Origin of the sequence: Snodgrassella sp. ESL0253 (genome assembly GCF_013344965.1) — a bacterium.
GTDB classification, from domain to species: domain Bacteria; phylum Pseudomonadota; class Gammaproteobacteria; order Burkholderiales; family Neisseriaceae; genus Snodgrassella; species Snodgrassella alvi_B.
The window spans coordinates 1-57,441 of the sequence record NZ_JAAEDQ010000012.1; the positions used below are offsets into that span (position 1 = coordinate 1).

A 57,441-nucleotide genomic window follows, 5' to 3' on the forward strand; every position below is an offset into this window, starting at 1 on the left:
CGGCTTCAGCTTCTTTTAAAATAGATACGATCTGATGTTCAGTCATCTTTTTCATGTTTAAATCCTCTGTGGGTTAATGAAGAGAATTTTCTACTTTGGGACTGTACTATTTTAGGGGATAGTTACATTTTTTATATTTAAATTCTCGTGGATTGATGGAGAAATTTCTACTTTAAGGCTGTATTCTTTTAGAAGGTAGTTACACAAAGTACCCACGAACGACAAAAATCCTTATCGATAGTAAGATGAATTAAGAGCTGATCAGCATGATCAGATTATGGTTGCTCCTAAAGTATTTTGAAAATGCTTTAAAGCCCAGTTGTGTCCTGTAGCATCAAAGCTGGCAACGGCATGTTGATGGATGACTATTTTGTAATTTAGGTTATAAGCATCAACTGCGGTATGTAAAATACAAATATCGGTACAGACACCAGTTAAATGTATTTCTGTGATGTTTCTCTCACGCAGGCGTAAATCCAGATCAGTGCCACTGAACGCTGAATAATGACGTTTGTTTAACCAGTAAACTTGCGGATTAGATTGGTTTATTGTGTACAGTTGTTTTAATGAGCCATATAAATTCTGACCTTCTGTGCCGATGATGTTATGTGGCGGAAATAATTTATTTTCTGGATGATACTGATCGTTTGCCTGATGGGCATCAATGGCAAATACCACAAAATCTCCTTGCTCAATAAATGTTCTGGCCACATTCACTATTTCTTCTTCAATTGATTGTCCAGCCAATCCGGTTGTTAGCGCGCCATCTGTGGCGATAAAGTCATTGGTGTAATCAATTGAAATCAGTGCTTTCATATGCTGTCCACAAAACGGTTTTGGTAATTTGAAATTAGTAAGTTATAAATCATTAAATGAGTTTCTTGATATTTTAGCTTTAATTTATTGTTCATAATATAGAATTTAGTGCTAAAACTATTAGCTCACATGAGGTTATAGTCCGTATACAGCGCAGCTTGCCGGTAGTATAGTGAATACTGTATATGCAAAAATATCAGGCCAATACAGCTGATATTGGCCTGATAGCATAAGATTAGCCTGTCTGAGACAATATAGTCGCAGCGATTACTTCCAGTAACGCCACCACGGAATGGCACTATGATCCTGCCATGGTGTCTGCAAATAGGGGCTATCCGGGAAATTCTGTGCCAGTACACGTTTTGTGTCGTCGCTCAGCTTTTGCTCCCCCAAATTGGCATATGCTGAAATCATGATTGCCAGTGCTTCTTCTACATTGGGTGTATTCTGGTACTGGGAAATCACTGTCTGTGCTCGCCCCACCGCGGCCAACCAGGCGCCGCGTTTCATGTAATAGCGCGCAACTGAAAGTTCATTGCCACCAAGCGCTTCCAGCAGTTTCTGCATTTTGGCGCGGGCATCATCGGCGTATTTACTCTGGGGGAAATACTGCACCAGCTGGGCGAAGGTAGTATAGGCTTCGCGATTGGCTTTCGGATCACGGTCAGACCAGTCCTGTTTAGCCAGTTTGCTGACAAAGGATTTGTCTTCGTTCAGCTGAATCAGTGCTTTCAGATACAGCGCGTAATCCATATTTGGATGCTGCGGATACAGGCGCTGGAACTGCTCGATTGCAGCCAGTGCCTTGTCGTTCTCATCGTCCTTATAATAGGCATAGGCTGTATCAAGCTGTGCCTGTTCCGCATAGGAACCATAAGGGAAGCGTGCCTGTAGAATTTCGTATAATTTCTCAGCATGCGTATAATTACGATGCATCAGCTCGTCATGTGCTTCATTGTACAGACGCTGAACAGACCAGTCCTGGGTAATCTGGGAATCTTTATCGACCGTACTTGTGCTGGCACAGGCACTCAGTAACAAGCCTAAAGCCACCGCCGAAAACAAATTTTTCATGAAAGACACTTCTTTGTTAGAGAATGATGACGATTATAACGATGATTTGCCCTTTGCGGCAGATGATGGTGCACAAAGTTATAAAAATTGGACAGTACCTAATGAACTGGCCGGCTTGCGTCTGGATGCAGCGCTGGCAAAACTGATGCCGGAATTCTCCCGCAGCCGGCTAACTGCGTGGATAAAGGATAACCATGTTACCGTTAACGGTAGCGTGGTGCCACCCAAGTATAAGTTAATCGGTGGTGAAACTATACAGGTAGCCATTCAGCAGGATGAGAGCCAGCTGGCCTTTACACCCGAACCAATGCCGCTGGACATTATATATGAAGATGATAGTGTACTGGTACTGAATAAACCTGCCGGATTGGTGGTACATCCTGCTGCGGGCAACTGGCAGGGCACGCTGCTCAACGGGCTGCTTGCCTATTGCCCGGCGCTGGCACAGGTGCCGCGAGCAGGAATCGTGCACCGGCTGGATAAGGACACCAGTGGCCTGATGGTAGTAGCCAAAACTGTGGCAGCGCAAACACAGCTGGTACGCCAGTTACAGGCACGCACTGTAAAACGTACCTATCGTGCTGTAGCCGATGGTATTGTACCCTTTGATGGCAAAATTGAAACCCTGATTGGGCGTGATCCGCATAATCGCACCCGTATGGCTGTTGTGCCTTTTGGCGGTAAGGAAGCCATTACCCATGTAAAGGTACTGGAACGTTATGCTGATTTCAGTTATATCGAATGCCAGCTGGAAACCGGCCGTACCCATCAGATTCGTGTGCATATGAAAGCTGCTGGCCATCCACTGGCCGGGGATGCGCTTTACGGCAACCCGCGCCATCCGGCTACAACTGAAGTCAAGGCAGCGGTTAAAGCGTTGGCGCGTCAGGCACTGCATGCCTATCGTCTGTGCTTTATTCATCCGCAAACACAAGAAACCGTACAGTTTGAAGCACCGCTGCCAGCTGATATTTATCATTTGCTCTCTGTACTGCGTTTACAGGCAGGCATGGATTCTGCCATTAAAACCGCAGATGAGTGGCAGCAGCGTCTGGGTACTGAAGCGGAAGATGAAGACTGGGATGACGATGATTATGATGTGGATGTTATTTATGTACGCGAATAAGGCAGTACGATGAACCAGTGGGACATGAATCAGGCACTTGGTCTGACTCAGGACAAAAAATCCTTTTTTGAGGCAGAATGGCCGGCACCGGCTAATGTACACACCTTGATTTCTACGCGTCAGGGCGGCGTGAGCAGGCCGCCATTTGCTTCATTAAATGTTGGTGCACATGTTGGTGATTATTCTGAGGCTGTACAGCATAATCGTGCACTGGTGCAGCAGCAGGTGGCAAAACCGCTGGCCTATCTGAATCAGATACACAGTGCCGAGGTAACAGATGCTATGTCGGCATTAACTGCATTGCAGGCAGGTAAACCGGAAGCTGCCGATGCCAGCTTCTGCCGTCAGGGTGAAGCAGTAGCCTGCGCCATTATGACTGCGGATTGTCTGCCGGTATTGCTGTGCGACCGTGCCGGTACTGTAGTGGCTGCGGCGCATGCCGGCTGGCGCGGGCTGGCAAATGGGGTATTGCAGAATACGGTAGAGGCCATGCAGGTCAATCCCCTGGAAATTCTTGCTTATCTGGGGCCGGCAATCGGGCCGGAAGCCTTTGAGGTTGGAACGGAAGTATGGGAAGCATTTTGCCTGCGCCAGCCCAAGGCACAGGCAGCATTTACCGATATTGGTAATGACCATTATCTGGCAGATATTTATGCGCTGGCGCGGCTAGCTCTGGCTGATGCGGGTGTACATCAGGTTTATGGTGGCACAGAATGTACGGTTTTACAGCGCGAACGTTATTTTTCCTATCGGCGTGACGGGCAAACCGGACGTATGCTCAGTGCAATCTGGCTGGACTAAAAATAAATTCTAAAAGGTACCGCTGGCAATAATCAACGCCTGTAACTGAAAATGATGCCGGTAGGGGGCAGTGTTAGTGCACCTTAGCAGTAAACAATGCGTTTATAAGGATAAAACACTATCTGACTTTTATGCTAGAAAAAGCTGAATCTGACGGCATTGTGGTAGCAGCGCAAACTATTACTGTACTGTGTGCATTTCATGCTGTATTGCAGCGACATGCCGTAGTTAAGGTTATAAGTGGGCGAAAGCGGGTGTCTGAGACGAAACGATAGAAGACTGATGGCGTTTTACTTCGCGATAGAATGTTTCGGTATAACTCAGGTAATCACAATGATAATAATGTTGTATTGAGGTAAGAAACAACAGCTGGTGTATTTGTAGGTATTTGTGCTCAGGAAAATGAAGGTGTCGCGCAAAGTGATACATGGTGTAATAGAACTGGCACTTACTTAAAAGAAAGTTAATGTTCCCCTACAAAATTCTTTATCTGCTGTGCCACCGATAAGCAGCCCAAAATCAATAGACTGTTTTCAGTTTCAGGCATGAATACAATAGACATGCTGTTAAATGATTAAAATATATTAAATTTTAAACATACCCAAAAGATTATGACTATATAAGATTATATACAGTAGATGTTGATTGTTTTTTTTAAGCTAATAATTCATTTTTATTAAACGTATATTAATATTAAATAAAAAATATTAATTGTTATGTGATATAAGCTTACATATAATGCTAGGTTTATTACGTTTTACACAGATATATGAAGTTTGCAATATCTGCTTGGCGTGCGGTTAGTCCTTTTCACCAGACGTTAGCAGACTGGCGGCAATGGGTAGCACAAGGGAGGGACATCAATGGCTTAACGGCCAGAGATATTGATGTTTCTTTTTTACCTGCTATGAAAAGGCGTCGCTTAAGTTCAGCAGCCCGTTTAATGTTTGCAGCGTCATGGCCGCTGTTGCCCGAAAATATATCCTGTCCGGTGGTTTTCGTTTCTCATGATGGTGAGATTAACCGCAGTTTTCAATTGTGGCAAAGTTTGCTACAGCAGGAAGAATTGTCACCGACTTCATTTGCTTTGTCTGTGCATAATGCCATTGTCGGTCAGTGGTCGCTGATGCGTGCGGACATGAGTGAGTGTATAGCTTTAAGCGCGCGATACAATGGTCTGGAAATGGGCATTACCGAAGCGGTAGGTTTGCTGGAAGAGGGTGCATCGCAGGTTTTGGTGGTGGTAGTGGAAGAACCCATTGCGGCTGAATATAACGTAGCAGCAGTGCGTGCGCCATTTCCACTGGCATTGGGGTTAATCCTCACCACAGGTGAGCAGACAAGTCTGACCTACAGTCCGATGATGGCAGAGGCTACAGATAACCCACTGGCTGGTACACTGAATTATTACAGTAGTACGCTGGATTGGATTGTCCAACAGGTAACAGCGCAGACTGTGCGCAGGCAGCCTGCTGAACAGGGGGTCTGGCAGTGGCGGATTGGCTGATGGGTTGGTGCAACTGGATGTGGCGCTGGTGTGCAACGGCAATGGGCTTTGTAATTTTTGGTGTATTTGGGCTGCTGTTTAAAATTATCCTGTTGCCTTATACCTTGCCATCGGCAAAAAACAGTGCGGCCAGTCAGATACGGGCACGGCGGCTGGTTGCGCATATTTGGGCTGCATTTATCCGTTATTTAAGTGTTACAGGTGTCATTACTGTTCGTTACCATGGCTTTGAACGCCTTGGACAACCCGGGCAGCTGATTCTGGTGAATCATCCGTCATTACTGGATGTGGTGTTTATGCTGGCTAAAGTTCCCACACTTAATTGCATTGTTAAAAAAGATCTGTTGCGTAACCCAGTAATGAAAAGCCCAATACTTGCCTGTGGATTCTTGCCAAATGATGAATCGCTGCAAGTTGTTGAAGATGCTGATGCTGTATTGCGTGGCGGACAAAGCCTGCTGATTTTTCCTGAAGGTACACGTACTGGATGGGATAACAAAATAAATTTTAATCGCGGCGCTGTGTCTATTGGATTGCGCAGTGCCCGTGTGATTACGCCGGTAGTGATTGCGATGAATCCGCCGGCGCTGAAAAAGCACCAACCTTGGTATCAGGTGCCGAAACAGAAAATTCGTTATGATTTTTATGTTGGTGATGATATCGACCCACAACAGTGGTTACAACACAAACCTTTGCCCATAGCGGCAAGAAAACTTAATCAGCAATTGCAGGAATATTTCCAGCATGAATGCAGTAAAAGAAAGCAGTGAATGAGTGATTTAGTTATTCAGATTAAAGAATTGATTATTGACAGTTTGGGGCTGGAAGACATCACGGTAGATGATATCGGTGATGATATGGCCTTATTTGGTGATGACGGCCTCGGGCTGGATTCTGTAGATGCTCTGGAGTTGGGACTGGCAATCCAGAAAAAATTTGGCCTGCAAATGGAAAACGACAGCAGTCAGCTGCGCGAGCATTTTTTCAGTGTCAATTCATTAGCCAGTTATATTCAAAGCAAGCACTGAAAATAACCTGATTTTATTTAAAAGGGAAAACCGGCTTATGACTGAACAGGAAATTTATGCCATTTTGGCAAACGCATTGGAAAATCTGTTTGAAATTGCACCAGAGCGAATCAAGCCTGAAGCCGATTTATTTACGGATTTGGAAATTGACAGTATTGATGCCATTGATTTGATTGATTACATCAAACGCCAGACCGGGCACAAATTACAGGCAGAAGATTTTCGCAGCGTGCGTACGGTGGCTGATGTGATTCAGGCAGTCATGAACAAGGCCAAACAGGCAAATAATGCCTAGGCTGTATGCAGTCATTAATGCGGTACTGGTTCTGGTTAGTATCCTGTATCCGTTTATCTGGTATTTTGGCCAGAAATATACTGGGGTAATTCCGGTTGCTGTACTGATGGCTATCATCTGGCTGTTACGGGCTTTGTTTAACAAAAAACCATTACAGAAGTTATTGTCGTGTGCACTGATGCTTGTGTTTGTACTGCTGGCTTGGTTGCATTCGACTACAGCTATGTACTGGTATCCGGTCATGGTAAGTATGCTGCTGTTGCTGGTGTTTGCCTCCAGCCTGTTTAGCCGGCAGTCAATCATTGAACGTCTTGCCCGTTTACAGCATCCAGACCTGCCCGATACTGGAGTACGCTATACCAGACGGGTTACGCAGATATGGTGTGGTTTTTTCTGCATGAATATTCTGTTAACTTCAGGCCTGATTCTGGGTCAATACTGGCACGCTTGGGCGGTGTATACCGGCGTGATTTCTTATCTGCTGATGGGAATATTGTTTGGCGGAGAATTTCTGTACCGACGGCTAAGATTAAAAATATAAATATGATGATGGCAGAACAATTCTGGGCAGAACGTACCCATAGTCAGGCTTTATTTGCTACTGGTGCAGACAGCTTGAGCTGGCAGCAGGCTATGCAACAAATAACCGCATTAGGCCAGTATTTATCTGATCAGTCGGTGAAGCGTGCTGGCCTGTATTTTGATGATGCTGCTTATTTTGCCATCGCTTTATTGGCTTGTGTGCAGGCAGATATTGATGTTTATCTGCCGGCCAATCTATCTGATGACAACTGCTTGTGGCTGGAGCAGACTGTAGATATTTATCTGGCTGATGAAATCACGAATAAACTTGCCATACCCGCATTGCCAGCATCAAGGTGGGCTGAACTTGGCTGCGCAGAAGCAAATTGTCATTTTGTCAATAATATTGCTGTTGTCCTGCAAACATCCGGCTCTACCGGTGCGGCCAAACTGATTAATAAAAACTGGCACGAGTTATGCCTTGAAGCACAGATACTGGCCGCAACACTGCCGGGTGCAATGATTCAAGACCGGCCGGTTGTACTGGGCAGTGTCAGTGTGCAGCACATGTATGGCTTGAGTTTTCGTATTATGCTCAGTCTGTATCTGGGCTTGCCTGTTTACCGGCAGCGTCTGCTTTTTCCTGAAGTGCTGCTGGTGACCAGTCAGACTTACAGGAATGTTATCTGGGTTAGCAGTCCGACTCTGCTGCATACTCTGCGCTTATCCCATGATATTTCTCTGGCGCAAGGACATGTTGTTGCGGTTATTTCTGCTGGGGGTGTACTGGCACAAACCAGTAAGGCTTTTCTACTCGAGCATATCTGTCCTAATGTGGTAGAAATCTACGGTAGTACTGAAACTGGTGCAGTAGGCTATCGAAGTGACCAGCCTCACTGGCAGTTTTTTCAGGATGTCAGCCATAGAGTTGAAGAGAATGGCTTGGCTATTCTGTCACCGCGCTGTACGACAGAACAGATACTGGCTGATGCAATAGTCGAGTACGAAAACGGTTTTGAACTATTGGGACGGCTGGATCGTATCATTAAACTGGCTGATAAACGCATTTCCCTGATGCAACTGGAAAATAAGCTCATGGCTCATGAGTGGGTGGCCGATATTCACATTCTGAAGCATCCTGAGGGTACTCATCTGGCCGCGTGGGTGGCTTTGAATGATGCCGGTATTCAGGCTTGGGGTGAGCAGGGACGCAAACAGGTTATCCTTGAGTTGAAAGAATGTCTGGCCGGAAGTCAGGAAAAGATTGCACTGCCGCGTCACTGGCGATTTACAACTGCTTTACCCCGCAATGCCCAAAGTAAACTCAATCCAGCTGACATACAACAGGCTATTTTACAGCCTGTTACCCATCCTATTGTTTTAGATCAGAAAGCTGTTGCGGACGATGAGTATAGGCTACGCATACAGGTTCCACTCGATCTCGTGTATTTCAGAGGCCATTTCGATGTCTTTCATCTGGTACCGGGGGTGATCCAGATAAAATGGATTATAGAGTTACTGCAACAGTGCTCATGGTTAGTTCAGGCGCCATTGCAGATGGAAAACTTGAAATTCCAGCATTTTCTGCGGCCGGCTGATATTGTTGAGCTGGTGTTTAAACGTGATTGTATACGCCGGAAAATATCCTTTCAGTGCTTCATGCACGACAAAAAAATTTCTTCTGGCCGGCTGGTGATTCCTGATAGCGAGAGTCATGCATTATGAAATTGCTGGCAGTGATTCCGCATTACAACCATGTGCATACTGTAGGTAAGGTGGCACAGGCAATGCAGGCTTTCGGAATAGACTGCCTGATTGTAGATGATGGTTCTGATGATGCAGCGAGAACGGCACTACAACAATTATCACAGCCTGATATTGAGGTGATATATCGTGCCCAGAATGGGGGCAAGGGTGCAGCGGTAAAGGACGGGATAAAGTATGCTGCCCAGCATGGCTATACCCATGTATTGCAGGTAGATGCTGATGCCCAGCATTGTCTGGCAGATACGCAAAAACTGGTGGCAGCAGCCATAGCACAGCCGCAGGCAGTCGTTTGTGGCCGGCCGGTATATGGTACTGACACACCCAATGCACGGCTATATGGGCGCAAGATTACCAATTTCTGGTTGGCAGTGAATACTTTATCACTGGACATCAAAGATGGTATGTGCGGATTCCGTATTTATCCGCTGGTGCCGACTATTGATGTGATTAATAGCGAACATGTTGGCAATTACATGGATTTTGATGCCGAGCTTTTGGTGTACCTGCATTGGCGAGGCTGTGCCTTTGTCTGGATTGATACACCAGTGACTTATGCATCTGACGGCGTTTCACATTTTCGTGTCTGGCAAGACAATATCCTGATTTCCAGAATGCATGCGCGTTTATTTGTGAATATGTTATGGCATGCACCCGGCCTGTTGTGGCGCCGCTGGCAAAGGAAAATACATGACTAAATCCAGCCGTCACTGGGCAAACCAGCAGGAACGTGGCAGTAACATAGCTTTGTTGCTTACCCGTTATCTGGCCAAATACTGTCCGGCGTGGATTTTGTCGCCGATAGTTTGTCTGGTAGTAGCGTATTTTTATCTGACTGCGGCGGCAGCACGCCGTAATGTGGCTCGTTATCAGCATTTACTCGCACAAAGCTGTGCTGAACTGGCGCCGGTTTTAGCCAGAAAAGGTTCGGTTTTCCGGCAATTTTATGCTTTTGCACAGGCTATTGTAGATCGCTTTGCGGTCTGGCAGGGGCGTATCAGTTATGAAGACCTGATTATTCATGACTCGGATAATCTTTCTCAGGATATTGAACAGCCAGTTGCAGGGACTACCGGGCAGATATTTGTCTGTTCGCATCTGGGGAATACGGAAATTTGTCGTGCTCTGGTCAGAAAGCACCAGAATCTGGTTCTGAATGTATTGATTCACAGCGGTCATGCAGTGAAATTCAATCAGGCATTAAAAGATGCCGGTGCTTGCCGGATTCGCCTGATTCAGGTGACATCGCTGGATGCGAAAATGATGATGGAGTTAAATGAGCGCGTGCAGCGTGGTGAATGGCTGGCTATTGCTGCTGACAGGGTACCAGTACGGGGAGAGAAAACCGTGGCCGTACCGTTTCTACAGCAAATGGCACGCTGGCCGCAAGGGCCGTGGTTATTGGCAGGCTTGTTGAAAGTACCAGTTAATACACTGTTTTGTATCAAACAGCAGGGTAAATACCATTTGTACTTGCAGCGTTTTGCTACCAGTGTTCGCTGGCAGCGGCAGCATCGGGAACAGTGTATTGAGCAGTATGTTCGACAGTATGCTCAATTGCTGGGTGCTTATTGCATCAAGGCACCAAGACAGTGGTTTAATTTTTTCGACTTTTGGAATCAGGATGACAGGGCAGCATAGGCAGTTGCGTCACAGTACGGTACTGGAAGTACCTTTCTTTGATGTTGATTCAATGGATATTGTCTGGCATGGGCACTATGTCAAATATCTGGAAGTGGCACGCTGTGCTTTTTTAAGTGCCATTGGTTATGATTACAATGTCATGAAAGCCAATGGTTATGGCTGGCCGATTGTGCAATTGCAGCTAAAGTATGTGCGGCCGGCTGTTTTCGGACAAAAAATCCGCATTGAAGTTATTTTAAAAGAATATGAGAGCTGCCTGAAATTTGATTATGTCATCAGCGATTGTTGCTGCGGAGAAAAACTAACCAAAGCTTCCAGTATGCAGGTGGCCGTGTGTATGGCCACGCGGGAAACGCAGTTTCAGACACCGGAAAGCTGGTTACAGGCAGTTAGACAGGCTATGCAAAATGGCTTGGAAGGAGAAGATTAATATGTTGAAAAAGTGTTTATTGGTATGCTGGTGCTGCCTGTTAAGCGGTTTTTTATGGGCATTTGATTTAACTGATTTGCAAAACCAGCTACAACAGCCGCAAAGTATTAAGGGAGATTTCACCCAGCAGCGTTATCTGCGCAGTACCAGCAAGCCGGTTATAGCGCAAGGGCAGTTTGTGCTGGTGCCAAAAGCCGGTTTGTTATGGCAGATGAAAAAACCTTTTACCGATACCATGCGGGTGCGCCAGTCCGGTATTGAGCAGCTCAATGCGAATAATCAGTGGATAGCCAGCAAGCAGTCGGCCGGTGCGCAAAAAAATCAGGTAAAGCTGTTTCTGGATTTGCTTGCCGGGCAAACCAGTGGTTTACAAAGCCAGTTTACTCTGCAATTAGAAGGCACAGCCCAGAACTGGCAATTGCACCTCCTACCGAAAAGCGTATTGATGAAACAGATTTTCACCAGAATCGATATTCACGGTGATAGTGTGGTAAAAAAAATCACGCTGTCTGAAGTACAGGGCGACCGCACTGAGATTACATTTACTGCCCTGAAGGTCAATGCTGCCCTGAACAGGTTTGAACAACATGCCGTTTTACCGTAAACGCATCTGGGCGTGGCTGTATTTGCTGCTGATTCTTTGCGTGGCGGCTGCATTACTGTGCAGTTGGCTGCAACAGAATCGTCTGGATACTGATTTAACCAGCCTGTTACCGGCAGATGGGCAAAACATACAGGCACAGCAGCTGGCTAAAATGCGCATGAATCAGCGCATGAACCGTGACATTGTGGTGTTACTGGGCAGTGATTCGCCTGATAAAGCGATGGCTGCGGCACACATGCTTCAGAAAAAATGGCAGGACAGCGGTGTATTTGAGGCTGTTACCGGCAAAATTGAACCTGATGTGGCTGCTTTGCAGGCCAATATGCAGAGGTTGCGTCTGGCGGTGGTAGCAGAAGCCAGCTGGCGCAATATCATGAATCAGCCCAGAGATGCTTTTACCAGACAGGCACAGGCTTTGGTTAATCCGTTTGCAGAACGCAGTGTATTGCCTATTGAGCAGGACTGGCTGGGTCTGGGTAATATCATCATGCATCAGGCCAGTCAGGATGGGCCGGTTTTTTATAATGTTCAAACTGGCTGGCTGAATATTGATGATGGTAAGACAACATGGATTTTATTACGGGCGCGATTACCGGAAAAAGCCGGTCTGATTAACGTACCCGATGGCCTGCTTACGCTGATTCATGATACGCAGGCTTCTTTGGCACAGCAAAAGGTGCAAGTACTGATGGCAGGTGGCGCTATTTTTGCCGCAGAAAATAAAACCACCGGTGAACGAGAAAGCCAGTATATGAGTATACTGGGTATGGGGTTGACTTTTCTGCTGCTGCTGCTGCTTTTCCGCAGCCTGCGTATTTTATATTTATTGCTGCCTCTGGCCGTGGGTATCTTGTTTGGCATGGCGGCAACTGTGGCGCTCTGCGGACATATTCATATTCTGACATTGGTGGTTGGAACCAGCCTGATGGGGGTATTACTGGATTTCCCCCTGCACTGGCTGGCCAGCGGAGTCATTCAGCAGCAATGGCAGCGCTGGCAGGCTTTGCATATGGCCAGTAAAGCCTTTTTATTGAGCCTGATTATTACCCTATTGGGTTATGCGGCTTTACTGATTACGCCACTGCCGATACTGCAACAAACGGCGATATTTTCTGCAGCTGCGCTGATTAGTGCATTTTTATTCAGTTTGCTGTGTTTGCCAGCTTTTTTTACCACCACTCAGGCGCGCATTCATCCGCGGGCTTTGCATGCCATGCTGGCTCTGGGCAGCCTGATTATCAGTTGCCGGCAGGTGATGGTGCAGAAAAGATGGCCACTATTGATGGTGTTATTACTGCTGACCGGTGGCCTGTTACGATTAGATACCCACGATGATATCCGCCAGTGGGTGAATCTGTCGCCAGAATGGATGGCACAGGCGCAGAAAATTGGTGTACTTACCCAAACCATGCCTGCTGGCCAGTATTTTGTACTACAGGCAAATAATGACGATGAACTGTTAATCAAAAGCCATGCTCTGGGACAATCGTTACAGACTCTGGTGGCGCAAAAGCAATTAACTGGTTTTCAATCTCTGGATCAGTGGATTACGCCGCTTAGCATACAAAAACAACGCCAGCAGGACGTAGGTAGCCTGATGGCCAATGCTGATAACTGGCAGGACTTAATCCGTCTGGGAATCGCTGAACGCAGTATTCAGGCCTACTTGTCCGGTTTGCAGCAGCAGCCTCTGCAAACCATCGCCCAGAGCCTTGATAATGATCTGGCTACAGCCTGGCAGGATTTATATTTGGGCAAGATGGCCAATGGACAGGTGGCGGCTATTGTTAGCCTGTCAGGGGTAAGCCATGTTGCTGCCTTGCAAAAGCTGGCTGATAAAAATAACGGTATTTATTTTGTTAATAATTTACAAGCATTAAATCACTTATTTACGCATACGCGCAATCAAGCCATCGCCCTGAAAGTGGCTTCTTATCTGATAGCCATTGTGTTACTGGCTTATGTTTTTGGCTGGCGTAAAGGTATGCTGCTGCTGGCTGTACCCGTTCTGTCTTCATTGTCCTGTTTAGCAATATTTGCTTATGCAGGCTGGCCGTTATCTTTGTTTGCCATTTTTGGTCTGTTTCTGGTAACGGCCATTGGTATGGACTATGCCATTTATGTGTCAATCAAACAGATGGCTGTTGCAGAACGTCTGGCCGGTGTGCTACTGGCCGCAACAACGACAATGATTTCATTTGCTATTCTTGGTTTCAGTGCGACGCCGGCTATTGCCAGCTTTGGTCGCAGTGTTGCCTTCGGCGTATTTTTTAGCATGATACTGGCACTGGCCTTACTGCCCAGAGCCAGCAACAAGGGGGGGTGTAATGAATCAGTTTGATGTAGTGATTATCGGTGCCGGACCGGCCGGCGCCATCGCCAGTGCTTTATTGAATAAAAAGGGTTATCGTGTTTGTGTATTGGAAAAGCAGATTTTTCCCCGTTTTGTGATTGGTGAAAGCCTGCTGCCACACTGTATGGAATTTATCGCTGAAGCAGGGATGCTGGAAGCGGTAAATGCAGGTGTTGAGGATGGTTTCCAGTTTAAGAATGGTGCTGCATTCAGTTGGGGTGATCGCTATACCACTATAGATTTTACGGATAAATTTTCATCTGGTCCGGGCACAACTTTTCAGGTAACGCGTGCCCGTTTCGACCATATTCTTATCAGTGAAGCGCAAAAGCAGGGTGTGAAGGTCTGTTTTGAGCATAGTGTAAATGGTATTGAATTTGAGCAGGATGCGGCTGTACTGTCAGTAACAGATGCACAGGGCATGCCTTATCAGATTCAGGCACAATTTGTACTGGACGCCAGTGGCTATGGACGGGTACTGGCAAAATTGCTGAATCTGGAACAGCCCTCTTCATTACCAGAGCGCATGGCTTATTTTACCCATATTGATGACAATGTCACTGATACGGCATTTGACCGCAATAAGATTCTGATATGTACCCATCCGGATTTGCGTGATGTATGGATCTGGTTTATTCCATTCAGCAATAACCGTACTTCTATTGGTGTGGTGGGTTTACCGGAATGTCTGAATAATCACGGTGCAGAAGGTGCAGAGGCAATTTTGCAAAAATTTGTTAGTGAAGTGCCAATGCTCAAGCGTATTCTGGTTAATGCACAATGGCATAACGATGTACCATTTCGAACTCTGCGTAATTATTCTGCTAATGTCAAAAGTCTGTATGGGCAGCGTTTTGCCTTATTGGGGAATGCTTCCGAGTTTCTCGACCCGGTCTTTTCTTCTGGCGTGACAATTGCCATGCATTCGGCCAAGCTGGCCGCGGATATTCTGCACCGGCAGTTTTCAGGAGAAGCAGTAAACTGGCAGCAGGATTATGCTGATGCATTACAGGTGGGTATCAACACATTTAAAACCTATGTCAATGGCTGGTACAGTACTGCTTTTCAGGATGTAATCTATGCTGAACATACTAATCCTGACATCAGACGCATGATTAGTTCCATTCTTGCTGGCTATGCATGGGATGAAACTAATCCGTATGTAATCAATTCAGAACGCCGTCTGGCTGTGCTGGCAGAAATATGTGGTCAAGCCAAATGATGTTAAAGAAAGGTTTTATCTGGCTGCTATTGATGCTTGGTTTACATGGCTGCCACAGTGTTCCAGTAATTGATACCTTACCTGTATTAAAGCAGACATTAAGCTTACAGGTCACCGATGCAGATGGAAGCAACAGTCTGCTGTTAATTGAACCGCTGACGCTACAACAATGGCGCTTTGTGCAGGTAGATAGTCTGGGGGCACCAGTATCCAGACAGATTCTGCAACGGGGTAAGTGGCATAACGATGGTTTTCTGCCGCCCAATCCTAAAGCGCGGCAGTTATTTACTGCTGTTTATGCCTATCTTGGCCATCAGCATCACTGGCCAGTACCCGCTACGCTGAATGATGTGAGGATTTCTTCCAGTGCTGACGATGCTGTTGCTGATATCAGCTGGCATAATCAGCATTGGCAAATCAGGGAGATGGCTAATGATTAAGCCGGTTTTTTTAAGCCGTCCGGCAATGGTCAGCGCGCTGGGCTGTGGTGTGCATGAGCATATCAGTGCGCTGTTGGCTAGGGAAGGCAGCTATCTCACCAGTAGCGATTACTGGGTAAGCGGCCAATCGTATTTATTTGGTACAGTGCAGTCTCCTCTGCGACCTTTTCCGGCTGATTTAAAGCCTGATTTCTGTAGCCGCAATAATCAGTTGTTGTGGCATGCACTTTTTCAGATTGAGGACGATATCCAGACCGCAATTGCCGAATATGGTGCCGACCGTGTAGCTGTGGTGCTGGGAACATCAACAACAGGTGGTGATGAGAACCGAGCTGCGCTTGAACACGGTTTTATCCGGCAGGATTGGGCGAACAGTGGTTACAATCAGGCTTTGCAGTTAATGTCTTCACCAGCAGATTTTGTTGCTCATGTATATCAGTTAAACAATGTACATTATGGTATCTCAACGGCCTGTACTTCTGGTGCACGGGCACTGATTAGTGCAGCCCGTTTACTGCGTATGGGTATGTGTGATGCGGTAATTTGTGGCGGAGTAGATACGCTGTCAGCGCTAACCATTAATGGTTTCCATGCATTACAGGTCTTATCATCCGGGCAGTGTCAGCCGTTTACGGCTGAACGTAATGGTATCAATATTGGTGAAGCGGCTGCTGTATTCGTGATGACCCGTGATTCGGCTAAAGGATTGCCATTATTGGGCTATGGTTCCAGCAGTGATGCCTATCATATGTCCAGCCCGCGACCTGATGCTGTGGGCGCCAGAAAAGTGATTCAGCAGGCCTTACAAAAAGCACAGTTACCGGCCAGTGCCGTGGGCTGGGTTAATCTGCACGGTACCGGCACTATTCAGAATGATGCCATGGAAGCACTGGCTATTCACAGCGAATTGGGTGCAGAAGTTTCCTGCGCTTCAACCAAGGCATTAACCGGCCACACACTTGGTGCTGCCGGCGCCCTTGAAGCAGCTTTTTTATGGACAGTGATCAGTCAGCAAACCAATCCTGCTGGTGAGTTACCCCTGCACCGGGCTAACGCGCCTATCGACCCGGCATTAGCACCCATTCATCTGACCAGTTTTCAGGAAACCTTTGCTGCCGACCGTCGGCGCATAGCATTAAGCACTTCATTTGCTTTTGGTGGCAATAACACGGCATTGATTATGGGGAGCAATGATGCAAACCCCTATTTATGATGTAGCTGCTTTATTGCCACACAGTGGCCGGATGGTGTTACTGGATGAAATTGCCGCCTACGATGAGCAAAGTCTGACAGCTTATGCCTGCGTAAAACCACAGCAGATACTGGTTACCGATGGTTGTTTACCATCCTGGGCTGCCATGGAAATTATGGCTCAGGGCGTTGCCGCCTGGGCGGGAGCGTTAGCTTGTGATGCCGGTGAACCGGTGCGGCTGGGTTTTTTACTCGGAACAAGAAAATTACAGCTTTATTTTTCCACACTGCCCGTACCGGCTGTATTGGCGGTTAAGATTCAGGCCTCTTTACAGGATGCCAATGGCTTTGGTGTTTTTGATAGCCAGCTATGGCTGTGTGATGAAACCCGCACGCCAAACCAGTTACTGGCCGAGGCAGCACTCAATGTATACAGCCCTACTGAGAACATATTAACGCATGATGATGAATAACGATAAAACCATTCTGGTCACTGGTTCTGCACGCGGTATTGGCAAAGCCATAGCTCTGACGCTGGCTCGAGCCGGCTGGGATATTGTGCTGCACTGTCGCAATCAGCGTGCAGAGGCTGAAAAAGTGGCGGCAGAGATTGCCGCACTTGGTGGCCGCAGCCGCATACTGACTTTTGATATCAGTGACCGGCAGGTCTGTCAGGAAACTTTACTGGCCGATATAGAACAATACGGTGCTTATTACGGTGTGGTACTGAATGCAGGTATTACCCGTGATAATGCTTTTCCTGCGCTAAGCAATGAAGACTGGGATCAGGTATTGGGTACGAATCTGGATGGCTTCTTTAATGTTCTGCATCCGCTGATGATGCCGATGATACGCCGGCGCAAAGCAGGGCGGATTGTTTGCGTTGCGTCTGTTTCGGGCATAACCGGTAATCGGGGGCAGGTAAACTACAGTGCATCTAAAGCTGGCCTGATTGGTGCAGCCAAAGCACTGGCAGTAGAGCTGGCCAAACGTAAAATTACCGTCAATTGCGTGGCGCCCGGTTTGATTGAAACAGAAATGATTGATGAACACGTACCTGTTGCCGAGATTCTCAAAGCCATTCCCATGAATCGGATGGGACAGGCAGAAGAGGTGGCTCATGCTGTGGCTTTTCTGGTATCCGAACAGGCCGCTTACATTACCCGGCAGGTATTGGCTGTGAATGGAGGTTTATGTTGAGACGTGTTGTGATTACAGGCATGGGTGGTGTCAGCGCACTGGGGCATGACTGGCCGACGGTAAAAACTGGCTTGCTGGCTTACAAAAATAAAGTAGTCCGCATGGACAGTTGGGAACGGTATAAAGACTTGAATACCAGACTGGCTGCGCCCATTCTCGGCTACCGCCCGCCAGCGCACTGGACGCGCAAGCAGCTACGTAGCATGGGAAAAGTAGCCCAGATGTGTACACAGGCTGCGGAAAACGCACTGGCAGATGCAGGATTGCTTGGGGACGAATCAATAAAAGACGGGCGCATGGGCGTTGCCTGTGGTTCGTCTACTGGCAGCCCGCAGGATATTCGTGACATCAGCGAGCTTGTCCTCAATGGCAGTTCTGCGAATTTTAATGCCAATACCTATGTGCGCATCATGCCACATACTACTGCGGCCAATCTGTCAATTTTCTTTGGCCTGACAGGGCGGGTGATTCCTACTTCCAGTGCCTGTGCATCCGGCAATCAGGCTATCGGCTATGCTTATGAAGCAATCAAGTATGGCAAGATTGATATGATGCTGGCTGGAGGAGGAGAAGAACTATGCGTTTCTGAAGCCTTTGTATTTGATTCACTGTTTGCCACCAGTTTGCGCAACGATACGCCAGAATTGTCGCCATGTCCCTATGATGCCGGTCGTGACGGGCTGGTTATCGGGGAGGGGGCAGGTATCCTTGTGCTGGAAGAATATGAAATGGCCAAAGCCCGTGGAGCCAGAATTTATGCTGAGATAGTCGGATTTGCCTGTACCAGCGATGGTTCTCACATTACCCGTCCGGAACGTACTACCATGCGCCGTTGTATGCAAATGGCACTTGAGGATGCACATCTGCCGGCTGCTGAGGTTGGCTACATTAATGGTCACGGTACGGCAACAGAACAGGGTGATATTGCCGAAACCCTTGCTACTGCGGATGTTTTCGGACAAGTGCCCATCAGCTCACAAAAAAGTTATCTGGGGCATACACTGGGTGCCTGTGGTGCGCTGGAATCATGGTTCTCGATTCAGATGATGAACGAAGGCTGGTTTGCGCCTACCCTAAACCTGAACCAGATCGATAACCGTTGTGGCGAACTGGACTATATTGTCAACAGCGCACGTACTATCGATACCGAATTTGTCATGAACAATAATTTTGCGTTTGGCGGGGTAAACTCTTCTCTCTTATTTAAACGGCTGGGCTAGCCGGCCACCGATGCCAGTTAAAAGCGTAGTCATGCCAGCGGCCAAATCCATAAGTACAGTTTTGTGCTGCTACAGAGCAGCCAGCAGGATAAACTGCACTAATATGCCAGTGTCTATCAATGACACAGCTATAAGCCTGCACTGGAGGATTTAAGGCTGGAATATGGATTGCATCATATCCAGTTGGTATCAGACACCACCGCTGCATGTCGGTTAATTGCCCACGACTGATTTTGATAAACGCTTCCTTAAGCGTCCATAACTGGTAAAAAGCGGTGGATAAATCAGATTGCTGCGCCAGCCACCGCTGTTCATTAGTGGTGTAGCAAAGCTGTGCCAGTGCCAGAAAATCGCGTTCCTGTGCATACTCCATATCAATGCCCGGTATATACTGTGCTGAGGAGCAGGCAATCAAGCCAGCGTGGCCTTTTTTGTGGGTAAGAGAAAATTGGGGATAAGAAGCAGAAAGCTGCTGTTTTAAAAAACGGCTACTTTGCCAGTCAATACGCTGGGCTAATTGTGGATACTGTTGCAAACGCTGTTTGTCTGCCTGATCCAGTTTCAGACTGCTATACTGGCCGGATACATCGGCAGAAGCAAGCAAAATCAGGCAGTCTTGGTTCATCATGTAGTACACTTTTTATTTATTAAAGGAGTAAAGAATGAAGAAGTTTTCTCAATCAATTGCATTGGTAGCACTGCTGGCTTGTGTATCTGCTGCCTATGCGCGTGATGACAAATTGTTGTTGCCCATTCAGGACGCACTTGATGCACCGGAAGCAGCGCAAGTGCTGAATCCAAACATCAAACTTTATTTTGCTAAAAGTTCAGGCCGTGTAGTGAAATCTGGTCTGATTACCAATCGTAAAACCAACAGTGTCGGCAAATCAGACGAAGCTGCCTGCCGCTGGGCATTTCTGGCAGCGGTTAAACAGTTGCAGGAGCAAGCTACAGCTCAGAATGCTGCTAAAGTAACCAATATTGTCAGCTATTATAAGAAAAACAGCATGGCCAGTACAAAAGTATATGAATGTCATGCGGGTGGTGTGATTGCTGGTGTTGCTCTGAAAGGCGATTTAGCTAATTAAAAAAACACGATTATCTGCCACATAGCCGCCGTTTATCCTGCTCAAGATAATCCGGCGGTTTAATTATATGCATTGAGTGATTAAAACCTGCATAAATTATTATGCCAAACTGTTGTACAGAATGTCTAAATTTGGCGTATATAATAAAAATAATAACTAAATTTAGCTTGTTTTTTTGTCCAATTTTACGTATATTAGCTCAATAAAATATAGTGTAGCTTGATGAAATGAATAAATTGGACAAAAGGTCGGTTATGCAATTGAATATAGACCGCTTAATTGCCTATTTTGGTGGTGTAAACGCTTTGGCCGAAGCGCTCAAACAGCATTATCCAGATAGTGCCGCTTCTACCGCTGCTATCTATAAATGGCGCAAGCGAGGTTCATTGCCATTAAATCAGTTACAAAAAATTATTCTGATGGCTGAGAAGCAGAACAAGCCTCTGGATATCAATGCCTTTATGCAATACAAGAACACTACCCTGGAGAGACCAAGAATGACCACTATCAATAATCGAGTCATTATATTCGACACAACCCTGCGCGATGGAGAGCAATCGCCGGGGGCAGCCATGACCAAAGAAGAAAAAATCCGCATTGCACGCCAGTTAGAAAAGTTGGGCGTAGATGTGATTGAGGCTGGTTTTGCTGCTGCCAGCCCGGGGGATTTTGATGCCATTCACAGCATTGCTGAGATTATTCAAAATGCTACCGTATGTTCCCTGTCACGCGCTAATGAGCGTGATGTACGCAAGGCCGGCGAAGCAGTTGCACCGGCAAAGCGCAAACGTATTCATACCTTTATCGCCACCAGCCCATTGCATATGGAACATAAATTGCGTATGAAACCGCAGCAGGTTAAGGAAACTGCGGTTAAGGCAGTGAAAATAGCGCGTGAATATACTGATGATGTAGAATTTTCCTGTGAAGACGCACTGCGCAGTGATATCAATTTTCTTGCTGAAATCTGTCAGGCAGTGATTGAAGCAGGTGCAACTACCATCAATATTCCTGATACAGTTGGTTATGCCATTCCATTTCAGACTGAAGCATTCTTCCGCGAACTGATTCAGAAAACTCCGGGTAGTGATAAAGTTATTTGGTCGGCACACTGTCACAATGATCTGGGGCTGGCCGTTGGCAATTCACTGGCCGCAGTAAGCGGCGGTGCACGGCAAGTGGAATGTACCATCAATGGTCTGGGTGAACGGGCTGGCAATGCCAGTCTGGAAGAAGTGGTTATGGCGTTGAAAACCCGCCACGATGTTTTTGAGCTGGAAACCAATATTGATACCACGCAAATCGTGCCAACCTCGAAAATGGTTTCTACTGTTACTGGTTATCCGATTCAGCCGAATAAAGCCATTGTTGGTGCCAATGCATTTGCGCATGAATCTGGCATTCATCAGGATGGGATACTGAAATGCCGTGAAACCTATGAAATTATGTCTGCCGAATCAGTTGGCTGGAGTACTAACCGGCTGACCTTGGGTAAACTTTCCGGCCGCAATGCTTTCCGCACCAAACTACAGGAGCTGGGTATTGAGCTTGATAGTGAAGAAGCACTCAATGCTGCTTTTGCCCGCTTTAAGGAACTGGCCGACAAAAAACGTGAAATTTTTGATGAAGACTTGCATGCACTGGTATCTGATGAACTGGAAAGCCGTGCTCCCGATCGTTACAAATACATATCACTGAGCATTCGCAGTGAAACTGGTGAAGAACCAGTGGCAGAAATCGTCTTTAATCTGGACGGAAACGAAAAACGTGCTAGTGGACATGGTTCAGGACCGATTGATGCGGTATTCAAAGCTATTGAGTCTGAAGCGCATAGCAGCGCAGATTTACAACTGTATTCAGTTAATGCCATTACTGCCGGTCCAGAAAGTCAGGGAGAAGTTACCGTGCGTTTGTCTCGTGAAGGCCATCTGGTAAGCGGGCAGGGCACCGATACTGATATTCTTGTTGCCAGTGCCAAAGCTTATCTGTCTGCCCTGAACAAACTGGATAGTCAGCCGCGCGTTAAAGCTCAGGGGATGATATAAACCGAGTAAATCAGTAAATACTTAAAAGTTAAACAATCTAAAAGTGCCTGTTCTTTGGTTTTTAAACCAATGTTGAACAGGCACTTTTTATGTAAAAAACCTTTAGATTTTGCTATACAAACTAACTATATTAAGTTTATGATATTTTTAAACCCGTTAAATTTCAATCATATCTGATTTAAACAGGGTTTACGAAAAATTGTATTTTTCTTTATACCATCAGTTTTGAGCCATGAAATATATCAAACAGTTTTTATGGGTATTATCTGTATTTGCTCTTACCATGACTAATGCTTTTGCTGTAGTAGATGAAAACAGTGTTGCTTACCAGCAAGGCAGATTGGCCGGCAAGATTTTCGCAGTTATTTTTGTATTACTTATTATTCACAGAATTTATAAATACTTTAAAGAAAATAGTTTTTCAAATAGCTTTGTATAAAGTAGTTTAGATTGTCAGGCGCAGTAGTGTAATTCATTAATTGACTACTTATAGAGAAAAATTATGCATTTAACCAGTCGTGAGCAGGAAAAACTGATGCTGTTTCTGGCGGGAGAACTGGCTGCCAGACGACGTGCTCGGGGAGTGAAACTGAACTATCCAGAGGCCATAGCCTATATCAGCAGCCAGTTACAGGAAGCGGCGCGCGATGGTATGAGTGTGGCCGAATTAATGCAGTATGGCGCTACATTATTAACCACTGCTGATGTCATGGAAGGCGTAGCCGAAATGGTGCATGAAGTACAAATTGAGGCAACTTTTCCCGACGGCACTAAACTGGTTACCGTACACCAGCCTATCCGCTAAAGCATGATTCAGTTACTGTAAACATTCGCTATGGGCGAAATGATTATTTAACAGCAAATAATATTCGCACCATACATATTCAGGAGAAACGGTATGATTCCGGGAGAATATATACTGGCCGCAGATGACATCATTGCCAATCAGAACCGCTGTACCCTCACCATTACCGTGGTTAACCGTGGTGACCGGCCGATACAGGTGGGTTCGCACTATCATTTTTATGAAACCAATGCTGCCCTTGAGTTTGAGCGTGCGCACACACGTGGTATGCGTTTGAATATCCCATCAGGTAATGCTGTGCGGTTTGAGCCCGGTGAAGCCAAAACGGTGGAGCTAACCGAATACGGTGGCTATAAAAAAATATTTGGTTTTCATAATGCCGTTAATAGCAGCGTAAGTAATAGATGATTTACCTGCTTAACCAATATACGGTTTTGATACAAAACTCCGGATAAATATCTAATAATCAAACAACAGATAATTGCTACAGATTACTTAAATAGAGAATCCTGTCATGAGCCTGAAAATTTCCCGCCAGCAGTATGTTGCCACCTATGGGCCAACCGTGGGTGATAAAGTACGTTTGGGTGATACCGAACTATTTGCTGAAGTTGAACGCGATTTACTCACCTATGGTGATGAGGGCAAATTTGGCGGCGGCAAATCCATTCGCGACGGTATGGCACAATCAGCAACAGCGCCACGCAGCAATCAGAATGTGCTTGATATGGTTATCACGAATGTACTGATACTGGATTACTGGGGAATAGTAAAAGCCGATATTGGTATTCGTGATGGCAAAATAGTGGCTGTCGGTCAGGCAGGAAACCCCGACACCATGGATGGCGTACACCCGAACATGATTATCGGTGCTGCTACCGAAGTGCATAACGGCGCCAATCTGATTGCCACCGCAGGCGGAATTGATACCCATATCCACTTTATCTCTCCTCAGCAGATTACCCATGCCATTGAATCCGGCATCACCACCATGATCGGAGGAGGTACCGGGCCTGCCGATGGTACCAATGCCACTACAGTGACTCCGGGTGCGTGGCATATTCAGAAAATGTTGCAGGCTGCCGAACAGGCGCCAGTTAATCTGGGTTTCTTTGGCAAAGGCAACTGTGCCAGTCTGGAACCATTACGCGAGCAGGTAGCTGCCGGTGCACTGGGGCTGAAAATCCACGAAGACTGGGGTGCAACCGCCGCGGTAATCCATGCTTCATTACAGATTGCAGATGAAATGGATGTGCAGGTAGCGATTCATACCGATACCCTGAATGAAGGTGGTTTTCTTGAGGATACCATGCAGGCTATTGATGGCCGGGTAATCCATACCTTTCATACCGAAGGTGCCGGCGGCGGTCATGCCCCGGATATCATCAAAGCCGCGATGTATCCGAATGTACTGCCGGCTTCTACCAATCCTACCCGCCCGTTTACCGTGAATACCATAGACGAACATCTGGATATGTTAATGGTGTGTCATCATCTGGATAAAAACGTGGCTGAAGATGTGGCCTTTGCCGATTCGCGTATCCGCCCGGAAACCATTGCCGCCGAAGATATACTGCATGATATGGGCGTATTCTCGATTATGAGTTCCGACTCACAGGCTATGGGCAGAGTAGCTGAAGTAATTGTGCGCACATGGCAAACTGCTGACAAAATGAAACAGCAGCGTGGCCGCTTGAATGAAGAAACCGGTGCCAACGATAACTTCCGCATCAAGCGTTATCTGGCCAAATACACCATCAATCCGGCCATTGCTCAGGGCATCAGCAAATATGTAGGCTCAATTGAAGCAGGCAAAATTGCCGATTTGGTATTGTGGAAACCAGCCTTTTTCGGTGTAAAACCGGAAATCATCATCAAGGGCGGTACCATCAGCTATGCGCGCATGGGGGATCCGAATGCCTCTATCCCCACACCTCAGCCTGTTATCTATCGCCCCATGTTTGGCGCACTTGGCCGCGCTGTGCAGGATACCGCTGTATTGTTTGTATCACAGGCTGGTGTGGATAATGATATCCGCAGCCAATATGGTTTATGTAAACAAACTTTACCCGTGCACAATTGTCGTTCCATTAGTAAAAAAGACCTGATTCATAACGACGCCATGCCGGAAATCAGTGTCAATCCTGAAACCTATGAAGTACGGGTGAATGGTGAGCATATTACCTGTGAACCGGCTGAAAAAGTGGCGCTGGCACAGCGATATTTTCTGTTTTGATTAAAACAATTCGTGGTTGCATATATATGAAATATATCAAATGTATCAAAGATTTTATTTTTCTAGTCATTGATGAATTTAAAAATATGTTACTGTTGTCATGTATTTTAACAACGGGATTTTTTGTTTCAAATTCATTTGAGCAAACCAAAGATGGCGTACATTTTTTTAGTGATTCGGATTTGTTTTTAGAAAAATGGCATATTGCTAGCCAAGGTATATATTCATTTAAGTACATTATTATATCAGCATTCATCTGGTTTATTATTTCGGTATATTATCTGCGTTTACACAGTAAAAGAAATTTTGCTGACTGGTATTTTTATATTGATAGTCGCATTACACAACGTACAGTAGCTATTGTATTTGGATATTTCGCTCTGGGTACATCTCTGATCATAGATATGATTCTTTGGCTATTAATTAATCCATCCCATGAAGATTTTAAATTAGAAGTATTTAAAGGAATGTTTTTTATACTAGGTGAATTTGGTTGGTTATTTATTATCTGCGTTTGCCTTTTAAAATATTTTATTCAAGTTGCTAAAACCAAAAATGAATCTAATCATCCAAACCATTCTCGGCAATCTGCAAACGCTTAAAGAAAAGCAGCAGATTACTACTCAAAAGCTGGATACTGTTTGTCTGCAATGGTTTGAAGCAGACCGGCGCATTATCCGTACTACGACAACGGGCGGGCGTGAGATTGCTTTTCGTCTGCTGAAAGAGGGGCAGCGCCTGCATCATGATGATGTAGTTTATCTGGACAAGCAGTTGGCAATTGTGGTGCAGATTGAACCAAGTGAAGTGATGGTGCTGGCGCCGCAAACCTTGCCGGAAATGGCACGTGCCTGTTATGAAATCGGTAACAAACATACGCCATTATTTCTAGACGGAAATGAATTGCTGCTACCGTTTGATAAACCCTTATTTGAATGGTTGCAGGCGGCTGGTTTTGCACCAGTACGCCAGCAACGGCGCTTAAGTGAACAATTGCGTGCCAATTCAGCGCCGGGTGTTGGCGGTGGCCACCGCCATGACCACAGCCATACACATGATTTAATTGGCCATCACCACCATTGATAAATTAAATATATGTCCGGTTCAGACAGACACATTGATATTGACGCTTTAACGCGTGCAGGATTATTGCTGCAACTGGCTGATCCTACGCTGCCGATTGGTGGCTTTAATCATTCCGGCGGGCTGGAAACCTTTGTCCAGCAGGGTGTTGTATATGATGCGGCTACACTGAAAACATTTGTATACACCCAGTTGCAGCAAAACTGGCTGCATAATGATGGCGCTTATGTGTCACTGGCTTTTAATGCCAGTACCGAACAAAATCTCAATGAACTGTTATGGCTGGACAAACAGATAGGTGCGGCAAAAGTAGCGCGTGAGTTGCGAGAAAGCAGTTATAAACTGGGCGTACGTCTGCTGAAAATTTTTGCTCAGCATACCAAGGTAGCAATCGTGGCTTCTTATCAGGCTGCACTGGCTGCACAGCAGGTGCGCGGATTTTATCCACTGGTGTTTGGGTTACTCGCTGCTGCCATGCAGCTGGATAAGGCTGCTACGCTACAGGCATTTTATTACAACGCTGTTGTCGGTTTGATTACCAATGGCGTTAAGCTGATACCGCTAAGCCAGATGGCCGGACAGGAAATGTTAATCGAACTGCATGCCGCGATTGCACATACGGTAGAAGCCAGTATGCAGCCACAGTTGCAGCAATTGGGCGCTACCACACTGGCCACTGATATTCGGGCGATGCAGCATGAACGTTTATATACCCGCTTGTATATGAGTTAGATTTATCAATAATGGAGAAAATCATGAAAAAAATATTTGCTTTGTTCCTGTTAAGCCCCGTGCTGGCATTTGCCCATCCCGGCCACCTTACCGAGGGGTGGCTGGCTGGTGTACAGCATCCGTTCAGTGGCTGGGATCATTTATTGGCCATGATTGCAGTGGGCTTATGGGCGGCCACTTTTCAGGGTAAAGCGCGCTGGCTGATTCCCACCACCTTTGTCAGTGTGATGATTGGCGGTTTTATACTGGGTGCACAGGGCATACAGATACCGATGCTGGAGCAGGGGATTGCCGCTTCTGTGCTGGTGTTGGGATTAGCCGCAGCTTGGTTAAAAAAAGTACCGGCTGGCACCGCCATGTTTCTGGTTGGTCTTTTTGCCTTGTTTCATGGTGTAGCTCATGGTGCAGAAATAGGTTCTCATGGTGTATTCAGCTATGCCTGTGGATTTGTTATCGCTACCGTAGCTTTGCATATTGCCGGTTTTGCACTTGGTGCAGCAATGGGCAAGCATCAGTGGCTATTACGCCTTACCGGCAGCCTGATTGGTGTGGTTGGTTTGAGTATGCTGTTTGCTGTCTGAAAACATCAGCTTGATAAAATCAGTGCAGACCAGCATGGCTTTTTATCTGTATGTTTGTCGGTAATTGGCTAATAGTCTGCTCAAACTGCTAGCAACACGAAATAATGAAAATCTATTAGTCTGAACAAATTAGTGTTTTTACAGTAAAAGGAACGCCTGAAGTGAGCTGAACAATCATGATTAAACTGGAAGACGGACTAATAGCAGAGGAAACAAACACCATGCGTCAATACATTAAAATCGGCGTTGCCGGCCCAGTAGGTTCAGGTAAAACCGCTCTGATTGAAAAACTTACCCGCCATATGGCTGAACAATACAGTATTGCGGTGATTACCAATGACATTTACACACAGGAAGATGCCGAGTTTTTAACCAAAAACAGCTTGCTGCCACCAGAACGGATTATGGGCGTGGAAACCGGCGGCTGCCCGCATACGGCCATTCGCGAAGATGCCAGTATGAATCTGGAGGCAGTAGACGACATGGTGGCACGTTTTCCAGATATCCAGATTTTGTTTATCGAAAGTGGTGGCGATAATCTTTCCGCTACCTTCAGCCCTGATCTGGCCGATGTCACTTTATTTGTCATAGATGTTGCGCAGGGCGAAAAAATTCCGCGTAAAGGTGGCCCGGGGATTACCCGTTCGGATTTACTGGTAATCAATAAAACTGATTTAGCCCCATATGTTGGCGCCAGTCCGGCTGTGATGCAACACGATGCACAGCGTATGCGCAAAGGGCAGCCGTTTGTGTTTACCAATCTGATGGCAGAAGATGGTATCGTTACAATAATAGACTGGATAAAAAAATACGCCTTACTGGAAAATGTAGCCGAACCCGCTGGTTTAATACGCTAATGCACAGCCGTTTACATCTCACCACCCGGTTAAACCAGCGCGGGCAGACCACATTTGCTAACTGCTATTACACACCGCCACTAAAAATCCTCCCTTTAGCACAGATGGCTGCACCAGTATGGCCGCAGGCACTACCGGCCATCCAGATGAGTTCATCACCGGGTTTACTGGCTGGTGACCGGATAGATATTGAAATTGAGCTGGCACAACAAACCCAGTTGTATTTGTTTACGCAGGCATTCACCCGAGTACAATCCATGCCTGCCGAAAATGAAGCGCAGCAGCATACGCGTATTGTGCTGCATGAACACAGCCGGCTGTGTTATCTGCCTCATCCGCTGGTGTTGCACCGCAACGCTGCCTTAACCCAAAGCGTGCAGATTAGTCTGGCTGATAACTGTCAACTGATACTGGGTGAAATCATTGCCTGCGGCCGTGTGCTCAATCAGGAATGCTGGGATTTTCGTTACCTGTCATCACGGATTAATATCGATTATCAGCAACAACTACTGCTTAGCGACAATATCTACTGGCAGCCACAGCAACAGCCCCTTAATGTATTAGGGCAGATGGACCAGTATACCCATCAGGCCTGTCTTTACTACATCAACACCGCAGCCAGCAAAGCACAGATACAGCAACTGATTAATCAGATATATACCGCACTATTGCCCGACTGGCCGCTGGAAAATAATCAGTATCTGTGGGGCATTACACAGGCTGCTGATTGTGCCTTATGTGTACGTGCGCTGGGGATGAGTGCAGAAGTGTTGCAGAATTTCATGCAACAAATAACAAATCATTTTTTGCGTATACCCGATGAGCAATAATGCGTTCACTCATTAAACCTTAAAAAAAGAAAAATTTATGCTAAATAAATTTTAGTTCCCGAATAGAATAACGAATGTAGTTTGACAAATATTGTCTAAATTATATTCATACAACATAAAATTTTCAATTTTAAGATCAATATATTTTAAATATCAATCTAATATGGCTAAATATTTAATTATATTTAATGTATAAATAATTTTAATATTTAAAAATTTGTTTTATGTGTTTAACAAATTTAATACTTATCACATCTTTTATTTGACTGAATTTATTAATTTCACAGCAAAAAAGTCTTTTTGACAATGCAGATAATACTTTATTCAGAATTTGTCTGGATGAGCTGATGTTTTGGATTGTTGAAAGCCAGTTAAGCTGATTTATTTTAATAGATGTTACCAGACAGTTATTACTAATGTAATTTATGCTGGCAGACATAAATTTACAGGATGCCTCGTAGTGCTGTCAGCAGGTGCAATGCTGAATTGGTGGTGTAACTAAATCTTGTCATTTTAAGATTGTAGGCTTTAACCACATGTTTTTAATATTTAATTTTTATACTGCTTTTATCAGGATTGTGGTGATTTTTACTAAATATTGCTAATAACTGCTTTGCACAGTTAATCCATCATAGGCAGGAGCGCAGTTTTTGGGACAGCGCTGTTTCAGACTAGAGTATTCCTGCGCATGGGTCATGTGGATAAAGTAGGTTTGTCTGGCATTAATGCGCTTCGCGTAGGCAAAGGCCTGTTCGGTACTGAGGTGGCTGGGGTAGGTGGTGTCCATCAGGCAATCCAGAAACAGGTAATCCAATCCGTGTAAATGCGGGAATATGGATTCTTCGATGTGATTAAGGTCGGTAAACCAGGCGATATTGCCGATGCGAAAGGCACTGGTTGTCCAGCTACCGTGTGGTACGCCGAATTGCCATACAGGTACGCCGTCAATGTTGAGAACGCTATTTTGCCCCTGATTTAGTGGCAGTTCATGTGCACGAAGTACTGGCCGGTTCCAGTAATTGTTCTGTTCCAGAAAGGCATAATCGAAACGACTGTAAATATTGGCCAGTGTATCATGATGGCCATAAATGGGAATGGCTGCCTGTTGTTTATAGCAGAATGCGCGCAAGTCATCGATGCCATTAAGGTGGTCGGCGTGGGGATGGGTGTAGAGTATGCCGTCAATGCGTGACAGTTTGTGCTGTAAAGCCTGATGATAAAAGTCGGTGCCGGTGTCAATTTGCCAGTGTTGCTCACCAATCTGTATATGGGCACTGCAACGAGTGCGCCGGTTTTTCGGGTCGTTGCTGGTACAGGTGGGGCAATTACACCCGATAACTGGTGTGCCAGAAGAGCTGCCACAGCCAAGTACAGTAAGGGTGAGCTGAGTCATGGTTAATTATCAAGCGGCGGGAGTTTGTTGAAGAGACGATAGGTATTGGCGGTAGTGGCCTCTTCAATCGTAGCGATACTGTCGCCACGCAGCTGTGCTACAAATTCGGCAGTGTAGCGTACGTAAGCCGGTTCGTTGGGTTTGCCGCGTTTGGGTACCGGCGCCAGATAAGGTGCATCGGTTTCCACCAGTATCCGGTCTAATGGTACATAACGGCATGCTTCCTGTATCTGCTGGGCATTTTTAAAGGTTACGATGCCAGAAAAGGAGATATAAAAGCCTAAATCCAATACCGCTTTGGCAAAGGCAGTATCTTCGGTGAAGCAGTGGATAACGCCTTGCTGAGCATGGTTTTCACGTAATAGGCGCAAGGTGTCGGTGCCGGCATCGCGTGTATGGATAATCAGTGGTAAGCCGGTATGGTTGGAGGCCTGAATATGAGTACTGAAGCGGGCATGCTGCCAGGCCAGATCGCCGCTGCACCAGTGATAGTCGAGGCCAGTTTCGCCGATACCCACCACTTTAGGATGCTGGGCGGCGGCAATGAGCTCGTCCAGGTTCATTTCTGCTGAGTTCTGGTCTTCAGGATGTACGCCGACACTGGCAAACAGGTTGCTATACTGCTCAGCCAGTGCCAGTACTTCGATGGCGCTGGTTTTGTCTACGCTGATAGCAATAGCCTGCCGTATATCTGCCTGAGCCATGTTTGCCAGTATTTGTGGCAGTCTGGCCGCCAGCTCAGGCATGTTTAAATGGCAGTGAGAATCGATAAGCATGATTACAGGGTATAGGTAGCGCGTTCGCTCAACAGTAATCCGGGCAGAATGTCTTCAATGGCCTGTTTGACTGCAAAGCTGTCTTCATTATTGTCAAACGCCAGACCAATTCCCTGTGGCTGGCCGGTAGAGGTGGTGGCAGTGTTAATCCATACTACTTTAGTACGCAAATATTTGGCTTCATTGAATGCCGGCAGGGTAGCGACCAGTAATACTTCTTCACCCATCTCGAAGTTGTCGGTTGTGGGCGCAAACAGGCCGCCATACTCTAGAAAAGCCATGTAACTGCGGTACAGTTCAGGTTTATCGGGGATGGTTAGGTTGAGCATTTTGCCCGGTAAATTGGTAGGAGCTTCAGCCATAAATTTCTTTCATGGTTTTGTGTTTTTATGCTGCCACACATTAAGATAGTCTATTAATAAATCTTCAAGCTGCATTTTAACATTGAGGGTATGTTTACCGTAAGGGGCAAGTGCATTCACTCTGTCGATTAAGGCAAACAGAGACAACGGGTCGATTTGTGCGGTAATCTCGTTTAACGCATTTTGCCATGCGGGGTAATACATGGCGTGTATGTGTTGCTGTGCCAGTGACATATCCAGTAACCATTTGGCCAGCCAGTCGAGAAAGGTGGATAGTGCCAGTTTTTGTTTGTCAAATGCAGCGGCGTAATCCAGCAGCGCGATCAGGCGTGGCTTAATCAGCAGAGGAATAAGTTCGTTGCGCAGCTGGTTGTGGCTGTCGTTATCTGCAAATAATGGGGCCCCGCCGTGAAAGGCCAGCAGGTCTGCTGCATTGTCACCATGCTGTTGTTGCACATAGGCTAGTGCCTGCGCGCGTGCAGGCATGGTTAAAGCCACCTGACGGCAACGGCTTTTAATTGTTGGCAGCAGGCGGTCTTTCTGATGGCTCACCAGAATAAACACCATACCTGCCGGTGGTTCTTCCAGAATTTTCAGCAGGGCATTGGCGGCCTGAAGATTCATGCTTTCTGCCGGATAAATCAGGGCAACGCGTTTGCCACCCCGATGGGCACTCAGATGAGCAAAATCCAGTACGTTGCGTATGATTTCTACTTTAATCAGTGTCTGCTTGCGTTCACCGCCTTCGCTGTCGGCTTCTTCTGGCGTTACCAGCAGGAAATCGGGATGGCTGTGCTGGCTGTATAAATGGCAGGATGTACACTCACCACAAGGCTGATGGTTGGCACGCGGTGATTCGCACAGCAGTGCCTGTGCCAGATATTCGGCAAATTCACGTTTACCAATTCCCGGATGGCCGTAAAGCAGCCATGCGTGCGGTTGCTGCTGCCAGTGTCGGGCAATCTGTTGCCAGACAGGTTCGAGCCATGGATAAATCATGAATTTAATCCAAACAATTGTGCTAGTGCCTGATTAAGCTGTTGCGCTACTTCACTCAGATTTAAACTGCTGTCGATAATGGCGTAGCGCTGCGGTACAGCCGCAGCACGATCCAAATAAACTGTGCGCGTGTGCTCAAAAAAAGCTGTATCCAGTTGTTCAAAGCGGTCAGGGTTACTGTTTTGGCTCAGTCGCTGCTGGGCTACTGTTAAGGGTACATCCAGCAGTAAGGTCAAATCAGGCTGCAAGCCTTGCTGTACCCAGTTTTCCAGAATGGCTATATCAGCCAGTGGCAGGCCACGGCCTCCGCCCTGATAGGCAAATGTGGCATCGGTAAAACGGTCACTTACTACATGTATGCCTTGTGCCAGTGCCGGTTTAATTACTTCATCCAGATGCTGCTGGCGTGCAGCGAATATCATCAGGGTTTCTGTACGGGCATTGGCGTGGGTAGCCGGATCAAGCAACAGCTTGCGTAGTGCTTCGCCAATGGCGGTGCCGCCTGGTTCACGGGTAAAAAGTACCGGTAATTGGTGCTTTTCAAACCAGCTGCGTATGGTATCGAGATTAGTCGATTTGCCGGCACCATCAATTCCATCCAGCGTAATAAATTTTGCTTTCATCTATACAAATCCGGTTAGCGTTTTTTCAGGATATATTGGCGAACCGCAGCATTGTGTTCATTCAGACTGTGACTGAACTGGCTGCGGCCAGTACCATCGTTACGCGCCACAAAGTACAGATAATCGTTACTGGCTGGATGAGCAGCCGCTTCCAATGCTGCTTTGCCCGGCAGTGCAATAGGACTTGGCGGCAAACCGGCACGAGTGTAAGTATTGTACGGTGTATCACGACGTAAATCGGCCTTGCCAATTTTACCTTTATAACGGCTGCCCATGCCATAAATCACGCTAGGGTCAGTTTGTAAACGCATATGCTGATTGAGGCGGTTAACAAATACTGCTGCTACATTGCTTCTGTCTTCAGCATGGCCGGTTTCTTTTTCAATCAGGCTGGCCATAATCAGTAATTCGTAGGCAGTCTGGTAAGGTAGACCACTGCGTCGCTCTTCCCATGTAGCCTGTAAATGCTTTTGCATGGTGTTATAAGCCTGTTGATACAGTGATAAATCGCTGCTGTCAGAGCTGATATCATAAGTAGCCGGAAAAAACAGGCCTTCTGCATGTGTATAACTGTGATCAGCTCCTAGTTGCTGTAATAGTTTGCTGTCTGGCCAGCCCCGCGTAGTGTGCTCAATATCAGGTGTGTTATCAATAATTCTGCGCATCTGTGCAAATGTGTTACCTTCAATGATTTGTACCGTAACGCTGTCTGGCTTGCCAGTGCGCAGCCTTTGCAGAATCTGCCAGCTCGAAACTGAGTGTGGTAAGCGATAGTTGCCGCGATGGATTTTATCTCCCATACCCAGCATATGTGCGGTACCGACAAATACCCAGCGGCTATAAATCACATCGTTAGCCGCCAGAGTACGGCTTACTCCACTGATGCCATAGCCAGCCGGCACTTTTAAACGATAGTCAGCATTATTTTTAGGTAAAAATAAGAGTGTAGCCCACACCAGCGCAAAGGTTAGTAAGCCCGTAAATACCAGAAGCATAGCCAGTCGTTGTTTGCGCTGCATAGAAGCGTTCCTGTTTTAGCATGAATAATCTGAACCAGTCTGCAAGTATAAATTTAATTCTCAGGTGCGACTACTCTTGTTATTAACCCACGGTTATAAAGAGATTAGATGGACGTTCGGCAGAAAATTTTTGCCGGTTGAGAGCTATATTTTCTGCTTTCAGTGTGAAAAATTAAATCGGGGCTTGCAAAATTTAGTAGTTCAGGTAAAATGCGCAGCCTATTCAGCAATAACTGGCTGAAAGCAGTTGGGGGTATAGCTCAGTTGGTAGAGCGCTTGCATGGCATGCAAGAGGTCAGCGGTTCGATCCCGCTTACCTCCACCAAATTGCTACATAAATTCAATGAATTAAGCCACATCGCCTTGTGGCTTTTTTTTATTGGATTTTGCGCTGGTGTCAAATTGGTGTCAAATTGAGAAGAGTTTCCAGCATACTGACGCAAGTGCTCAGTGTTTAAATGGGCATACCTTTGCACCATCTTTTCACTTGACCAGCCTCCTAACTCTTGAAGTGGCCGCGTTAGTGTCCCCTGAATCACATGGTTAGTTGCCCATGTATGCCGGCAATCATGGAATCGAAAATTAGCAATTCGAGCACGCTTTAATGCTTTTTTCCATGCTGTGCCTGCGGGGTTTTTGATTGGGGAGCCCTTGTAAGTAAACACGTTGGTTTTGTGCTTGCCGCGCAGGCTTAGAATTACACTCATTGCTTCATCATTTAAAGGCACTCCTATCGCTCTTGATGATTTTGCCTGATCCACATGAATCCATGCAGTACGCCTTGGTATATCAACCTGCGACCATTGCAGGCCGGCTACATTGGCTTTTCTTAAACCAGTAGCCAGCGCAAAAGCCGCAATCGGTATCAGGTGTTCTGGCAATTCTTTAAACAGCCTGTATTTCTCATCGGCCGTCAGCCAGCGTTCCCTGCGCTTAGGCTCCTCAAGCATCTTGAACTTTGGTAAATTGGTTATCCATCCCCATTCTCTGGCTGCCAACAAAACCATTCTGATTTGTTGCGTATAGGCATTGACGATTCTTGGTTTCCGCCCCTCGTTCCTGCTTACTTTCGGATGAATCACAGCCAGCAATAAACAAAGCCACACAAGTGGTTATCAGTGCAATTTTTTCATGATGGTATTTACATTCAAAAAAGGGGAAGTGTATTTCCCTAATTGATTTTTAAAACAATGCTAAAAATAAATTCATCACGAGGTGCTGCGAGCTTTAAGTGCAAACAGTTCCATTATCGTTGGGTGCATATAACCAATACAGCTATTAATCCCGCCTGATAATGCTGCTAGCGTGCTGGTAAATCTTAAAAAGTCCTCTTGGCTTAGCTTCTGAGTAATATCATTATTTGTATAGCCGTCCGTTAATTTAGATAACGTTTCCATAATAAACGTTGTTGTATCTAATGCCTGAAAACAATATTCACTAAGACGTTCTAAATCTTTTTTGCTGATCCGTTTTAGTTTTCCATCTAGGGTTTCATCAAGGTTCTGTATTATTCATTTTATTGATAGGTTGATTAGGTTTTGTGCGAATTGTATAAATCGGATGATGTAATCCAATAAATAGTGTCTTAATAATAGCAATAGTAAACAAAGTAACCATTAATTTCATTGCTATTAAACCCTTTGTTTTTTCTTTCATTTCTTACCGCGAAAAAATAACCTTAACAGGTGTTTTACGGGCAATCAATGTTTGGCTGGGGATTGGGTTTTACTGCGCTTTCCAGCTAGTGGCGTCTAACAATGGTTCTGGGATTTCTTAGATGCCCCATGCCGTAATGCGTCTCGGTAGTTATTGGGGGCAATTTTATTAATATGATTAAAGCATATTGTCGCATACCATATCTTACGACCAGCGCTCCCGTTGGCCTATGCTCCCAGCAAATACGGTTGCCATAAGGGTGATTTTTAATTTATGCATATGTATTTTAAGCTTCATGATTAATTTCATTAAAAAAGCCAGCTTATTTGCTGGCTTAGGTTAATCACATTTTTATCTATCAACGTGTTGCAATAATTAAATCATTCTTTATCACTCTGTTCATAAATCGAGATCGCTTGTAGTTCCGCTTCTACAATTGTTTTCAGTTCAACTAACCTCTTATCTAATTTAGCTTGCTCGACTTTATCGGAGGCTGAAAATTCTAGCCATTTCAGAGCGCCATATTCATGTGCATGATCCATAAATAGGGATAGTTGCTTCCCTAATTTAGCAGGGTCATCATTTAAGCAGCCTATTTTATATGCTATGCTGGACTTAAGTTCATCTTGTAAAAACCAAGGCTTCTTTTTATGAACTACAACAGCTTGTTTAATATGCGGAGCATACACAAACGTTTCTTTTCCGCTATAGTAACCGTCAAGTACTTTTGCAACTACTTTTCCGCAAACATATATCTTTTTGTTATTGGTATTGAAATGTATTCTAATATCATAGAATGTCGCTGATTCAGGTCGGAGTAATATTTTCCTTACTGCTTCTTTTGCTTCTGAGGCAAGAGAGTTATATTTAGAGTAAGCAATAGTACCGGAAATTATCATTGCCACAATAATGGCAAGAATTAGATAAAGCTTTTTTTTGTTGCGGCCTGTTTTTTTAGGTGGTAATGGCTTAACTTTCTCAGGTTCTTTTGGCTTGGGCGGAATTTCTAAAAGTTCTGGATACGCAATAAACAAACGCGAGTTGTATTTCTTACGCAACTCTTCATTAAGCAGAACCTGTTTACATAGCTTTAAGTCCTCTAAAGAAATCGTCTGTTGCTGTACCGCTTTTTTCATTGCATTAACGATGTCAAAATGCGAGGCAGTAGGCTTTAGGCTTAATAATTGATATAAGTTTTTAAATGCCATCATTTGTTTCCCTTTGTTGGATGAGAAATATTACCACAGCAGAAGATAAATGTTAATTATTGTCAATATAGTTAAAAATTGATTAAAAATCCAAGCAATCGCATGAGCGCGTGGGCTTTTTTATCGTAGGTAGATACAGCTATGAAATTGAAAGTCAAAGCCAGCAGACTAACACCTGCCGGTTGTAACAGCCGGCTTTCATCTTCTAGATAACGCAAGGGTAAAGCTGGTGTATGGGGGTAGTAGACCATGCGTTGCTTGTGTGAGGCCGTGCTGCTACGAGACAAATACACCCGTCAGTACGGTGGTTATGCTAGCGTTGAGGGTATGAAAGTGGATCATATTGTGAACATTACAATAACCAAGCGTTTAATATGCTTGGTATCAAAAACGGGCATAAACGCTCCTGTTTTAAGCGCCGTTCAATCACTGCACATCATCGTGCTATGGCTAACTGGGCGATGTGGGTTGAACGGGTAGTGAGGACGTTAGTACTGTTTTAGGCATATATGCAACAATGTGAAAGTTTTGATAAATATTTTTACAATTTACCATTGCGTAAGAATTGAATATTTAGTATATTGCAAATCGTTAATCTCTTTTCCTGTTTTTGTGCTGGTGTGGCAACTTTGCTGCATCCAAACTAGAGCTATTAACATATTTCTCCTTTTTTAGTTGATATACTTTACTATTTTTACCCGCCTGCTCCTTGGCGGGTTTTTTATTATGCAAGTAAGTTTGGTTGGCTTTCATGAATACTCAACGCGGTAGCCAATCTAATTGTTGTGGCTTTACGTGGTCGTTTTGATGATTCCAGTGGTGAATAAGCTGGTTGAATTTTGCCTAATTTTTTGGCACATTCTTTTTGTGTAAGTAACAAGTATTCATGCTATGCCCGAGCTGGTGATTATTGTTTATCGAACAATAAATCTACCACTTCACTAGGCGCGCTGTCGGTAAAATTAATTTTAGACTGGTTAGTGAATGGCAAGTATTTATCATAACAAACGGGGACATATTCAGGATTAACAAATCAATTATTTATAACTTGATACTTAGTAAGTACGGATATCGCGTTTTTTCACCGCTTCAATGAAGACGATGCTAATGTCGATTTATATTTAAACTCTATCCGATAATTGCTAACTTTTAGTTTGTAGGTTGGCTTTATGGATAAACACAGTGGATTTGTGCTTACTGCGCTGGTTTAAAATTGTATTTTGTTTCATCATCCAAAGGTACTCCTATAGCTGGTGATGCTTTTGCTTCGTCTGCATAAATCTATGCTATACATCGCAATTGCTGGTTCGGACTAATGCAATTTTGTGGTCAGGATAGATATGATAATGTCAATTGTAGATAGGTTACCGGTAAAATGAGTTGATAAGCATGCAATTATATTTGGATGGTTATTATCAATTAATAAATGCTAAATAATTATACGATAAACAGTATTGATACATTTACTGTGCAAGCAGGAAAGTTATTATAAAACTATTTGGCAATATAAATAGTGCTTTTGCTGATAATTGCAGGCTTTGGCAGCACAAGATTTTAACGCAGTCTGAAGCAGTTTAGTTTGCTTAAAACTTGCAAATCATGCTTAAAAGAGAGTATAGTTAAAAAAATATTTTAAAATTTAATCGAGTAATTTTAATTTTTCCGTATAAGGTTGGTTTTGGAAACAAATATACGGTTTTAATAATTGTTGTTTTTGATTTTGTATCATATGAAAAAGGGAAGGAATGGGAAATGGAGTTTAATATACATAATTGATTAAGCTAGTATTGAGCAGGAATCTGGTAAGTGCTAGCCGCTTTAATTAGCGTTAATCGTTTAACCTGCGATATTTTATACTTTAAATAATTATGCTGATTTATTGATATGGTTGTTATTTCCTATATTGTGTGGCTAAATAGCGGCAGAGATTGTTGATAAGCAGCTTATTTCTATCTACAAATAAAATTATCGTTATGGCAAAATGATTGCAGGCCATTTACCGACTACTTGAATATTGCTGAAAATTAAGCAAGTAAATTGTTATATTTTATATCAATATAAAGCTTGCTAAATAGTCTGATGCAAACTCAGGTTGAATAAAGAGCTTTTTTGCGCTTATAGACGGTTAAAAATAATATGCTGATGTTATTCTTGAGCTGAAACTGAAAAATGTATTTTTATTCTGATTAAAAGTGAATTAAACACTACATTGCTCTTGGTACTGCATAAACATGCAGACAGTATTATTTTTATTAATCGCATTAATACACATAATTTAAACAGCTAACGCGCCTTAATCAAGCTTTGGTTGTAATCTTGTATATAAATTTTTCAGGTAAATTTTGTTTTGCCAGCAGCATTGCAATTGCGCTGGCTATCGTGGCCTTTATACGATTTTCGGCTAACTGGCTGCTGTCATTATGCAGTTTATGATAACTGTAATATCCTTTTTCATATTGGAAATGAATCTGTTAACGCTTGATGACAGTATGGCCAGATTTGAAAACTTTGCCATGACAATATTCATTATGAATGGGTACGAGATTATTTAGCTGAAAATTAAAATACAAATAATAAATGAATTTCATTTAAACAATTAATATATGGATATAGCAGATGGAGAATAAAAGAAATTTAAATATAAATTGAAACCAGATTCGAATAATACATTAAAGGGAGCGTAAACAGATAAATGCACAAATGATATTAAGGTATTGGCTGCATTATTTGTAAATTCGATAAGATGAATAATGATACATAAAGGTTAAATAATGAAGGGTACCCTATTCAAATATTGCAAAGGATTTTGCCATATGCTGACTCTTCTGGCATTTTTTTTCTGTAGCATAATGCCAGCCAGATCAGTATTTGCGCAAGATGTAGAGTGTGCAGAAGTTAAAATCGTGATTGAGCAGAAACTGTCTTTTGAGCGACAGGCTTTTGATGCACGAATGTTAATTAAAAACGGTCTGGACGACAGGCTGAAAAATATCCGTGTTGAGCTGATTTTTACTGATAAGGATAATCAGCCGGTTGAGGTAACTCAGAGCACTGAAGATAGTAAAGCCAAGTTTTTCTATCGTATTAATTCCCTCTCCGGGGTTAATGATATCAGCGGAACAGGGCAGATAACAGCAAAATCCAACGCGGATATTCACTGGCTGATTATACCGGCATATGGAGCTGCTAAAGATAAAGACACGCTTTACAACATTGGTGCCAGACTTACCTATGAGCTCAATGGTCAGGAAACTACGGTTGATGTTGCGCCTGATTACGTGGTGGTGAAACCGCAGCCATTGCTGACACTGGATTATTTCTTGCCGGGTGAGGTTTACGGGGATGATCCTTTTACTGCAGAGGAAGAACCGCCTGTACCATTTACTTTGGGCGTACGTATCAAAAATGACGGTAAAGGTATTTCCTATAAAACCATGATTGATTCAGCCCAGCCTAAAATTGTCGAAAACAAAAAGAATTTACTGGTTGATTTCAGCATTTTGGGTAGTTATATCGGAAATCAGCCCGCCGGCAAGAGTTTGTTGCTGAATTTTGGTGATATAGATGCGGGTGCGGCTACTGTCGGCCGTTGGAATATGAGTGCCAGTCTGTCGGGTACGTTTACTGATTTCAATGCGACATTCACTCACGCTGATACTTTGGGCGGTGCAGTTACCAGTCTGTTAAAGGCCACGAATACACACACTTTAATCCATGATGTGAAAGTTGATTTGCCTGATAGTGATAATATTGCCGATTTTCTGGCACTTGATGGTGATGTGGTGCGCCTGTACCAATCCAGTGGTGTGGATACAGAAGTAACCGAGCAAAGTAATCAGGCTGCTTTAAAAACAGGCAATGATGGCTATCAGTTAACTTTTCCGGCCACCAGTGGGTTTGTCTATACCAAAGTAGCTGATCCTTTTAAAGGTAGCAAACAGCCACATGATGTTGTACGTTCGGATGGCAAACGCTTATTAAATGATAATGTCTGGTTATCCAAATCACGTAATAAAGATTTGTCTTGGTCTTATTATGTGAATGTGTTTGATTATGATTCAACTGGAAAATATAATTTATTTAAGCATGGAAGTGTTCAGGCTAAGGGCATGATTGCTGGTAAGGTATACAATGATCTGGATGCAAATGGTCTGCTGAATAATGGAGAACCCGGGCTGAATCATGTCAAAGTTGTCTTGTCTGGTCAGGATAACGCTGGCAATAGGGTTGAGCAGGTTGCTTATACTGATGATTCTGGTAAGTTTATTTTCGATAAATTACTGGCTGGCGACTATTCTATCTGGGTTACCGATGTAGATGGTATGATTGACGGGCCAGCTATTGCGGGCAGTGCCGGAGGTAATGCTGTAGCAGGCAAAATTGAGCATATTGTGCTAACAGATAATATGCATGCAGAAAATAATCTGTTTGCGAAGCAAAAAGCTGATCAGCCTTCTGTACCTGGTAAAGCAGATGTATCACTGAATATTGAACTCGTACAATGGGATTCTGTATTAGCGCAGGATACAACGCAGTTATTGCTGACTATCGCGAATCAGGGAACAGCAAGCGCACGTAATATTTATATGCAGACTAATTTATCTGATAATCTTGAAATTACCGGCCAGAAAGTTGTGGCGGGAAATTACAATACTCAGGATGAGCGGATTGATAAGCTTGCAGCCGGTGAAAGTACGAAACTATTGCTAACAGTAAGAATAAAGGACACTGAAAAAGTTGGCCAGTTCACTGCACGCGTAGATAGTGAGACTGAAGATGCTGATTTAAATAATAATCAGGTTAGCGTTGCTGTACAACCTGGTGTGGCCGATATTGCGCTGGAGGTTGAAAAACTGCGGCGGATACCTACACTACCTGATGATAGTGTGCAAGTGTTAGTAACCATCAGCAATAAGGGGCCAATGGATGCACACAATATTTATCTGCAACCTGTTTTAGGCTCTAATCTGCAAATAACCAGCCAGAAAGTATTGATGGGCAATTACAATAAGGCAGAGAAGCGGGTTAATAAGCTGCCATTAGGTGAAGCGGCTATTGTATTGCTAACAGTAAAGGTAACTGGAGCCGATGGTAAGGGTGATTTTACTGCCCGGGTGCAGAGCCAGCTTGCCGATCCGGATACAAGTAATAATTCGGTTACACTTCCTGTGTCAGTACACGAGATGTGAAAAATAGCCAATTAAGCCATCAGCCAAGCAGGCTATTAGTGAATTGGTTACTAGACTGTGAAAGCCACGAATACAGGCCTTTTAATCCATGAAGTAAAAGCAGTGATAAAGTCACCGATTTTGCGGTACATGATGGAGATGTGGTACATGTATATGAATTCAGTGGTGTGGATACAGAAGTAACCAAGCAAAATAAACTGGCTGCTCAAAAAGCAGCCAGTTTATTATTTAATTGGATGTATTTATACAAAAGTACCTTATTTTGCGCAGTAATGACCATCCGGACTAAATTGTTCATTCGAATGGCAAACACCTGATACCTGATTAAATTGCAAAAATTCATCAACAAAACGGTATTGCATAAAGAAAATAATCAGGAAACCATTACATCAGTTATGCCTGTTCAACTAATAATATATCTCTATCATCCAGACTTTCTTACTGCTTTTAGCTAACTGATTATTTGAACAACCTAGAAATGTTATATGAATTAATGGAGAAATGGCCAAAACCAGATTCAAAAATTAAAATCCTAATTAAATTGGTTTAAGCTTACATACTATAGTAATATTAGAAAATTAATATTTATTTACTTTTAAAGTAAATATGTAATATGGTCATATTAATTGATAGGCTTCCTAATCGAAAATGATTAGCCGTGATTACAACTGAACCTGTATAGAAGGCGAGAGAAGAAAAGATATGTCGAAACTAATTGGAAATTTGCTTTGCTTATCCAGTCTGATATTTTTGCTTGCTGCTTTTATTGGGTTACTGGTTTCTAATTTATTTAGAAATAAAAATACTGTTATTAAATCAAGATATAAAAAAGTTTTCATTTGCAATATTATCTGTTGCCTGCTTACTTTAATTGTAGGCATTTTCTTTGTATTGAAAAATCAGCCAGCGTATATTGACACAATATCTGCTATTAATAATATATCAAATAGCTTTCACAATACCCATCCTGTAATGAATCAGGCACAAGCTGCCAGCATTAATTTTCCTGCTCCTGGGGATAAAATTTATTTGAGACTATTCAAGCAGGAAGGTATACTGGAAATATGGTATAAACATAAAAATCAGCAGTACCAGTTATCTAAAATCTGGAAAATATGTACCTTCTCCGGTGGCTTAGGGCCTAAAAAGGCGGAAGGAGATGGCAAAAGTCCGGAAGGATTTTATGCTACGCGGAAGAGTCTGCTCAATCCAAACAGTAATTATCATCTGGCGTTTAATATTGGCTACCCGAATGCCTACGACAGGTCAAAAGGTTATACAGGCAGTTATATAATGATTCATGGCAAATGTGTTTCGATTGGCTGCTATGCCATGACAGATAATGGTATAGAAGAAATCTATGCATTGGTCAGTCAGGCATTAAATAGTGGTCAAACAGAAGTCCCAATACATATTTTCCCGTTCAAAATGAATACGGCCAATATGAAAAAATATCAAGGCTCTACACATTATGCTTTTTGGCAGGAGTTGAAACCAGCTTATGATATTTTTCAGTCACAGCGGCGGATTCCCGATATCAGTGTGCATAATCAGCATTATATTGTCAGGTAATACAAACAGAATTAGAGAGTTAAAACAGGCCACGGAAAAAATTTATTTCCGTGGCCCTACTTTCTGACTTGGTACTATACACTAAAACATATAAGGCTTTTATCTACACAGGTTAATGCTGTAGCCAGTAATATTAAGCATATTGTGCCAGAAGATAATCTGTTTGCAACGCAAAAACCAGATCAATTTTTTTCGATCAATAAAGCAGAGATATTTCCCTAAATATTAAAACAGTACAATGGGATTGTGTATTGCTACCAGATATGGCGCATTTATTCTTAACAACAAAAGTAATTGGCGTTAGTGCTGAGGGCGATTTTATTGTTCAGATACAGAATCAGCTCGCTGATGTGGATAAAAGCAATAATTCGCTTGTATTGCCCGTATCAGTAGGGCGATAAGTAAAAAATAGCCAATAAACTTATTGTCTAAACATGCTACTAACCTTTTTAATCATTCAAAACCCAAAACAAAGCGTACTGCAATGTACGTTTTTTTATGTAACGAGCATGGTGAATTTGAATAGTTGCAGGGTTTTAATTTTATAAAATAGGTTAGTGCAAATAATTTGCTTATAAAGAATAAGGTATGATAATATTCACAAACAACTTAGATTAAATTACTGCTATTTAGTAAAAATGATATTGGCGCTGTAGCAATATATTGCTTGGCTACAGCTTTATCCCTTCTGGATTCAGACATATAAAGAAAATTGAGCGCAAAATACAAAGCTCTAAGATATTCTGATGCTGAATTCGATTAAATTTAATTTTTCGGTATAACATTTGTTAGATAAGTGTTGGTTGTGCTGGTGGCTGGTAGAAGCGTTTAATTACATTATTCAAAATTACAGACTCATTACACTGCAATGGTAAGCAGAATGGATTGATGTGGATAATGAAATAAAACCAAACTCGCCTATCTGCCTATACAGGCTATGTAAATACTTTATTTATTAAGGCTATAGAGTGAAAATGCTGACAATTTAATTACTATTTATATTTTGAATACAGTGAAATAAAATTAATCTCGCAATCAAGTAGTATTTTAAAAAACTGAAAATTTATTGTTTTATTTAAGCCAATGCTGACAGATAAATTTATTCATTCAGCATAAAATTTAGTGTGAATTTTATCATGCTGAACCTGTTAGAAAATATCGCCAATGAAGAGATTATGTTTGATAAATAATTATCTGGCTTAATTCAGATAGAGATATCAGATTGGTTTTCTGTTAACAGCGTGTTCGAGGGCTGGCAACAAAGTAACGATTATGCACGGTTTTAGCACAACAAATGCACCTGTGCCAGCAAAGATAAAGCAGAATAATCAGAATGTTTACTGTGCCTAAAGTGGTAATAATCTCATTTTAAGCAAGATACTGGCATTACAGTTAATCAGAATGATTGTATGGTAATTAATATCTGATATGTATAAATAGGATGTAAGATGTTGAAATATAATGAATATATTTCGATATCCCTGCTTATACAAAGGCGCTATGTATTTGGCTGGATATTAATTGGTAACTATAAATCAATAATAAAAAGATATAGGTATGCTGAAATTAAAACAGATTATTGTATTTTTCGGATTATTATTTTTTATTAGCGCCCAGATATTCGCACAGGATTTTACTGCCTGCCAGAATAATGAGCCTGATCCGACAATATTGCCTGTAGCCATAAGCTGGCCTGATAACCGCAATAAACAGCCGCTGGATAAAAAAAACTGGCTAACCATACAGCAGTTGAGCCAGCAACAGTTGCAGCATGCTGTCTGGGTGGATGTAAGGTCTGGCATCAAGGACAAAGAATCCGGGCTGGATATGCTGGCTATTCCGCTTCACCAGTTGTCTGGTGCCCAATTTTTGTTTGATAAACCCGTTATTCTGGTTGGGAGCGGGTTTGATCAGCTATCAGTTAATCAGACCATTAACCGTTTAAGAAAAAAAGGCTTTAAGCATATTTTTGCTTTAAACGGGGGAATTTACGAGTGGCAAAAATTACACCAGCCCGCACGGCCGCACCAGCAGGAAATTTCTGCGGAAGAATTTTTATCCGGAGGCAAAACCATTCACTGGCAGATTATTACGCTAGGCCTGAATGCTGAACAATTAGCTACATTACCTGAACAGCCGGTTAAACAATTTGCACTGACACAAATAACAGTATCAGCGCTGAATCAGTTTATCCGCAATAACGCTAAGAGCAGTGATGATTTTATCCGCTACGTACTGGTTAGCCCGGATGAGCAGACTTTAAAAAGGTTGCAACAGCAAATCAGCTTTGCCGATTCGGCCAATATTATTTGGTTGCGAGGGGGAATAACTGCTTATCAGCACTATGTACAACAACAAACAAAATTAATTAAATATGCCGGACAAAGCCTATCCAGACCTTGCCGGTTAACCATATAACTTATTTAAGGAGCTTTCTGACCAATGAGGGGCACACGATGAATATTTATCAATACTGGAAAAACCGGTTTCCCAGTTTAAGCCGGAAAAAACAGCAAAAGCATAAAAATAAGCAGAAAAAACCATATGTAATGATTTTCTGTGCGTTATGCACGATTGCCTATGCATCTAGCTATGCAGGTACCGACACGCGTCTGAATGGTGACGATATAGTCAGTGGCGCATTACCAATAGGCTTTGATTTTAATTATTATGGCAAAAATTATAATCAATTCTATGTCAGTACTAATGGATTATTGCAATTTGAAAATCCAACAAACAGTTATAGCAATTATTGCCTGCCAGCACTGAATAATACATTGTATGTATTCTGGGATGATTTAAGAACGAATGTTGCCGGGAAAACTACAGGAACCATTAAATACGAAACTCAGGGAGAAGCACCCGAAAGAAAGCTAATTGTTCAATGGACAAATCAGTATTTTTATGGCTCCAATCTGCCTATGGGCACATTTCAGGCTATTCTTTATGAAGGCTCAAACCAGATTAAATATCAATATCGTTCATTAAATGATGATCGCAGCAAAGGCAAAGAGGCCACCATTGGTATACAGGGGATGCGGCCAAGCAATGTGCAGATAGGCTGCAATAAGGCTGATACGATCAAGCCAGAACAGGCAATTTTATTTACGCCTAATGGTGATTTAACGGATTACAGTAAAGATGAAAATGCCGAATACGAATTTATTGATATTTCGGGCTTAACACCACCTGCGCCAAAACCTGCTGCCCGATATAGCAATCAGCCGCCTGCCTGGTCATGGCAGAACATTAATACACTTAATACTTGGGAAATCGAAATTCAGGATGCTTCCGGTAATTCCGTTCATAAAGAAGTACTGAATAATATCAATCAGTTTACTTTCAATGATGGTTTACAGAATGGCAAATCTTATCGTGCCCGAGTAAGGGGAAGTATTAATAACGGCGGTACATGGGAGCCATGGTCTGCACGATCCGGCGCCACAACGATTGATACTACCAAGCCAGTTGTTGAACTGAATAAATTTAATCGCGTCAATGAAAATGCGGTGCGAATCGGTTACACCAGCAGCGATAACCTGAGTGGTATTGCTTCAGTACACCTACAGATAGCAAATAATCCTGATTTTAATCAGCCATTGGTGGATCAGGATATTAATGTTCAAGCCAATAGTGTGCAGATTGACAATATGCCATCTACTGGTGCGTTATATGCCCGCCTGAATGCAGTTGATAAAGCCGGTAATAGCTCTGGCTACACTCAGGCTGCGGCTATTGTGCTTACACCGCCAGTACTGATCAGTCCGGTTACTCAGACAAAGGTTAAAACCGCCCAATTAAAGGTTCAGGGTACAGCCGAATCGGGTAGTAAAGTGCAGTTATATCTGAATAACCAACCGGTTGGCCAGCCTGTAGCCGTGAATGCCCAAGGCTATTTTAATCAGGATATCCAGTTAAGCAAAGAGGGTATTTACCGCTTGCATGCTATCGGGCAAAATAATTATGGCCGAAGTGAACCCAGTGCACCGGTAACATTTGATTTTGCCTTGCCAATACCTACAGGCATGATTACCACACCCGGCGATAATCAAACCCTTGCCGCTCCGGTAGATATTCAGGTAGATGCAGCAGACGAACTGGGTATCGAGAAAGTTGAGCTGCTGGTTGATGACAAACTCTTTGCCACACTGACAGAACGCCCCTATCAGGCACACTGGCCACTTACCATGCAGGATAACGGTAGCCATAAACTAACGGCAAAAATCACCAATACCAGTGGCAAAACAGTTACCAGTACACGCACCGTCAAGGTCAAGATAGAACCGCCGGCACCGCCACCTACACCTTATACCGGTAAAATTACGGCAATCAGCCCGGCTGTTAGCTATGGTCCGCAGCCAGTTACCATTGCTGGTCAGGCACTGTATCGTGCTGATAATACGGCCGCAGCCAGTGTTCCACTGAAGCTGGTATTGAATGTAAAAGGCTTTGAGCGAAAAATTGCAGTTGCCACAGATGAAACTGGCCATTTTTCCTATACCTTTACTCCTCAAGAATCTGATGCGGGAACTTATCAGGTAGGCATTATTCATCCTGACGAAAAAACTGTTACCCATCAGGGCAGCTTTGCCATTAACCGGGTTGCCTTTAATATTCAGGGCTATCAGCTCAAAGCTCCGCGTACCATTACCACACCGATACAGATTAATGCTACAGCCAGTACCGGTGCGAAAAAATTGCGCTGGGTGCTTGCACCTGAAAATCAGCCAGATGGTGTATTGCCACAGGGCATTAATATCCAGTCTGAAGCAGTAGATATTGCGCCCGGCCAAAGCCGCACTACAACGATTAAATTTACTGCGGATAACAATGCTGCAGAAAAAGGTAGCTTGTATCTGGTTGCTTTCGCCGAAGATTCAGGTGATCTGGTACGGGGTAAATTACAGATTAATTATCAGCTTGGCCAGCCCATGCCCGATCTGTATGCATCTCCAAGCTATATCCAGACTGGCTTACAGCAGAATACAAGTACCACAGCCAATGTCAGCGTAGGCAATAAAGGTTTGGCGAAAGCTGAAAATGTTCAGATAGAGCTGGTAGATAAACAGGGTAACCCTGCACCGAGCTGGGTATTTATTGCCAGTGATAAAAATATTGATGCCATTGCGGTAGATGAAAAAGTACCCGTGCAAATCATGGCGCAACCAGATAACAGCATTGCAGATGGCATCTACAACTTTATCATCAGAGTGTCTACAGGCGGCAAACTTTCCGGCACCATTCCGGTAAGCATTTCTGTTACCCAGAGTGGACAGGGCATTGTCCAGTTTGATGTGGCTGATATTTATACCGCCACACTGGATGCACAAGGCCAGCCGATTAAAGGCGTTAAAGGGGCAACCATCAAATTGCAGAATGATGGCGTACTAACTGAACAGTATACCCTCAATACTGATAAAGATGGTATTGCTTCATTAAGCAAACTGCCAGCAGGTATCTACCGCTACCGCGTTAGTGCACCCAATCATATGGATGCCAGCGGCCGTATAGTTATTCAGCCCGACAGCACCACTAACCAGCACGTTTTTCTGGAATATCAAACAATAAATGTCGAGTTTAATGTAACCGAAACCACCATAAAAGATGTCTATGACATCAATGTAAATGCCTCCTTTAATACACAGGTACCAGCACCAGTACTCCTGCTGGAGCCACTATCCATCAACCTTGGTGGTATGCAGGTTGGCGAAGAAAAAACCGGCCAGATTACAGTAAGTAACTATGGATTAGTACAGGCCGATAATGTTGTTTTAAATCTGCCTAAAACAGATTCCAGATTTAAGTATGAATTTTTTGGGGAAGTGCCCAGCGTACTCAAGCCAAAAGAAAAAGTAGTTATTTCCTATAAAGTGACTGCTCTGGATCCCAAACAGCCGGCATCTGCACAAGGTAGAACCAGCACCAGCAAACAGGCAAGTTTATTACGCTCAGCACCAGCGGAAGATAACGATGACTGTACTTCTTACGAAGCCAGCTATCAAGAAACACACCAAAGTAAATGCCCCACTGGTGACATTTCCAAAGGCAGCAGCAGCGGACGTTTTTATCGCTATACCGGTAAAAAATGTTCTACCAAAAATACCGGCTGGGGTTGGGCTGGCGGTGGTTCACTAGGCGGTGGTGGCGGCAGCTTTGGTAGCAGTGGTGCCGGTTCACCAGCAGCTATGCCTATTACTCCAGGCTGTACACCTGATGCATCTTGTGGAACAGGCGGAGCAGGTAGCGGATCCAGATAACTAACATCTAAAAACCAACTAAATACAAGGGTCATAACATGAAAACAAAAAATACCATACGACCCGGGAACAGCTTAAAAGACCGGCTGTTCCGGGTAATCAGCTATATCCTTATGCTGGTCATGGCACTGCCACAAATGGCTTATGCCCGCATAACAGATAATAGCCAAAAAATATCCGGCGTAAGCAATGCCAGCGTCAGATTACCGAATACCGAGTACACCGAAAACACCATAGACATGCGAGTGAAGGTATTAGGTGGCGAAGTTAAACTCAACCGTACCTGGGAAAACGGACGCTGGTATCTCAATCCGGCATGGGCAGAACTACGCTTCGTACTTGATCCACTCGATAGCAGTATCAAAACCATCGACCGCGCCGGTACCCTGTACCAGCGTAGCGGCGACGCCGACCTATATACCTACAAACAAGTCTCAATCAAAAAAACTGACAACGGTTGGCGCTGGACAGATCCGCAAGGAAACTGGATAAACTACGACAGCAAAGGGCGGCCATTAGCCTATGGTAATGCCAGCAACATACAAGTCAGCTTTGAACTGGACAAAGATGGCCGGCGCAGCGCCATCAAAGACCACAACGGCGAACTGGTATACAGCCTGGATTATGATAATCAGGAACACCTGATCAAAGCCACCGACCGCAGTGGGCGTAGCGTGAGCTATAACTGGTCAGGTGACCGCCTGACTCAGGTTACCGATGTCATGGGTAATGTGTGGAAGTATGGTTACGACAACAATGGCCAGCTCACCAGTCGCACCGATCCCGATGGCGGCGTTATCAAAATTGATTACGTCCTGTCCGTACCCACCCGCAGAATAGCCATGGGCAGCGGCAAAAGTGGTGGCGTTGTCTCGCAAAGTGCCGTAGTCAGCACCGGAGCAGCCGATCATGAAAACAAACTGGCTCGGGTAGGCAAAATCACCAGCAAAACCGGAGCAGTAACCGTCTACAACACCGAATACAACCGCGTTAACAAACAGTACACCATCACCGTAAACGATCCGGCAGGCCAAAAAACCGTCACCGTATTTGACAGCAACGGGCGCGTACTGAGCGAAAGCATTAATGGCAATCTTACCGCCAGCTATCAGCGCGATAGTGCCAACAACATCGTCAAATACACCGACGAACGTGGTTTAGTGACCACCACCCAGTATAACCAGGCCGACTATCCGGTTAAAATCACCTATCCAAATGGTGCCACCGAAGAATATCAGTACAACCAGGCCAACAAACCGGTCAAAAAAACCAATGCCAAAGGCGACAGCATCACCTTTGAATACAACGCAGCCAACCAGCCCACCAAAATCACCTATGCCGCCGGCAAGCCCGAACAGCGCGTAGTCAACTTCGAGTACGACAGCCTGGGGCAGCAGACCAAAGCCACCATAGCCAGTGGCAAACAGAGCATCAGCCTGCAACAGAGCTTCGACCGTTACGGCAACATAGCCAGCTATACCGACGGCAAAGGGCAGCAGTACCACTACAGCTATAACATCCAGGGGCAGGCAACCGAAATACAGAACCCATTACAGCAGAAATGGCAACTGAGCTATAACCCGGCCGGCTACCCCAGCAAAATAACCGACCCGCTCAACCATAGCACCAGCATCCAAACCGATGCACTGGGTCGCGTAGTAGCCATAACAGATGCCCAAGGCAACAGCACCAGCTACAGCTATCGCGACACAGCCAAAGGACGCGAAGTTAAAGCCAGCAACGCCCTGAATCAGGTCACCACCCTCCAGTATGACCAGCTTAACCGGCTCATCAAAACCATCAGCCCATCCGGACTGATAAGCGAGCAGAGCTATGACAATAGGAGCAGATTAACCCAATATAAAGACCACAACGGCAACCAGCTAGCATACGAATATGGCACCCCCGGTACCAGTCAGGCCGGCCTGTTGACCAAAATCAACTACCCGACCTATAGCGAAAGCTATACCTACGACAACATGGGTAACACCATCAGCGTAACCCAGCAGCTGGACAACAACACCCAACTGAGCAGCCATAGCAGCTACGACCAACTGGGACAGCTCATCAGCCAGACTGATGCCGCCAACCGTACCAGCCAGAGCGAATACAACGCCCTAGGTCAGCTTAGCGCAAACATAGACGCACTATCTGGAAAAACCCAGTACCAGTACGACCTGTTCAGCAACCTCACCGGCCTTACCGACCCTAATGGCAACCAGTATCACTTCACCTATGATCAGAACAACAACCTGATCAAAGAAACCAAAACACTGGGCAATAATGTTGAATACAGCTACAACAATGCCAACCAGCTGATAGAACAGAAACAGACCAATGGCAATCGCATACAGTATCAATACGATGCCGCCGGCAACATCAGCCAGCAAAACTACATTGCCGCTGGACAAGACAATGCCGAACAGACAGTCCGCTATCAATATAACGCCAACAACCAACTGATAGACGTACAGCAGAGTGGCAGCACCAACAGCCACTTCACCTATCAGCGCGATGCATTAGGCAGAGTAGTGCAGGAAACCATCAGCTATGGCAACCTCAAACAAACCCTGAAATACAGCTACGATGCAGATGGCAATCTGGCCAGTATTACCTATCCAGATAACAGCACCGTAAGCTACAGCTATGCCAACGACCAATTACAAAAAACCGTACTGCCCAACGGAGAAGAAATCAACTGGCGTAACTACCAGTGGAACCAACCCCGCAGCATCACCTATCCACAGGCAGAACAAACCAACAGCTATGATGCCTTACAGCGGCCAGTACAAATAAAACTAAGCAGCAAAGGCCAGACTTTACTGGAACGCAACTACAGCTACGACAAAGTAAGCAACATCAGCCGTATCCAGACCGAAAAAGGCAGCAGCAGCTACCAGTATGACTCACTGGACAGACTAACCCAAGTCAAACCGGATAGCGAAACCACAGAGCAGCGCGCCGAGTCTTACAGTTACGATGCCATCGGAAACCGCATAGGCAGCGCCCAGCAGGCAGGCGAGTGGCAGTACAACGACCTCAACCAGCTAATCAAATGGGGAGAAGGCAAACAGCAGACCAGCTTAACCTATACCGCCAATGGTCAACTGTCTACAGAAGAAAGTGCCAATAAAAAACTCAGCTACAGCTACAACGCAGCCGAACGCCTGAGCAAAGTCAGCAATGACACAAGCGAGCTGGCCAGCTACGAATATGACCCGTTTGGCCGGCGTATCAGCAAAACCGTAAACGGCGAGACCACCTACTATATCTACAGCAGCGAAGGCCTGATAGCCGAACTGGATCAAAATGGCAAAATGCGCGTAGCGTATGGCTGGAAGCCAGACAGCGACTGGGGTACCAGCCCCTTATGGCAGGCTAATCTGAGCGAAGGTCAGACCCTGAAAAATGCCGGCTATCACTACCTGATAAGCGACCATCTGGGCACCCCGCAACTGGCCATAAACAGCGCTGGAGAACAGAGCTGGAAAATTAATAGCGATGCATTTGGCAACAGTGAACTGGAGGCAAACAACCAGATCACCATGAACCTGCGGTTTCCGGGACAGTACTACGATGCAGAGACCGGACTGTCATATAACTATTTCCGTGATTACAATGCGAAGACTGGGCGGTATATCCAGAGTGATCCGATAGGGTTGGCGGGAGGAATAAACACCTATGGTTATGTAGGTGGGAATCCGCTGGTATACAGTGATCCGACCGGGGAGATTGCTCAGGTAATGGTACCTGTGGCAGTAGCTGCTGCATTCGTTGTAGCAGCATGTATAGTATCTCCTGTATGTAATAAATCATTGCCAAATGTGCAATTTCCCAATATAGGTAGTGGAATTTTTGGAGGAGTTGATGAATTACCATATATTAGCTCAGGAAAACATGAAAGAGAAGACAAAATAAAGGATGCATGTAAAAATGAGCGTTTTTCAAATTGGATAGTGCCACCTTGGGATCCTTGCTACAGGATAAGACAAGATATTGAATATTTAAAAATTAGGTTAAGAATGAGGGCACATGACCTTAAAAAGCATGATAAACCTAGGGGGTATCAAACTGTCCAAGAGTTTAATGAGTTTCAAAACCATATTAAGAGGTTTGAAATTATGAGAGACACACTAAGAAAATTAATAGAGATTGCGAGGCTGATGAAATGTGATGATAAAAAAATTGGTTATGAAGAACAAGAAAAGTTCGTAAATAATGGATGGAGAGGTATAACTCGTAAATATGAACCAGTTCCGCGGGAACAGAAGGTACCTTAAATGTAAATAGTTTGATATTATTTAAAAGTGGTTGATATATTATGCACAATAAACAAAATGAGTCTAAAGGACTATTTCTGAAAGAAATAATTTTTCATCTTAATTATCTATGCCTGTGAAGTGGAAAAAATATGGATATATGTAACAGTATATAAAATAAATATATAGGAGTCTTATAAATTTTTAAGCTCCTTTCAGATACAAATCGAAGCAATATTATAAGAGGTGTAAGGAGTGTATAATGTGGCTAGACAAGCCTGAAAGCTAAAAAAGAACTTACCGCTTCTTTTGCAAGAATAGCGTATTTTATACGCTATTCTTATTGTCTATGTATATTAAATTTTTATTTTAAATTAATTCAAATTATAAGTAATATATAAGAAACAAGTTTATAAACAATAAAATTATATTTCTGTAGGTGACGAGTGTGAATAGATCATTATATATTAATAATAATGACACTAACCAACGAATAAATATACAGCAAAGCGAATGTACTCATAGTTATGATTAAAGAATAAAATATAAAGATATAAATAATCCAATACAGGAATAATTCGCATATAATGGATGAAGAAACATACACAATAAACACCAAAAGTTGAAGACTTCAAAAAAAAATGGTACAAATAAACAATATTTAAAATTGGTTGACGTGCCATGAATGATAAGGTAAATGAGTTGCAAACAAAGTATCTGGCGAAAAATAATTATTTTGCTGTTTCTACCTCTGGAAAAGTGTATAGAAGAGATACATGGGAATCTTATGGATTTTGTGAAAATTTAGTTGGACAGGCGGATTTTATCAGATGGCGGGATATTATCTCGGATGTGGATTGCGCACAATGGTCTGAACAAGCCGAGAACTTTATTAACCAGTTAGATAAACCGGAAGATTGGCAAAGACCGCATCGTTTTTGTCTGGCGCGTTATGCCAGAAAGATTTTGGAAGATGACAATTTTCGGGAAGATTTAGTTTATAATAAGGATATTGATGATGAATATATCTATCGCTATACCATCATTTCGCGGTTAAAAGAAACCGCATTAATCAAAAAACTAAATTTGTTACCAGATGAAGAAAAAAAGCAGTTATTCATACTTCGTGATTGGGAAAAAAAAGCATACGCCTGTGAGGATGTGTTTTATGCTGTTTGTGGTCGTAAAATTCTTTATGATTTCTTATATAATAAAGAAATAGTAAAAAAAGATTATGAGAAATATATGAAAGAACTGGAAAATTTTGAAAGAAATGATAAGTTTTTTAATTAAATACTATTTAGAATTGGTTGGTATGCCATGAATAATAAACAAAATAAGTTTACAGGACTGTGTCTGGCGCAAAATAATTATTTCGCAGCCATTGTTTGTTATATTGATAAAGCCGGAGACAATCTTTATCTACATGTAATCGTGAAAAGGAAAGATACATGGGAATCTTATAAATCTTTCAGTTTCCAAATTTTAGACTCCGATATAGAGCGTAAGCAATGGTTTGAGCTGGCCGAGAAGTTTATTACTCAGCTAGAGAAACCAGAAGACTGGAAAAGACCCCATCGCTTTTGCTTGGCTCGCTATGCCAGACAGGTTTTGGCTGACAATAATTTTCGTGAAAATTTAACTCATAGTAAGGAAATTGATAATGAAATAAAAAGTATATATATATGGCATTATAATATGGATACTCGTTCTCAGGAAAATATATTGATCAAAAAACTCAATATGCTATCAGATGAAGAAAAGAAACAGTTATTTATACTTCGTGACTGGGAAAAAGAGGGATTCGCTCATAAAGATATAAATAATGCCATATATGGACGAGAATATCTTTATAAACGACTCTATGATAGAGAAAGATTTAAAGATTATTATGGAAAATATAATATAGAGCTAGAGCATTTTAAATCTAAAAAAGAATTCAAAAATTAATTTATTTAGGTTTAAAGAATTTTGAATAAAATAGAAGATGTATTTTTTAATTCATGTTTGAAAAGGCAATTAAGAAAAAATGAAACGAGAGGATATCCCAAGCTTCAAGAACTACGGCATAGAATTCCGAGTATCACTATTTGTTATTAATAAAGATCAATGCCTAGAATTAATCTATCTATAACCAGAAATTTTTATAAAACTTTAGCAGGGTACATTAATATATATAATTTATTCTTGCTAGAGGTTTATCTTTTAAAAAAATCATATAACATAACAAATTTAACCACTACAACATAATACTAAAAAACATATAGGAAGATATATTCTTCTAACTGATTTTCTATATTTGGAAAAATAGTAAATAAAAATACCGTGTCAATGTTTTATATTGTACTAAATTATTTTATCAGCAAATAAATTGATAATATTTTTTATATTAAATAAAAAATTAATATAATCTATTTATTATTTTTATGCATATAAAATAATTATATATATCCGTATCTTTACTGCAAATACTGGCTGGGACTGGGCTGGAGGAGACAGCAGCTTTAGTAGCGGATCCAGATAACTAACATCTAAAAACCAACTAAATACAAGGGTCATAACATGAAAACAAAAAATACCATACGACCCGGGAACAGCTTAAAAGACCGGCTGTTCCGGGTAATCAGCTATATC

General features: G+C 43.7%; 51 protein-coding genes, 1 tRNA gene and 1 pseudogene. 40 read left to right on the forward strand and 13 right to left on the reverse strand.

The features are described 5' to 3' along the window. Positions 1-270: 270 nt before the first annotated feature. Together GYX26_RS09460 and GYX26_RS09465 are read right to left on the reverse strand one after the other, a co-directional pair. Positions 271-816 (reverse strand): cysteine hydrolase family protein, encoded by a 546-nt coding sequence (locus tag GYX26_RS09460; protein WP_174829042.1) that lies wholly within the window; start codon positions 814-816, stop codon positions 271-273. A gap of 267 nt (positions 817-1,083) precedes the next feature. Then, entirely contained in the window at positions 1,084-1,890 is an 807-nt protein-coding gene (locus GYX26_RS09465) for an outer membrane protein assembly factor BamD (protein ID WP_174829043.1), read from the reverse strand. Here GYX26_RS09465 and rluD point away from each other — a divergent pair. From rluD to GYX26_RS09560, 19 genes are all read left to right on the forward strand, one after another. Continuing rightward, the gene (rluD, locus tag GYX26_RS09470; protein ID WP_174829044.1) at positions 1,889-3,016 is read left to right on the forward strand and encodes a 23S rRNA pseudouridine(1911/1915/1917) synthase RluD; all 1,128 of its coding nucleotides are present in this window, start codon (positions 1,889-1,891) and stop codon (positions 3,014-3,016) included. The genes GYX26_RS09465 and rluD overlap by 2 nt on opposite strands. A gap of 9 nt (positions 3,017-3,025) precedes the next feature. Next, positions 3,026-3,817: a peptidoglycan editing factor PgeF gene (gene pgeF, locus GYX26_RS09475; protein ID WP_174829045.1), complete on the forward strand. Its 792-nt coding sequence runs from the start codon at positions 3,026-3,028 to the stop codon at positions 3,815-3,817. A gap of 769 nt (positions 3,818-4,586) precedes the next feature. Continuing rightward, the gene (locus tag GYX26_RS09480; protein WP_174829046.1) at positions 4,587-5,324 is read left to right on the forward strand and encodes a beta-ketoacyl synthase chain length factor; all 738 of its coding nucleotides are present in this window, start codon (positions 4,587-4,589) and stop codon (positions 5,322-5,324) included. Further along, positions 5,324-6,094, forward strand: coding sequence for a 1-acyl-sn-glycerol-3-phosphate acyltransferase (locus GYX26_RS09485; RefSeq protein ID WP_174829086.1), 771 nt, complete (start codon positions 5,324-5,326; stop codon positions 6,092-6,094). The genes GYX26_RS09480 and GYX26_RS09485 overlap by 1 nt, the downstream gene beginning before the upstream one ends. Then, positions 6,095-6,352: a phosphopantetheine-binding protein gene (locus tag GYX26_RS09490; protein WP_174829047.1), complete on the forward strand. Its 258-nt coding sequence runs from the start codon at positions 6,095-6,097 to the stop codon at positions 6,350-6,352. It abuts the gene before it with no gap. A gap of 37 nt (positions 6,353-6,389) precedes the next feature. Then, complete coding sequence (locus GYX26_RS09495) at positions 6,390-6,647, forward strand: acyl carrier protein (protein WP_174829048.1); 258 nt, start codon at positions 6,390-6,392, stop codon at positions 6,645-6,647. Further along, positions 6,640-7,188, forward strand: a complete 549-nt coding sequence (locus GYX26_RS09500) for a hypothetical protein (protein WP_174829049.1) — start codon at positions 6,640-6,642, stop codon at positions 7,186-7,188. The genes GYX26_RS09495 and GYX26_RS09500 overlap by 8 nt, the downstream gene beginning before the upstream one ends. A gap of 2 nt (positions 7,189-7,190) precedes the next feature. Then, a complete protein-coding gene (locus GYX26_RS09505; protein WP_174829050.1) occupies positions 7,191-8,894 on the forward strand; it encodes an AMP-binding protein in 1,704 nt (567 codons plus the stop codon). Beyond that, complete coding sequence (locus GYX26_RS09510; RefSeq protein WP_174829051.1) at positions 8,891-9,631, forward strand: glycosyltransferase family 2 protein; 741 nt, start codon at positions 8,891-8,893, stop codon at positions 9,629-9,631. The genes GYX26_RS09505 and GYX26_RS09510 overlap by 4 nt, the downstream gene beginning before the upstream one ends. Next, the gene (locus GYX26_RS09515) at positions 9,624-10,574 is read left to right on the forward strand and encodes a glycosyl transferase family 2 (protein WP_174829052.1); all 951 of its coding nucleotides are present in this window, start codon (positions 9,624-9,626) and stop codon (positions 10,572-10,574) included. The genes GYX26_RS09510 and GYX26_RS09515 overlap by 8 nt, the downstream gene beginning before the upstream one ends. Beyond that, the gene (locus GYX26_RS09520) at positions 10,558-11,007 is read left to right on the forward strand and encodes a thioesterase family protein (RefSeq protein ID WP_174829053.1); all 450 of its coding nucleotides are present in this window, start codon (positions 10,558-10,560) and stop codon (positions 11,005-11,007) included. The genes GYX26_RS09515 and GYX26_RS09520 overlap by 17 nt, the downstream gene beginning before the upstream one ends. Before the next feature lies 1 nt (position 11,008). Beyond that, positions 11,009-11,611: an outer membrane lipoprotein carrier protein LolA gene (locus tag GYX26_RS09525; protein WP_174829054.1), complete on the forward strand. Its 603-nt coding sequence runs from the start codon at positions 11,009-11,011 to the stop codon at positions 11,609-11,611. Continuing rightward, on the forward strand, positions 11,595-13,952 hold the full coding sequence (locus GYX26_RS09530; RefSeq protein WP_174829055.1) for an MMPL family transporter: 2,358 nt from the start codon (positions 11,595-11,597) through the stop codon (positions 13,950-13,952). The genes GYX26_RS09525 and GYX26_RS09530 overlap by 17 nt, the downstream gene beginning before the upstream one ends. Beyond that, complete coding sequence (locus GYX26_RS09535) at positions 13,939-15,186, forward strand: NAD(P)/FAD-dependent oxidoreductase (RefSeq protein WP_174829056.1); 1,248 nt, start codon at positions 13,939-13,941, stop codon at positions 15,184-15,186. The genes GYX26_RS09530 and GYX26_RS09535 overlap by 14 nt, the downstream gene beginning before the upstream one ends. Beyond that, positions 15,183-15,626 carry a hypothetical protein gene (locus GYX26_RS09540; protein WP_174829057.1) on the forward strand — a complete coding sequence of 148 codons (444 nt, stop codon included), beginning with the start codon at positions 15,183-15,185 and terminating at the stop codon, positions 15,624-15,626. Before GYX26_RS09535 ends, GYX26_RS09540 begins: the two co-directional genes overlap by 4 nt. Continuing rightward, complete coding sequence (locus GYX26_RS09545; RefSeq protein ID WP_174829058.1) at positions 15,619-16,839, forward strand: beta-ketoacyl-ACP synthase; 1,221 nt, start codon at positions 15,619-15,621, stop codon at positions 16,837-16,839. The genes GYX26_RS09540 and GYX26_RS09545 overlap by 8 nt, the downstream gene beginning before the upstream one ends. After that, positions 16,820-17,290 carry a hypothetical protein gene (locus tag GYX26_RS09550; RefSeq protein WP_174829059.1) on the forward strand — a complete coding sequence of 157 codons (471 nt, stop codon included), beginning with the start codon at positions 16,820-16,822 and terminating at the stop codon, positions 17,288-17,290. Before GYX26_RS09545 ends, GYX26_RS09550 begins: the two co-directional genes overlap by 20 nt. Further along, complete coding sequence (gene fabG / locus GYX26_RS09555; protein WP_174829060.1) at positions 17,283-18,017, forward strand: 3-oxoacyl-ACP reductase FabG; 735 nt, start codon at positions 17,283-17,285, stop codon at positions 18,015-18,017. The genes GYX26_RS09550 and fabG overlap by 8 nt, the downstream gene beginning before the upstream one ends. After that, complete coding sequence (locus GYX26_RS09560) at positions 18,011-19,237, forward strand: beta-ketoacyl-ACP synthase (protein WP_174829061.1); 1,227 nt, start codon at positions 18,011-18,013, stop codon at positions 19,235-19,237. The genes fabG and GYX26_RS09560 overlap by 7 nt, the downstream gene beginning before the upstream one ends. On the opposite strand, the gene GYX26_RS09565 is transcribed toward GYX26_RS09560, so the two are convergent. After that, complete coding sequence (locus GYX26_RS09565) at positions 19,221-19,865, reverse strand: 4'-phosphopantetheinyl transferase superfamily protein (RefSeq protein ID WP_174829062.1); 645 nt, start codon at positions 19,863-19,865, stop codon at positions 19,221-19,223. The two genes, GYX26_RS09560 and GYX26_RS09565, sit on opposite strands and share 17 nt — an antisense overlap. Positions 19,866-19,899: 34 nt before the next feature. Here GYX26_RS09565 and GYX26_RS09570 point away from each other — a divergent pair, with 34 nt between their 5' ends. The 12 genes from GYX26_RS09570 to GYX26_RS09625 all read left to right on the forward strand — a co-directional run bounded on the left by GYX26_RS09570 (position 19,900) and on the right by GYX26_RS09625 (position 29,494). Further along, on the forward strand, positions 19,900-20,325 hold the full coding sequence (locus tag GYX26_RS09570; protein WP_174829063.1) for an excinuclease ABC subunit A: 426 nt from the start codon (positions 19,900-19,902) through the stop codon (positions 20,323-20,325). Positions 20,326-20,579: 254 nt separating this feature from the next. Then, complete coding sequence (locus GYX26_RS09575) at positions 20,580-22,370, forward strand: 2-isopropylmalate synthase (RefSeq protein WP_174829064.1); 1,791 nt, start codon at positions 20,580-20,582, stop codon at positions 22,368-22,370. A 232-nt stretch (positions 22,371-22,602) separates the two neighbouring features. Continuing rightward, positions 22,603-22,809 (forward strand): hypothetical protein, encoded by a 207-nt coding sequence (locus tag GYX26_RS09580; RefSeq protein ID WP_174829065.1) that lies wholly within the window; start codon positions 22,603-22,605, stop codon positions 22,807-22,809. Between the two features lie 63 nt (positions 22,810-22,872). Next, complete coding sequence (gene ureA / locus GYX26_RS09585; protein ID WP_174829066.1) at positions 22,873-23,175, forward strand: urease subunit gamma; 303 nt, start codon at positions 22,873-22,875, stop codon at positions 23,173-23,175. 93 nt (positions 23,176-23,268) lie between these two features. Further along, a complete protein-coding gene (ureB, locus tag GYX26_RS09590) occupies positions 23,269-23,583 on the forward strand; it encodes an urease subunit beta (protein ID WP_174829067.1) in 315 nt (104 codons plus the stop codon). 106 nt (positions 23,584-23,689) lie between these two features. Then, positions 23,690-25,411 (forward strand): urease subunit alpha, encoded by a 1,722-nt coding sequence (gene ureC, locus GYX26_RS09595; RefSeq protein WP_174829068.1) that lies wholly within the window; start codon positions 23,690-23,692, stop codon positions 25,409-25,411. A 26-nt stretch (positions 25,412-25,437) separates the two neighbouring features. Continuing rightward, positions 25,438-26,013 (forward strand): hypothetical protein, encoded by a 576-nt coding sequence (locus GYX26_RS09600; RefSeq protein ID WP_174829069.1) that lies wholly within the window; start codon positions 25,438-25,440, stop codon positions 26,011-26,013. Next, the gene (gene ureE / locus GYX26_RS09605; RefSeq protein WP_174829070.1) at positions 25,967-26,494 is read left to right on the forward strand and encodes an urease accessory protein UreE; all 528 of its coding nucleotides are present in this window, start codon (positions 25,967-25,969) and stop codon (positions 26,492-26,494) included. The genes GYX26_RS09600 and ureE overlap by 47 nt, the downstream gene beginning before the upstream one ends. Positions 26,495-26,506: 12 nt before the next feature. After that, on the forward strand, positions 26,507-27,226 hold the full coding sequence (locus tag GYX26_RS09610) for an urease accessory protein UreF (protein WP_174829071.1): 720 nt from the start codon (positions 26,507-26,509) through the stop codon (positions 27,224-27,226). Positions 27,227-27,249: 23 nt separating this feature from the next. Continuing rightward, on the forward strand, positions 27,250-27,807 hold the full coding sequence (locus GYX26_RS09615) for a HupE/UreJ family protein (RefSeq protein ID WP_202984310.1): 558 nt from the start codon (positions 27,250-27,252) through the stop codon (positions 27,805-27,807). A 176-nt stretch (positions 27,808-27,983) separates the two neighbouring features. Next, the gene (gene ureG, locus GYX26_RS09620; RefSeq protein WP_238791272.1) at positions 27,984-28,664 is read left to right on the forward strand and encodes an urease accessory protein UreG; all 681 of its coding nucleotides are present in this window, start codon (positions 27,984-27,986) and stop codon (positions 28,662-28,664) included. Then, positions 28,664-29,494 (forward strand): urease accessory protein UreD, encoded by an 831-nt coding sequence (locus tag GYX26_RS09625; protein WP_174829073.1) that lies wholly within the window; start codon positions 28,664-28,666, stop codon positions 29,492-29,494. The genes ureG and GYX26_RS09625 overlap by 1 nt, the downstream gene beginning before the upstream one ends. Positions 29,495-30,095: 601 nt before the next feature. On the opposite strand, the gene GYX26_RS09630 is transcribed toward GYX26_RS09625, so the two are convergent. From GYX26_RS09630 to mltG, 6 genes are read right to left on the reverse strand one after another with little or no spacing between them, the layout of a single operon-like run. Beyond that, the gene (locus GYX26_RS09630; RefSeq protein WP_174829074.1) at positions 30,096-30,887 is read right to left on the reverse strand and encodes an MBL fold metallo-hydrolase; all 792 of its coding nucleotides are present in this window, start codon (positions 30,885-30,887) and stop codon (positions 30,096-30,098) included. Positions 30,888-30,889: 2 nt separating this feature from the next. Beyond that, positions 30,890-31,666: a YchF/TatD family DNA exonuclease gene (locus GYX26_RS09635; RefSeq protein ID WP_174829088.1), complete on the reverse strand. Its 777-nt coding sequence runs from the start codon at positions 31,664-31,666 to the stop codon at positions 30,890-30,892. Further along, positions 31,666-32,025, reverse strand: a complete 360-nt coding sequence (locus GYX26_RS09640) for a PilZ domain-containing protein (protein ID WP_100090484.1) — start codon at positions 32,023-32,025, stop codon at positions 31,666-31,668. Before GYX26_RS09640 ends, GYX26_RS09635 begins: the two co-directional genes overlap by 1 nt. A gap of 9 nt (positions 32,026-32,034) precedes the next feature. Further along, entirely contained in the window at positions 32,035-33,024 is a 990-nt protein-coding gene (gene holB, locus GYX26_RS09645) for a DNA polymerase III subunit delta' (RefSeq protein ID WP_174829075.1), read from the reverse strand. After that, positions 33,021-33,647 (reverse strand): dTMP kinase, encoded by a 627-nt coding sequence (gene tmk, locus GYX26_RS09650; RefSeq protein WP_174829076.1) that lies wholly within the window; start codon positions 33,645-33,647, stop codon positions 33,021-33,023. The genes holB and tmk overlap by 4 nt, the downstream gene beginning before the upstream one ends. 14 nt (positions 33,648-33,661) lie before the next feature. Beyond that, the gene (mltG, locus tag GYX26_RS09655; RefSeq protein ID WP_370520880.1) at positions 33,662-34,666 is read right to left on the reverse strand and encodes an endolytic transglycosylase MltG; all 1,005 of its coding nucleotides are present in this window, start codon (positions 34,664-34,666) and stop codon (positions 33,662-33,664) included. Positions 34,667-34,915: 249 nt separating this feature from the next. On the opposite strand from mltG, the gene GYX26_RS09660 reads away from it, so the two are divergent. Further along, a tRNA-Ala gene (locus GYX26_RS09660) sits at positions 34,916-34,991 on the forward strand. A gap of 130 nt (positions 34,992-35,121) precedes the next feature. Here the strand turns inward: GYX26_RS09660 and GYX26_RS09665 are convergent. The 3 genes and pseudogenes from GYX26_RS09665 to GYX26_RS09675 form a co-directional block, all read right to left on the reverse strand. Beyond that, positions 35,122-35,673, reverse strand: a pseudogene (locus GYX26_RS09665) (site-specific integrase); the annotation flags it as partial. Positions 35,674-36,702: 1,029 nt separating this feature from the next. Then, positions 36,703-37,533 (reverse strand): hypothetical protein, encoded by an 831-nt coding sequence (locus tag GYX26_RS09670; RefSeq protein WP_174829077.1) that lies wholly within the window; start codon positions 37,531-37,533, stop codon positions 36,703-36,705. Positions 37,534-37,601: 68 nt separating this feature from the next. Next, on the reverse strand, positions 37,602-37,817 hold the full coding sequence (locus GYX26_RS09675) for a hypothetical protein (protein WP_174829078.1): 216 nt from the start codon (positions 37,815-37,817) through the stop codon (positions 37,602-37,604). 87 nt (positions 37,818-37,904) lie between these two features. Here GYX26_RS09675 and GYX26_RS11570 point away from each other — a divergent pair, with 87 nt between their 5' ends. After that, a complete protein-coding gene (locus tag GYX26_RS11570) occupies positions 37,905-38,033 on the forward strand; it encodes a hypothetical protein (protein WP_255453867.1) in 129 nt (42 codons plus the stop codon). Positions 38,034-38,121: 88 nt separating this feature from the next. Here GYX26_RS11570 and GYX26_RS09680 read toward each other — a convergent pair whose 3' ends face one another. Next, positions 38,122-38,283, reverse strand: a complete 162-nt coding sequence (locus GYX26_RS09680) for a hypothetical protein (protein ID WP_174829079.1) — start codon at positions 38,281-38,283, stop codon at positions 38,122-38,124. A gap of 2,096 nt (positions 38,284-40,379) precedes the next feature. On the opposite strand from GYX26_RS09680, the gene GYX26_RS09685 reads away from it, so the two are divergent. The 7 genes from GYX26_RS09685 (at position 40,380) to GYX26_RS09715 (ending at position 56,757) form a co-directional block, all read left to right on the forward strand. Next, complete coding sequence (locus GYX26_RS09685; protein WP_174829080.1) at positions 40,380-42,719, forward strand: SdrD B-like domain-containing protein; 2,340 nt, start codon at positions 40,380-40,382, stop codon at positions 42,717-42,719. A gap of 702 nt (positions 42,720-43,421) precedes the next feature. After that, positions 43,422-44,291 (forward strand): murein L,D-transpeptidase family protein, encoded by an 870-nt coding sequence (locus tag GYX26_RS09690; RefSeq protein WP_202984311.1) that lies wholly within the window; start codon positions 43,422-43,424, stop codon positions 44,289-44,291. A 1,557-nt stretch (positions 44,292-45,848) separates the two neighbouring features. Beyond that, a complete protein-coding gene (locus GYX26_RS09695) occupies positions 45,849-46,709 on the forward strand; it encodes a rhodanese-like domain-containing protein (protein ID WP_174829081.1) in 861 nt (286 codons plus the stop codon). Positions 46,710-46,747: 38 nt separating this feature from the next. After that, the gene (locus GYX26_RS09700; protein WP_174829082.1) at positions 46,748-50,548 is read left to right on the forward strand and encodes an Ig-like domain-containing protein; all 3,801 of its coding nucleotides are present in this window, start codon (positions 46,748-46,750) and stop codon (positions 50,546-50,548) included. Between the two features lie 38 nt (positions 50,549-50,586). Further along, entirely contained in the window at positions 50,587-54,828 is a 4,242-nt protein-coding gene (locus GYX26_RS09705; RefSeq protein ID WP_174829083.1) for an RHS repeat protein, read from the forward strand. 660 nt (positions 54,829-55,488) lie between these two features. Beyond that, the gene (locus tag GYX26_RS09710; RefSeq protein ID WP_174829084.1) at positions 55,489-56,100 is read left to right on the forward strand and encodes a hypothetical protein; all 612 of its coding nucleotides are present in this window, start codon (positions 55,489-55,491) and stop codon (positions 56,098-56,100) included. A 27-nt stretch (positions 56,101-56,127) separates the two neighbouring features. Then, a complete protein-coding gene (locus tag GYX26_RS09715; protein ID WP_174829085.1) occupies positions 56,128-56,757 on the forward strand; it encodes a hypothetical protein in 630 nt (209 codons plus the stop codon). The last annotated feature ends 684 nt before the right edge of the window (positions 56,758-57,441 follow it).

Excerpts from the sequence above, each read along its gene's own strand:
- GYX26_RS09460 (WP_174829042.1), bottom strand. The coding sequence starts at position 816 with ATGAAAGCACTGATTTCAATTGATTACACCAATGACTTTATCGCCACA.
- rluD (WP_174829044.1), top strand. The coding sequence starts at position 1,889 with ATGAAAGACACTTCTTTGTTAGAGAATGATGACGATTATAACGATGAT.
- GYX26_RS09465 (WP_174829043.1), bottom strand. The coding sequence starts at position 1,890 with ATGAAAAATTTGTTTTCGGCGGTGGCTTTAGGCTTGTTACTGAGTGCC.
- pgeF (WP_174829045.1), top strand. The coding sequence starts at position 3,026 with ATGAACCAGTGGGACATGAATCAGGCACTTGGTCTGACTCAGGACAAA.
- GYX26_RS09480 (WP_174829046.1), top strand. The coding sequence starts at position 4,587 with ATGAAGTTTGCAATATCTGCTTGGCGTGCGGTTAGTCCTTTTCACCAG.
- GYX26_RS09485 (WP_174829086.1), top strand. The coding sequence starts at position 5,324 with ATGGGTTGGTGCAACTGGATGTGGCGCTGGTGTGCAACGGCAATGGGC.
- GYX26_RS09490 (WP_174829047.1), top strand. The coding sequence starts at position 6,095 with ATGAGTGATTTAGTTATTCAGATTAAAGAATTGATTATTGACAGTTTG.
- GYX26_RS09495 (WP_174829048.1), top strand. The coding sequence starts at position 6,390 with ATGACTGAACAGGAAATTTATGCCATTTTGGCAAACGCATTGGAAAAT.
- GYX26_RS09500 (WP_174829049.1), top strand. The coding sequence starts at position 6,640 with ATGCCTAGGCTGTATGCAGTCATTAATGCGGTACTGGTTCTGGTTAGT.
- GYX26_RS09505 (WP_174829050.1), top strand. The coding sequence starts at position 7,191 with ATGATGATGGCAGAACAATTCTGGGCAGAACGTACCCATAGTCAGGCT.
- GYX26_RS09510 (WP_174829051.1), top strand. The coding sequence starts at position 8,891 with ATGAAATTGCTGGCAGTGATTCCGCATTACAACCATGTGCATACTGTA.
- GYX26_RS09515 (WP_174829052.1), top strand. The coding sequence starts at position 9,624 with ATGACTAAATCCAGCCGTCACTGGGCAAACCAGCAGGAACGTGGCAGT.
- GYX26_RS09520 (WP_174829053.1), top strand. The coding sequence starts at position 10,558 with ATGACAGGGCAGCATAGGCAGTTGCGTCACAGTACGGTACTGGAAGTA.
- GYX26_RS09525 (WP_174829054.1), top strand. The coding sequence starts at position 11,009 with ATGTTGAAAAAGTGTTTATTGGTATGCTGGTGCTGCCTGTTAAGCGGT.
- GYX26_RS09530 (WP_174829055.1), top strand. The coding sequence starts at position 11,595 with ATGCCGTTTTACCGTAAACGCATCTGGGCGTGGCTGTATTTGCTGCTG.
- GYX26_RS09535 (WP_174829056.1), top strand. The coding sequence starts at position 13,939 with ATGAATCAGTTTGATGTAGTGATTATCGGTGCCGGACCGGCCGGCGCC.
- GYX26_RS09540 (WP_174829057.1), top strand. The coding sequence starts at position 15,183 with ATGATGTTAAAGAAAGGTTTTATCTGGCTGCTATTGATGCTTGGTTTA.
- GYX26_RS09545 (WP_174829058.1), top strand. The coding sequence starts at position 15,619 with ATGATTAAGCCGGTTTTTTTAAGCCGTCCGGCAATGGTCAGCGCGCTG.
- GYX26_RS09550 (WP_174829059.1), top strand. The coding sequence starts at position 16,820 with ATGCAAACCCCTATTTATGATGTAGCTGCTTTATTGCCACACAGTGGC.
- fabG (WP_174829060.1), top strand. The coding sequence starts at position 17,283 with ATGAATAACGATAAAACCATTCTGGTCACTGGTTCTGCACGCGGTATT.
- GYX26_RS09560 (WP_174829061.1), top strand. The coding sequence starts at position 18,011 with ATGTTGAGACGTGTTGTGATTACAGGCATGGGTGGTGTCAGCGCACTG.
- GYX26_RS09565 (WP_174829062.1), bottom strand. The coding sequence starts at position 19,865 with ATGATGAACCAAGACTGCCTGATTTTGCTTGCTTCTGCCGATGTATCC.
- GYX26_RS09570 (WP_174829063.1), top strand. The coding sequence starts at position 19,900 with ATGAAGAAGTTTTCTCAATCAATTGCATTGGTAGCACTGCTGGCTTGT.
- GYX26_RS09575 (WP_174829064.1), top strand. The coding sequence starts at position 20,580 with ATGCAATTGAATATAGACCGCTTAATTGCCTATTTTGGTGGTGTAAAC.
- GYX26_RS09580 (WP_174829065.1), top strand. The coding sequence starts at position 22,603 with ATGAAATATATCAAACAGTTTTTATGGGTATTATCTGTATTTGCTCTT.
- ureA (WP_174829066.1), top strand. The coding sequence starts at position 22,873 with ATGCATTTAACCAGTCGTGAGCAGGAAAAACTGATGCTGTTTCTGGCG.
- ureB (WP_174829067.1), top strand. The coding sequence starts at position 23,269 with ATGATTCCGGGAGAATATATACTGGCCGCAGATGACATCATTGCCAAT.
- ureC (WP_174829068.1), top strand. The coding sequence starts at position 23,690 with ATGAGCCTGAAAATTTCCCGCCAGCAGTATGTTGCCACCTATGGGCCA.
- GYX26_RS09600 (WP_174829069.1), top strand. The coding sequence starts at position 25,438 with ATGAAATATATCAAATGTATCAAAGATTTTATTTTTCTAGTCATTGAT.
- ureE (WP_174829070.1), top strand. The coding sequence starts at position 25,967 with ATGAATCTAATCATCCAAACCATTCTCGGCAATCTGCAAACGCTTAAA.
- GYX26_RS09610 (WP_174829071.1), top strand. The coding sequence starts at position 26,507 with ATGTCCGGTTCAGACAGACACATTGATATTGACGCTTTAACGCGTGCA.
- GYX26_RS09615 (WP_202984310.1), top strand. The coding sequence starts at position 27,250 with ATGAAAAAAATATTTGCTTTGTTCCTGTTAAGCCCCGTGCTGGCATTT.
- ureG (WP_238791272.1), top strand. The coding sequence starts at position 27,984 with ATGATTAAACTGGAAGACGGACTAATAGCAGAGGAAACAAACACCATG.
- GYX26_RS09625 (WP_174829073.1), top strand. The coding sequence starts at position 28,664 with ATGCACAGCCGTTTACATCTCACCACCCGGTTAAACCAGCGCGGGCAG.
- GYX26_RS09630 (WP_174829074.1), bottom strand. The coding sequence starts at position 30,887 with ATGACTCAGCTCACCCTTACTGTACTTGGCTGTGGCAGCTCTTCTGGC.
- GYX26_RS09640 (WP_100090484.1), bottom strand. The coding sequence starts at position 32,025 with ATGGCTGAAGCTCCTACCAATTTACCGGGCAAAATGCTCAACCTAACC.
- holB (WP_174829075.1), bottom strand. The coding sequence starts at position 33,024 with ATGATTTATCCATGGCTCGAACCTGTCTGGCAACAGATTGCCCGACAC.
- tmk (WP_174829076.1), bottom strand. The coding sequence starts at position 33,647 with ATGAAAGCAAAATTTATTACGCTGGATGGAATTGATGGTGCCGGCAAA.
- mltG (WP_370520880.1), bottom strand. The coding sequence starts at position 34,666 with ATGCAGCGCAAACAACGACTGGCTATGCTTCTGGTATTTACGGGCTTA.
- GYX26_RS09670 (WP_174829077.1), bottom strand. The coding sequence starts at position 37,533 with ATGATGGCATTTAAAAACTTATATCAATTATTAAGCCTAAAGCCTACT.
- GYX26_RS11570 (WP_255453867.1), top strand. The coding sequence starts at position 37,905 with ATGCTTGGTATCAAAAACGGGCATAAACGCTCCTGTTTTAAGCGCCGT.
- GYX26_RS09680 (WP_174829079.1), bottom strand. The coding sequence starts at position 38,283 with ATGAAAGCCAACCAAACTTACTTGCATAATAAAAAACCCGCCAAGGAG.
- GYX26_RS09685 (WP_174829080.1), top strand. The coding sequence starts at position 40,380 with ATGCCAGCCAGATCAGTATTTGCGCAAGATGTAGAGTGTGCAGAAGTT.
- GYX26_RS09690 (WP_202984311.1), top strand. The coding sequence starts at position 43,422 with ATGTCGAAACTAATTGGAAATTTGCTTTGCTTATCCAGTCTGATATTT.
- GYX26_RS09695 (WP_174829081.1), top strand. The coding sequence starts at position 45,849 with ATGCTGAAATTAAAACAGATTATTGTATTTTTCGGATTATTATTTTTT.
- GYX26_RS09700 (WP_174829082.1), top strand. The coding sequence starts at position 46,748 with ATGAATATTTATCAATACTGGAAAAACCGGTTTCCCAGTTTAAGCCGG.
- GYX26_RS09705 (WP_174829083.1), top strand. The coding sequence starts at position 50,587 with ATGAAAACAAAAAATACCATACGACCCGGGAACAGCTTAAAAGACCGG.
- GYX26_RS09710 (WP_174829084.1), top strand. The coding sequence starts at position 55,489 with ATGAATGATAAGGTAAATGAGTTGCAAACAAAGTATCTGGCGAAAAAT.
- GYX26_RS09715 (WP_174829085.1), top strand. The coding sequence starts at position 56,128 with ATGAATAATAAACAAAATAAGTTTACAGGACTGTGTCTGGCGCAAAAT.